We start from the raw sequence: 56,758 nt of genomic DNA on the forward strand, positions 1-56,758 counted from the left end.
CCCCGGGTCAATTCCATGAGCGCCCACAGGAGTTCCACAACGCCACCGAGTTCGATGTCCTTTTCGGTGGTTCCGCGGGCGGCGGTAAAACGAAAAGTCTGGTCCTGGAGGCGATCCGGCAGTGCGTGCGCTACCCGAGTCTGCGCGTCGGGGCCTTCCGCCGCACCTACGGTGAGCTGAAGGAGTCGCTGATCGCCGAGCTGGCACAGACCGGCTTCGCCGGCGCGGTCGGGGCCCGGTGGAACGGCACCGAGTACGAACTGCGCTTCAGCAACGGCTCGCTCATCATGTTCCGCTACGCGGAGAGCATCCAGGACGCCACCCGACGGCAGGGCGGCCAGTACCAGCTCCTCATCTTCGACGAGCGGACCCTGACGCCGCCGGACGTGTGCGCGTTCCTGGAATCCCGTCTGCGTACCGGGCGCTCCGACATTCCGGTTCTCGGAATCCGCAGCGGCAGTAACCCGGGCGGCCCGGGCCATGGCGCCGTCAAGACCCGCTACATCCAGCCCACCAATTACGGTGCGAACGTCGTGACCGATGAGCGCGGTCGGACGGTTCGTTTCATTCCGAGCAAGCTGAGCGACAACCCGCACGTCAACCCGGAGTACGCCGCTGATCTCAAGGCCTTGCCCGAGAAGCTGCGGGCGGCGTTTCTCGACGGCGACTGGGACCAATTCGCGGGAATGATGTTCCCGGAGCTAAATCGGGACCGGCACGTCGTGGAACCGATTACGCTGCCCGACACGTGGCGCTGCTACAACGGCATCGACTGGGGATACAGCGCCCCCTGGGCTGTCCTGTGGGCGGCTGTCGACGAGGACGGCCGCATCTGGGTCTACCGCGAGCTGTACCAGCGGCAGGTCGGTGAAGCAGAACAAGCCCGGCGCGTCCTGGCTGCCGAGGATGAGGGCGAACGCGTCGCCGTCCGGTACGCCGACGATGCCATGTGGGCCACCCGCGGTGACGCCAAGCCCATCGCCTCCGTGTACGCCGACGAAGGCGTCCTCCTGACGGCCGCCGGGAAGGGGCCCGGGTCGCGCATCATCGGCTGGCAGCGCGTCCACTCCTACCTCGCCGAAGGACCGGCATGCTCCCACCACCGAGAACTGGGCTGGACAACGTGCCCGCGCCTGCACATGTTCTCGACCTGCCGCGAGCTGTACCGGGAACTGTCGGATCTGCCGCACGCCACCAAGGGCGACCCGGAAGACGCCGACACCAACGCTGATGATCATTTGGCTGACAGTCTTCGCTATTTGCTCACCAACGTGGGCGGCGGCCCGCGGTTCCACTTTCCCGAGCCCGGACCGGCCGTGCGTTCCCTCGATCCGAACGCGACCGGCCCGGCCCCGGTCGCCGTGCCGCAGACGGTCGGCGGATTCCCGATCCTGAACGGGGGTGACCCGTGGGCGCTTTGACCTGGATCCGCGAGCACCTGCGGTTCGGCTCGCCGGAAGTCGCGGCCGCGGTTGCCGAATCCCTGGATGCCCCGACGGCGGCGCAGGTGCGGCGCAGCGGCTTCGAGTACGGGCTGCCGCTGAACATCCAGAACACCTCGTCGCTGACGTCGGCGACCAGTGAGCGGCAGCAGGTCCTCGCCCAGCTTCACCAGGCGTACATGTCGTGCAACTGGGTTGCGGCCTGCATCGACTTGATTGCCCGCACGGTCACCGCCGGCGGCTTGCAGGCAGTCCCCGAAGACCAGGAGTCTGCAGACACGACGGCGCCGGAGACACCGCAAGTGACCCGGCTCCGGCGGCTGATGCGGTTCTGCAACCCCCGCGAGGACATGGTCCAGCTGCTGCGCAACGTCGCAACGGACCTGCTGCTGTTCGGCGACGCCTACCTGGAGGTCGTCTCCCTCCTGGGCGAGCCCGTTGCCCTGTACACCTTGGACGCCACGACGATGACGGTCATTGCAGACCAGCACGGCGAAGTATCCGGCTACTCCCAAGACGTCGACAGCGTGCGCACCGCGCGGTTCGAACCCGAGCAGGTCATCCACATCTCCCTCGACGCTCCGCGCGGTGGCCTGTACGGGGTGTCCCCGGCGCAGAAGGCGCTGCTGCCGATCACGGCGTGGCTCTTCACCATGGCCACGATCAAGGAGTCGTTCCGGCGTGGCGATCCGCCGCGCGTGCACGTGGACCTGGCGCACTACCAGGACGGTGACGTCCAACGGTGGCGCGAGCAGTACCGCGTCTTCAACCTCGGGCCCAAGGCCGTGGGTGAACCGCTACTGACGACCGGCGGGGCGTCGGTGGGAGTCCTGGACCAGCGAAAGGTCACCGACTATCTCGATGCGGACCGGCAGCTGCGGGATCAGATCATTGCGTGCTTCGGCGTGCCACCCGCGAAGCTGGGCATCATCGAGTCCGGCAACCTCGGCAGTGGCAGCGGTGAGTCTCAGGACAAGACTTATCGCGTCAACACCGTGATCCCCATCGCCAATTTGATCTTGGAGAAGCTCAACTTCCACCTGCTGCAAATCGGGTTCGGCATCACTGACTGGCACCTGGAGTTCGCTGAGATCGACTTCCGGGACAGCAAGGTTGTCGAGGAGATCCGGCAGATCCGCTTGAACTCCGGCGCCTACACCGTCAACCGCTGGAGGGCCGAGATCGGCGAGCCGCCCATCGACGGTGGCGACGATGCGATTCTCCTCGACCGGCAAGGCCCCGTGTTCTGGGCGGACATGGCCACCATGTCGAAAGCCACGATCGCCTACCGGACCGCCCCGCTCACCGCGGCGGGCGTCAACGGCTACGTTCCCGGCGTCCCGGACGCCGAACTCGACCCCACACCGGACCCGACAGCACCCGTGCCCGACGGGCAGGCCCAGCCGCAGGACCCGGAAGACAATCCGGGCCTTGCCAAGGACGCCGCGCAGGGCGACCCACCGGAGGAGCTATGGGACGACCTATACCGGCGATGCCTGGACGAAGCCCTGTCCCGGATGTGAGCGCCCCGCTCGTGTACGGCGACGACACCGACTCGCTCGGCGGCTTTCACGTCCGCTGGTACAAGTACGAAAACGGCCGGCCAGTCGGCCCGTTCGCGTGCGTCGACGAGGTCACCAGCTACATGAGCCGGCACGGACTGCCGCGGCCCGACGAACTCCTCGCACCCCTCGAAGGGCGGTGATCCCCATGGGGTTGGGCCATCCGACACGTGCCCAGGACGTGCTGCCCCTGATCGCGAAGCAGATCGGCTGACGCCGTCCAGCACCAGGAGGTGGCCGTGCCCGACGCCACCATCCAACTCCGCTCACTGCACGGCATCTGGCAGCCGGTCTACGCCCGCCGCCAAGCCCTGCACACCACAGCCGACGCCATCATCCTCGCCGCGTGGAAACGCGACACCACCGGCATCGATTTGGGCCCCGCTGTCGCCGCCTGGCGCCAGGGCACTGGCGAGAGCACCAGCCCGGTCGGCCAGCACCGGCGTGAAGCCGCCGCGGCCGCCATCCTCGCAACCCTCGCCGCCCGGCCGTGGAAGCGCACCCGTGCCGCACTCGCCCTCGCAGCCAAACGCGCCCACCGGGCCGGCTGGGCCGCCGGCCACGCCCTCGTCACACGCGACCACACCGACGCCACCGACTACGACGACCAGAACGATCAGCCGAACAGCCTCGGCGCACCGGACCTCGCCGGCCACACAGCCGAAGGGGCCGCACGCAGCGTCCTGACCGCGGCTATGGCCGCCACGGCGACCCGAGCAGGACGGGCCATGGCGGACAGCACTGGCGACCCAGAAGCCGATGCCCAAGACGTACTGGATGACGGCTTCGACCTGGCCCTCGCCGCAGACGCCGCCGTGTCCGCGGCTTACGGCACGGGGCTGCTGGCCGCCTACCTCAACGCCGGGGCACAGGCCGTGGAGTGGCTGACCGCAGGTGACGGGCGAGTCTGCGAACGCTGCATCGCCGCCGAGGACGGCAGCCCGTACAGCCTGCTCGGCGCCCCGGCGCTGCCGCAGCATCCGCACTGCCGATGTGTCCTTGCTCCCGTCTGACCAGGAGGTCCACCCGTGCCCACGAATCCGGTGTTCACCCCGGTCGACAACAGCGGCAACGTGATCGGCGCCTCCGGCAGCCCGACCTCGGTCACGGTCACCAACACCCCAGCCGTCACGGTCTCGGGCACGCCGGGCGTCAACGTGGCCAACAGTCCGACGGTCTTCACCGTCGTCCAGCCTCCGGTCAGCCTCTACTCCGAGTCCGCGGCCTCCCGGACGGCCAACGGCAACACCGCAACCCAGACGTGGACGAACAACGTTGCCGCCGCGGTCATCGGCGTCAACGTCACCACGTTCACCGGCGGTACCAACGTCGTGATCAGCCTGCAGCAACTCGACGCCAACGGCATCTGGCAGACCCTGGGGTCCTCCGCAGCTATTACCGCTGCCACCACGGCCGCCTTCTCCGTCGGACAGGGCATGAGCACCGGTGCCGTGCTCGTCTCCGGCGGCTCCTACCGGCTCGCCTGGACCCTCACCGGAAGCTTCTCCGCGCTCACCTTCCAGCTCTCGGTCCAAGGCAGGTGAGATCGGCCATGTACGAGATCCCGCCCAAGCGCCGGCCCGTGCGCGGAGCAGTGACCCGTCAGGACGTGGAAGCAGCCGAAGCCGAAGCCGACTTCCGGACCTGGCTCATCGACGCCATCGAAACCGACCCTGGTGTGCGGGCCGCCCTCATCCGCCTGCTCACTGCCACACGTCGGCAGCCCCGGCTGGCCACGACCGCCGCAGTACGCAAAGGGAGGGGCCGGCAGTGACCACGCGGATTGCCACCGTCTCGGGCACGATGCTCACCCCTGGCGTCTCCCGCAATCGCCGCCTGTACTCCAAGGAACTCATCGCCAAGGCCGCCGCCCGCATGTCGGAGAGGATCGCCGACCCCCACGGTCTGCCCATCGTGATGCGCACCCACCACGATGCCGGCGACGACTCCCGTCTCATCGTCGGCCGCCTCACCGGCGTGAAGGTCAGCGAAGACGGCTCCGCCTCCTACGCGGCCGACCTGTACGACACCGCACCGGGCCGCGACATCGCCGCACTGGTCACCGGGAAGGAACCTGCGCTGCGGTCGGTGTCGATCCACGGGTACTGGCTCGGCCCGGTCAGGCGGGTGGACCACGCAGGGGAGAGCGTGACGACGGCCGACGATCTGGAAATCGACGCCGTGGACTTCACCGCCACACCCGGCGTGCTGGGTGCCACCGTCGCCGCCGCTTCCTGGGTACCCGACGAGTTCCCGGCTGCCGAATCCGGGGGAGGCCGCACACCGATCAGCGAATCGGTAGAGGCAACCGTCGAAGCCATCACCGAACAGACGCCGGCCGACGAGGCGTACTCGGCAAAGCAGAAACGGGCAATGGCCGACAAGGGCCAGGCGATGAAGAACGCCGACGGAGACCCCTCGTACCCCATCAAAACCAAGGCCGACCTGCGCAAAGCCATCCGTGCCGTAGGCCGTGGCAACGCCAACCACGACAAGATCCGCGCACACATCATCGCCCGGGCCAAAGCCCTCGGCCTGACCTCGATGCTCCCCCCGAACTGGAACCAGGACGGCTCGATGAAGGAATCCGGCACACGCTACTCGGACGTCCGCGAGTACTACGACGGCCCCGGCGGCCCGGCCGGATTCTGCATCGACGCCTACAACGGGCCGACATCGATCACCATCCGGAACTGCAGCATCGACCCGGCAGAACTACGGGTCATCGCCGCTGCCGCCATGGATGCTGTCGCCAACGCACTCCAGCAGCTCGACCCGGACATGGACGCCGACATCGACGTCGCCGGGGCACCCAACGCTGACACCGACAGCGACATGGACAGCGCCGGTACAGAGTCGGCCACCGTCGCCGCACACACCACCGCCGAGGCCGCCATCGGCGAACCGGCCACCGAAGCCGTCACCCGCAAGCCCCCGCCCGAACCAGGCGAGGCCATACCAGAGGAGGAGGCCGCCATGGGCGAGCCCGCCACCGAAACCCAGCAGACCGCGGCGGTCCCCGCCCGGTCCCTCACCGACGCCGACATCGCCGCCCTCGGCGCCATCTTCACCGGCGCCCTGCAGGAGCACCTCGCACCCGTGCTCGCGGCCGTCGGCGAGCAGACCTCCGAGCCGCCGAAGGCCACAGCCGCGGAGAGTGCCGAAGCCAAGCCCGGCAAGGAAAAGAGCGCCAAGAAGGCCCTCAAGGAGACTGCCGCCGAGCTGCAGGCCGCCTTCGACGCCAAGCTTGCCGAAGCTCTCGCCCAGCAGCGCGACGAGCTCCGCGAGATGCTCCTGAAAGAGCACGGCTTCCCGCCCCGCCAGGGATACCGCGTCCACGAAAACGACCAGACCGGCCCCGACGGCACCAGCCCCGAGGACCTCTACGCCAACCGTGCCGAACTCCTCCTCGGGGACTTCGGCCGCACCCCCCAGCCCGCCCCGTAGGCAGGCAGCCCTCCTGAACGTCCCGCCGCCGCGCGGGGCGTTCGCACTTCCGCCCGTCTCAGCCCCGCACGGCCATCTGCCGGGTGGGGCTTTCGCATGAAAAGGAGGCGCTTCCATGCCCACCGAGCTGGAAGAGGCCATCACGACCGCTGGCGCAGTGACGCCGCTCATCCCCAAGGCCATCTCGCCCCTGCTCCTGGAGTACCAGCGCCGCTACGCGCCACTGCTCGCGGCCATCCCCTCCCGGCAGTGGAACTCCACGCAGTACTTTTTCAACCGTCGCGTGAACCGGCCGGACAGCGGCGGTGTCGTCGACGGTGGCGCTCGCCCGATCGGCAACTCCACCTACGAGCAGGCCGTCTTCAACATCAGGCTCTACCAGGCCGTCGGCAGCGTGACGGGCTTCGCGCAGACGGTCACCCGCGACATCGTCGGGGACCTGCGCCAGCTCGAACTCGACGGCACCGTCACGTCGATGCTGTGGACGCTGGAGAACAGCTTCATCTGGGGACATGACGGCGCCACCGCGGCCGGCCAGTACCCCATCTGCTCCGGCCTCGACTACCTGGTCTCCAACTGGACGGCCGGCTCGGGCAGCAGCAACTACGTCAACGCACTCGACATCAACGCGAGCTTCGCTCTGCACTACCTCGACCAGCTCATCGACCTCGTCGAGACCAACGCCGCCATGCCTATCGGCTCGAACTTCATGTTCGTCATGAGCCCGCGCATGGCCTCCGCCGTGTCGCAGTCGCTCGTCGCGCAGCAGCGTTTCGCCGCCCCGACCACCCAGATCGGCGCCGGCCTCAACGTGCCGACCTACCGCGACATCCCGATTCTCAAGAGCTCGTTCCTGAGCCCGAGGACGAACACCATGGGCACGGTCTCCACGGCGACGTCGACCAGCGGTGGGACTCTGGCCGCGGCCACCTACTACTACCGCGTCTCCGCCGTCGTTGCCCGGTTCGGGGAGATCTCCGCGTCCACCGAGGTCTCGCAGACCACCACCGGCTCCACGTCGACGGTCACGCTCAGCTTCAGCACGCCGACGAACCTGCCAGACGGCGCCTCGCCGATCCTGTACAAGATCTACCGGTCCACCGCGACCGGCACTGAATCCCTCGTCGGCACCGTCGACGCCTTCGACACCACCGGCACGGCCACCACGTCCATCATCGACACCGGCACCAACCTCCTCACCAACAGCTCCGGCAATACCGGCCCGTCCGCCTACCAGGGCGGCAACACCGGAGCCTTCCCCCGCGGCGGAGCCAACGCGCAGGAGGACGTCTACCTGATCCCGCGCGACGAGAACTTCCTCGTCCGCCCCTACACCCGAGACATGCAGATCCTGCCCCTGGCGCCCACCGTCACCGCGCCGGACACTCTGCCCTTCGCTGCCCTGACGGACACCACACTGGCATGCCGCGGCAGCAAGTACGTCGGGCGTTTGAGTCGGCTCTCGGCGACCCTCTAGCAGCTAGTCAGAGGTATTCTGAGTGCCCATCAGCCGTCGCGGTTAGACTGTTCCTAAGTCAGTCCACTGACGGCGACGGGCGGAGCACGGGCACGCTCCGCCTGCCTGCCGGAGACCGTTGAGGACGGCATCCGACATGAGCGGGCGTAGCGTGGCGGGGTTCTGGGAGCGCGTCGAGAAGGTGGCGCTCACCGGTTGCTGGGTATGGAGGGGGACCATAGCCCGTACTCGGTACGGCCTGTGGTCGTACTGGAAGGACGGCAAGACCAACACCGTGTACGCGCACCGGTTTGCGTATGAGTTGGTCGTCGGTCCGATCCCCGAAGGGCATGTGCTCGACCATCTGTGTCTCAATCGCACCTGCTGTAACCCGGCCCACCTTGATCCCGTGACGCAGCACGAGAACTTCCGGCGGGGAGTCGGCGGCCGGGACGGCGCAGCGTTTCAGCGGAACAAGACCCACTGCCCATACGGCCACCCCTATTCGGGGGACAATCTGTACGTCCGTAAAGACGGATCGAGAGACTGTCGGACGTGCAGCCGCAGGCAGTCAGCAGAGTCACGTGCTCGCAGACGGGCACTGAACCCACCTGCGCCACGGCAGCCGAAGCAGTTGTGCAAGAACGGCCACGAGTACACGCCGGAGAACACCTACGTGGACCCGAACCGGGGGGTTCGCTCGTGCCGGGAATGCAAGCGCGAGCAGGTGTGCAAGTACCGGGCGCGTAAGAATAAACAGGTCGTTCACCGGGTCGATGTTTGCAGGAACGGCCACGCGATGGACGAGGAGAACTCGCACTTCGCAGCGGAGGGCACGCGCTCGTGCCGGGCGTGCAACCGAGAGAAGGCCCGGGCGGCGTACCAACGGACGCAGGCCCACCGCGGCCCCGCTCCGGCGGAGCGCACGCACTGCCCGCAGGGTCACCCCTACTCAGGGGACAACCTCTACGTGACCTCGAAGGGCCACCGGCAGTGCCGAACGTGCAATAAAGCGCGGGAGCTGGCTCGAACGGAGAAGAGGCGAGCCGAGAGGTCCGCTTCCTGACCAACCTGATCAACCGAAGGGCCTGGGCCACCCGCTCGGGCCTTTCGTCATTCCTGGAGGTCTCCCGTGGCGGACATGCCGCCCCCGCCCGGCTGGTGCGTCGTGGACCTGTTCCACGGCACCCAGGTTCCGGCCCAGACGATCGTCAAGGGCTACATGGTGTGTCCGCGGCACCTGTCTTTTGAGGAGGACTTCTTCCGCCGCTGGGAGGCCATCCAGGACCCCAAGCAGCTCGCCAAGACGGAGAAGAAGCTCCTCAAGAAGCTGCTGAAGTCCGTCAAGAGGCAAGGAGAGGGTCCTGATGTGGCTCCGTAAGACCCGCCTGGTCCCCGGCAATGCGCCAGGGGGCTTCGAGTGGAACACCCCCGAGGACGTCGTCGAGGTCCCGGACGGCCTGGGCCTGGACCTGGTGCAGATTCCCGGTGCCGGGTTCGAAGAAGTACTCCCGCCGGCCACGAAGGACGAGCAACTGGCCGACGCAGGCGTCACGGAGGCGCCGGTGAAGCGCCGCGGCCCCCGCAAGACCGTGGCCAGCGACCAGACCGAAGTCTCCGAGTAGCAGTGCAGTTGTGAAGGGGGTGAACGTGGGTGGCTGCTGACTCCCCAACGCCGTTGGCGTCGGTCGCCGGTTTCACGGAGGGGCCGTTCGCGAACCTGGTGAGCGGCTATTCCGTGCAGGCGTCGACGAACTTGATGTTGCAGGCGACGCGGGCATGCGAGTCGGCCTGTGACCGCCGCCTCGCACCCTTCACCGGCGTGGTGGAGACGCAGCGGGCGGACGCGATGGACATCGAAGACGCCATGGACGCCTACGTCCCCCTCGACCCGACCTCGCAACTCGGGTTCTCCCGCGCCCAGTCGCTCGGCAGCACGCTGTTGACCCGCCACTTCTGGGTGCGTGAACACCCGCCTCGCTACCTGGAGATGTGGTCGGGCAGCATCAGCGCGATCACCCTCTACCGGTCGTATTCCGGGGCCCAGACCGTGACCGTGAATACCGTGCAGTACGAGCCTGATACCGGGCACGTGAGATTCCAGCTCGGCACCTTCGTACCGCCCGGGACCACCATCCAGGTCACCTACTCCGGCGGCTACGCCACTGTGCCGGCCGATCTCGTGCAGGCGTGCCAGTACATGGCCGCCAGCATGGCAGTGAAGCAGCTGGATCCTGTCGACGGGCGCAGTGGGCATGACCCGGATGCGCTGCGGTCGGACGCAGTGGAAATGCTGGCCCCCTACATAAGGCGCTGACCATGGCGCCGCCGATGGGCCGGGGAGGGCGCCGCCGTGGGCATGTGATGTCGGCGGCGGCCCGGGCGAAGCTGTCCGCTGTGTTGAAAGGGCGTCGCCGACCTCACCGTGGTCATCGGCTGTCGGCAGCGACCCGCGCAAAGATCGCTGCCCGGCTGAAGGGACGGCACCGTCAGTACCGGGGTACGCATCCGCGACGCCGCGGCGCGTTGCACCGCCGAGGTCGGGTGGGCACGCACATCGGCCTGCGCCATCACCGGCGCCGGCTGCGGGCCGTGCACTATGTCCGCCACCGGCCCCGTACCGGCCGGGTGCGGCACTCACGACTGCACCTTCCGCACCCGCGGTGGAACCCGCAGCGCCGGAAGGGAAGAAGGCGGTGATCGCTGGTGAGCACTGCTGACGCCGTGGACCGTGAAGTCGCCTGGCTCACGACCTCCGGAGACGGGTTGCCCGCCCTGCTGACCAGTGCCGGCGGCCCTTGGGGCAATGTGCAGGCCTACCAGCCGCGCACCCCCGGGAAGCGCGGCACCAACCTGTTCGTCCTGCGGCGGCAGATCCACGAGAAGCGCTTCGCGAACATCCGCCGGATGGCCACCTACGAGTTCGTGCTCAAACTGATCTGGCCCCTCACCTCAGGCCAGGGAATCGCTGAAGCCGATCAGAGAGCATTCGATGCGGCCGTCGACAAGGTTCTCACCCGGATCGGCGGGCTGACGGGCGACAAGTCCCACGGGGGACGCTTCCGGTCCGTGGCCGAGAACCCGGAGTACGTGACCGTGAGGTTCGTCGACCCTGAGCAGACCATGCCGCCGGAGGCAGAATTCCGGGCGGAGATCACTTATTTCGCCGACGACATCGAAGTGACGGGATAGGTCCAGCCCTCAGGGTGGGCTTGCTTGCGCCGAACGAGTGATGTTCCGGATCGGAAATGTCTGGGATGGGCATGCACCCGACGCACGCTGTTTCGCGGCTTGGAGGTCGAGATGAAACGCATGCGAATCCTTGCCCTGGTAGCTGCCTCAGTTCTCACGGCCGGTGCTGGGGTGGCCGTTGCGCAGGGCTACAACTCCGGCCTGTCAACTGAGAGTCGCCCGGCGGCCGTGAAGTCACAGTTCCAGCTCGTCTTCGGCGACACGGTAACCGTCCAGCCTGGGCGAACCGGTTCCGGGACCGCCAACTGCCCTTCGGGCATGGCTGCTGTCTCAGGTCTCTTCAGCAATGACACAGGCGCAGACCAAAACCCGCAATCGACTCTTCTCAGCTCCGTGCGCGGCGATTCCTTCTGGACCACCATCCTCAGGAACCCCAACACGGTGCCCGAACAGTTCACTCCCGAAGTGGTCTGCACAACGCCGTAGAAGAGCCACGCGAGTTCATCCGCTGCGAGATCCGTCCGTTCACCTTCACCCGGCCCCTGCCTGTGCGGGGGCCTTCTGCATGTCCGGAGGCCCCTATGCCATTGCAGCGCAGCATGCACGAGTCCGCGGTCGATGTCCCCTCGATCCCGGCCACGATCCAGCCCGGGGAAACCGTCGACTGGCCGTACCCCATATCCGGCTTCACACCCGTCGAGCCCCCGCCGTCAGCTCCGCCGGACGAACCTTCCCAGCCCTCGAAGAGGAAGCCGTCAGCACAGCGTGCGTCTGAGGAGGTGGCGTTGTGACCCAGATTTCGCGCCTGGCCACACTCGGCCTTGCCAAGGAGACCACTGCTGGCACCTGGGTCGCCCCGGTCATCGGAATCCCCTTCACCAAGGGCGATTACGAGGACATGTATGGCGAGATCAAGGACGAGTCCTTCCGTGGCAACGACACGGTGTTGCAGGGCCTTCTTCAGGGCGTCGTGCACGCCGAGTGGCAACTGGACGTCCTCGCCTATCCGGACCTACTCGGTCACTTCCTGGCCGGGATCATCGGGCCAGACGTGGTGACGGCCGGTGTGTCCACCACACTGTCGTCGTCAACGACCGCGGGAGCAACGTCGATTTCCACCGCCGCCACGATTCCCGCAGGCTCGATCATCGCGATCGATACGGGCACCAAGCTGGAGTACGCGACCACGGGCACCCCCACCGGCTCAGGCCCGTACACCATTCCGATCACGGTGCCTGCGACGGGTCTCGCGCAGTCCCACAACTCGGCTGTGACGGTGGTGTCGCAGACCACGCACACCTTCAAGCAGTCCACCACCGCGCTGCCCACGTACAGCCTGACGCTGTACGACACGACACAGACCGTGTCGTGCTCGTACTGTCGTCTCTCCGACCTTCAGATGAAGATCGACCCCAAGGGTGCTGTCACCGCGAGCATCAAGTACGTGTCGTTTCCGTCGGTCGTGCAGACCCTGCAGACCGAAACGTTCTCCACCTACGATCCGTTGCTGGGCTGGTCCTGGAACATGACCAACGCCGGCGCATCCTCCACCCGTGGCCTGACCTACGACGTGACGGTCAAGCGCGCCACCGAGGCCATCGCCTCCAGCGACGGAACACAGACCCCGCGTGAGGTGTTCGCCGGGCCGATCGAGGCGGATGGCGCCTACAAGGCCATCTTCGAGAACCAGACCGACATGAACCTGTACCTCACCTACACGCAGACCGCCACCACGGCCAGCCTGCAGCAGCCCGTGCCCCGGGGCGGTCAGTCCCTGTCACTGACCATGTCGAAGTCCGGGTGGTACAAGGGCAAGCGCGACCTGTCCACCCCGTATGTGCAGGCCGACTTCAGCCTGTCCGGGATCTACAACACCACCGACGGCGGCGCCGTGCAGGCGACGCTGAAGAACTTCCAGACCTCCGCTTACTGACCTTGCATGCTCCCCGGCCGGAGGCGCGTGAGGGCGTCGCATCCGGCCGGCGCCCCACGCCCTCAACGCCCCCAGGAGACGCCCGTGTCCGGATACGCCAACCGATTCATCCTCCTGTCCTTCCCCGAACTCGGCGACCGTGTCAGCGTGCTGCTGCGCAACCCCCGGCTGCTGCCACCGTCCGAGCTCACCCCGGACGATGTGGCACTCGGCCAGGACGGGCAGCCGCTGGACCCGCAGGCGGCCAACGCTGCCATGTACAAGGTCATGGCACGGCTCATCGTGGCGTGGCACGTGTACGACGCCAGCGCCGCTTCGATCCCCGTCAACGTCAACATCGACGCCGATGACCTCGACGGGCAACTCGCCGCCCTGGAGGCCTCGGAGCAGGTGCGGCTGACCGACATCACGCCGGAGAACGTCGCCCGCCTGCCGATGGCGATCATCAACCGGGTCGGTGAGGAGGTCGGCCGCGTCGCGAACCCTACCTAGGACCAGGCAGCGAGTACTTCGAGGACGTGCTGCTGCCGGTTGAATCGATCCTCGACGGCACCTGGGCCTCGGGGGACGCGCCGGCGGAGTGGGCCGACTTCCTGCTGATGCGGCGCATGCACTGGAGCTGGGACGAACTCCAGCAGACTCCCGTGTACGTGCGCCGGTACTGCCTGGACTTCCTCGGCTTGATCGCCGAGCAGGAGGAACGGGAGAACGACCGGGCACGGCGTGCAGCGCAAGGGCGGGGGTGATGCACCGTGCCGGAACTGCGGCCAGGGGTGTTCACCCGGCTCTTCGCGGAGATCGACGGGGATGCGCAGGTGAAAGCCCGCACGGTCATCTCACGCCTGGCCAGTGCGGTCGAGGGGCAGGCGAAGACCAATGCGAGTAACGGGTCCCACCAGTACGGCACTCCCACGCCGGCCCGGCCGGGACTGGGCCCGGCGGTCATCTCCGGGACACTGCGCCGGTCCCTTACGCACACGCCGGTGGTGTTCACGGGCGGGGCCTGGGAAACCCGGGTGGGCACTGCTGCCGGAGTCAACGCCCCCTACGGCTCACGCACTGCTGCCAGCAAGTACGGCATGTACCTGGAGCGTGGCATGCTCCGCAACGGCGCGAGCTACCCGTTTCTCTTGCCTGCGTTCCGGTTCGGGGTAACCCACGTGGCTCCGCAGCTGTACCAAACGGTCTTCCAGCCCGGCTGGCCCCGCATCTGACCCGGCTACAGCGCCCGGTGAACAGGGAAAGGGGCGTGCCGTGGCCGAAGTCGCCGACTTGTGGGTCATGCTCCGAGCCGAGACCACCCCGTTCCGCGCGGGCATGGCAGAGGCCGCCGCCTCGGGGGAGTCCTTCTCCGCCAAGATGGGTGGCCTGGGCGGCGCGCTGACCAAGCTCGGCAAGGCAACCACGGCTGTCGGCATCGGCGTTGCCGTCACCTCGGTGAAGATGGCCTCGGACTTCCAGGCCGCCACGGTGCGGCTGGTCACCTCGGCCGGTGAGACGCACGACAAGCTCGGCCTGGTCCAAAGCGGCCTGCTGTCCATGGCCGGCCAGGTCGGTGTCAGCGCGACGGACCTGGCCAAGGCCATGTACTACGTCGAGGCCGCCGGCTACCACGCCAGCGACGGCCTCACCGTATTGAAGGCCGCGGCGCAGGGCGCTGCCGCGGAGGGCGCGGATACGACGACGGTCGCGCAGGCCTTGACCGATGTGCTCAAGGACTACCACCTCAGCGCCTCGGCGGCAGGTGATGTCACGTCGAAGATGATCGCCGCTGTGGCGCACGGCAAGGTCAGCCTGCAGGACTTCTCCGCTGCGTTTGCCAGCATCGTGCCCGCCGCCTCGGCGGCCGGTATCTCCTTCAACGACGTGGGCGCAGCGCTTGCCGAGATGACCAATCACGGGTTCACCGCGCAACGAGCCTCGCAGAACTTGGCGCAGGCTCTGCGTTCGTTGCTGAATCCGACCAAGCCGATGCAGGCGGCGTTCCAGGAGTTCGGGGTTTCGGCTGACGAGCTCAAGGCCAAGCTGCACGGGCCCAACGGTCTCACCGACGCCATGCAGTACCTGTCGCAGGCGGCGACGAAGGCGGGCAAGGAAGGCACACCGGAATTCGCTGCGGCGTTGAAGCGGCTGATGGGAACGGCTCCGGGTGCGAATGCGGCGCTGACGACGGTGGGCGCGAATTTCAAAGACACCGCGGCGACAATCCGTGCGATGGCCGGCGCGACGACGGATGCTCAGGGCAGAGTTTCGGGGTTCGCGCTGGTGCAGAAGAACTTCGGGCAGCAGGTCAAGCAGCTGCGGGCCGGGCTCGACAGCCTGATGATCGAACTTGGGATGAAGCTGATCCCCGTCATCCAGTCCGGGATCAGCTTCTTCACTCAGTACCAGGGCGCCGCCGTAGCCCTGGCCACGGTGATCGGCGTGGTCCTGACTGCGGCCGTGGTGAAGTTCGCGACCGGGGCCGTGATGGGCGCCGTCACGGGCGTGCAGGAGATCGGCACGGCCCTGGTCGGGGCAGGACGGGCCGTGATGGCGTTCGCCGCCTCGGAACGGGTCGCCGCGATCGCCTCCGGTCTGCTGACCGCGGCGCAGGCGGCCCTCGACGTCGTGCTCGACGCCAACCCCATCGTGCTGATCGTCCTGGCCGTCATCGCCTTCGTTGCGGCTCTGATCTACGCGTACATGCACTGCCAGACCTTCCGCAACGTTGTCGCCGCTGCCTTCGAGGGCGTGAAGGTCGCGGCCGTCGCGGTCTGGCACGCGTTGCAGGCCGCGTGGAACGGCCTGGTCGTCGGTGTGCAGTGGCTGTGGCACGCCATCCAGTCCGCCTGGCAGTCCATCGAGGCCGCAACGATGTCCGTGTGGAATGCGATTGCGGGGTTCTTCCGGAAGTGGTGGCCGCTGCTGCTGGTGATCTTCGCGTTGCCTCTCGCGGTGCTGATCGGCATCTGGAACCACTTCCACGCCCAGATCACCGCCACGGCTCACGCCGTGTGGAATGCCGTTGCCGCGTTCTTCGCTGCCGTCTGGGACGGCATCAAGGCCGTCGCCCAGTCCGTGTGGTCAGTGATTCAGACCGTGATTATTCGGCCCATGCAGGCAGCGGGGCAGTTTCTGCTGTCCCTGTGGCGCAGCGTGTCCAACTGGCTGTCGTCGGTCTGGGCCAGTATCCGGGCGACGGCTTCGTCCCTGTGGTCATCGATCCGCTCCTCGATGACCGGGCCGATCACCTCCGCATGGCAGACCATCGTGAGCACGATGAGCCGCATCTCCTCCGCCATCTCCGGTGGCCTGCGCTCCGCCTTGAACGCCGTGCGAAGCGTCGGTTCGTGGTTCGTGGGCGTCGGCTCGGCGATCGTCTCCGGCATCGTCTCTGGCGTGGAGAGCGCCGCGGGTGGTCTGTTCAGCAGCCTGCGCAGCCTGGCCAGCAGCGCGCTGAGCGCCGCGAAGAGCGCCCTGGGGATCGGGTCGCCGTCTAGGTTGTTCGCCGAGCAGGTTGGGCAGTGGATCCCCCACGGCGTTGCAGCCGGCATCAGGACTCACACCCGTGCCGCGGTCGATGCCGTCACCGCCATGGGCGCGCAGCTGGCCAGTGCACCCGTTGCAGCTCCAAGAGTGACCGGTGCGGCCCTGGCCGGTGCCTCTGCGGGCCCGGCGGGCGGACCGGCCGTGACCGTGACTATCACCGTGCAGGGCTCGGTCCTGTCCGAGCGGGACCTGCGCGACGTCGTCCAGGAGCAAATGCTGCGCCTGGGGATGCGGTCCTCGACCAGCTACACCCCCTACAAGCGGTAGAGGAGCGCGCGTGGCACCCAAGCTCGCCAACCTCGTCGATGCCTTCGGTGCCGGCGCCCTCAACCGCACCCTTTGGAACACCGCCTCGGCCTCACCGAACACCGACCTGGACACCACGCTCGACCGGGCTTTCGTGACCTGCACGACCAGCTACTACACCCTCGGCTCCGGCCTGTGGGACGCCACGGCGTCCGCGGCCTTCGCCAAGGTCACCCCCGTGTCGACCGGCAACGGCTCGACACAGACGTTCTTCGAGGTCGTCAAGGACGCCAGCAACAAGGCCACATTCGCTGTCTCAGGCGGCACGCTGTCGGTGTCCGTGACCAACGCGGGCACCGCCTCGACCACCACGGTCGGCGCCTACGATGCCTATGCGCACGCATGGTGGCGCATCCGCGAGACCACCGGCTCTTTCGCCTTCGACACCAGCCCGGACGCCTACACGTGGACCACCCAGGCCACTACCGCCTACACCTGGGTCGCGACCGGTGTCGAGCTGCATCTGACCTGCGGCTACTACGGCACCGAGACCGCAGGCATGCACGCCTACATCGAGCACGTCAACACGGCCACGGGCGGGCTGATCAACGTCAACTGGCCGCTGGTCGAGGAAGCTTGGGCCCCGTACTGGAACTGTGCGGGCGGCGACAGCCCGCTGGACAGGTATGTCGAGGTCACGCCCCGCACGCGCGGGAGGTCATCGGTGCAGCGCGGCCGCCAGTACGAGCTGGACCAAGTCCGCGCGGGCGAGTATCAGGTCACCCTGGCCAACACCGACGGGGCCCTCGACCCGCTCAACGCCTCGGGGCCGTGGGCGGGCCGGATCATGGCGTACCAGCCGTACCGCAAACGGGCGCAGTGGCCGCCGACCCGGAACCTGCTCAGCCAGGTGGTGGCCACCGGTGGCGACCTCGGCGGCTACAGCACCGGGCCCTTGAGCATCACCGGGGCCGGGCAGGATGTCTTCTCCGACACCGACCCCTCCGGTGGCGGGCAGATCGCCGCCGACGCCACGGCCTGGCAGGGCGGGCGGGTACTTGCCTTCCAGGTTCCCGGCGGCTCCAACGCGCCATCGTGGGTTTTCGGCACGCTCCAGACGGGCGTCATCCCCGGCGCGACGTACACCCTGCAGATGCAGGTCAGGAACACCACCGCCTCCACTTCCCTGCAGGCCAAGCCCTTCTTCGGCTGGTACACCACCCCGGCCGCCCCACCGGGCTCTTACACCTACGGCACCTCCGTCACGCTGACCGGCAGCACGACCGCGGCGTGGACGCAGGTGACGGTCACCGCGACTGCGCCGGCGACCGCTCTGGCCATGGTGGTGGGCGTCACTCCGGCTTCGGCGGCTGCCGCTACCTGCACGATGCAGGCTGACGGCCTCCAGCTGGAGAAGGGGGCCACCGCCACTACGTGGATGCCGCCGGGCGTCTGGTATCCGATGTACTCCGGGTTCACGGAGCGCTGGCCGTCGCGCTGGAATTTCCACGGCACCTACGGGGCCGTGGAGCCGGTATGTGTGGATGCTCTTTCGCTGCTGTCTCAGGTCAAGCTCTCCGACCCTCTCACCCTGGAGATCACCAAGCACAGCCCCCGGTTCCTCTACACCCTTCAGGACCCGTCGGGGTCCCAGCAGGCGACCGACCAGACCGGCACCAACCCGCCTGCCCCGCTGGCCGTCAGTAAATACGGGCCGGGATCCTTCGTGTTCGGCACCCAGATCACCGCGGTGAACACACCCGCGGGCCTCTACACGGGCTCAACGAACACCGTCGCCACCGTCAACAACCCCAATCCCGGTGCCAATGCATTCAGCGCCTCCACCTACCTCGCCCTGCACCAGGCCGGGATCAAAGGGCCGGCCAATGTGTCCGGGTCGTGGACGCGCATGGCGGCCTGGCGCTACACCGTCGGCTCCAATCCTGCCGTCGGCGCATTCTTCTGGTCGAGCATGGACAGCCAGCACGGTGCCGGTGTCCCCGGCGGATCAATCATGTACTGGCTGATTAACAGCAGCGGCCAATTCGTCTTCGGGGAAAACGGACCTGCGAGCGGGGGGACCTATGTGTCCTTCACACCGGGCCCGACGAACGCGGCCGACGGCAACTGGCACCTGGCTATCGTGAGCTACAGCCACGCCAATGCCCAGCTCACCATCAACCTGGACGGAATCAACACCATCTGGACCAGCTTCAACCCCACCGTAGAGGCGACAGGCCTGGTCAGTGACAACTTCGGCGCCTACGTGGATGTGCCAGGAGGCGGTTACTCCAACCTCAATTTCCAGGGCGACCTCTCCTTCTGCGCCGAATTCCCCACAGCCCTGACCACGACCGACATGAGCAACCTCTACGCCGCGTGGAAATCGTCCTTCGCTGGAGACTCGACCGACCAACGGTACGCCCGCATCCTCGGATGGGCCGGCTACACCGGCGTGTACGCCCTTCAGGCCGGACTCACCACCTCCATGGGCGCCGCGGCAACCGGCGGTCAGGACGCGCTGAGCTCCATGCAGGCCGTCGTGGACACGGAGAACGGCGAACACTTCGTCGACCGCGCAGGAACGATCACTTTCCGCTCCCGCGCCGCACGCTACAACTCCCTCACCCCGGCCTACGTTTTCGGAGAACGCACGGACCTTGGGGAATGGCCATATGAGGACTGCACGCTCGACTACGACGCCACCCACCTGTCCAACCAGATCACCGTCACCCAGGCTGCGACGAACCAGAACTTCTACGCCCAGGACGCCACGAGCATCGCCAACTACTTCCCCCGCACCCTCACCCGGACAGTCAATTCCAGCTCCACGCTGGAATGCCGGGACGCCGCCGGCTACCTCCTCAGCCGGTACAAAAACCCCGCCGTCCGGGTCTCAGCGATCAAGCTCCATCCCTCGGCGAACCCCGCCATGTGGCCCGTGTGCCTGTCCCTGGAGCTCGGCATGCGCGTGCGCGTCATGCGCCGCCCGCCCGGCGTGCCAGCGGACCAAGTCGACTGCTTCATCGAGCAGATCGAGATCAGCATGGACGACCAGGGCGACGCCACCTGGACACTCCAGTGCTCACCGGTCGACCTCACCCCCTACGCCGCCTTCGCCAGCTGGCACACCACCCTCGCCGCCACCATCACCTCCGGCGTGACCGCGATCACCGTGAACGCGAGCGCGGACACCACCAACCCCCTCGCCGCGCAACTCGGCCCCGGTCAGCAGCTCGTCCTCGGACAGAACACCGCCAACGCCGAGACCGTCACCGTCGCCAGCGTCGGCGCGACCAGCCCCGGCTGGACCTCAGCCACCATCAACCTCACCGGGGCCACCACCAAATCACACAACTCAGGCGACACCGTGTGCGAGCCGCTCCCGGCCGGCACCACCGACCCCACCACCTGGGACAGCGTCGACAAGTTCGACGCGGTCGCCTTCGCCTACTGACCGACCGGGCCCCACAGCCCACCCGCCCCTTGGAGGTGAACCGTGGCCCGTACCGTGCCGTCCGCGGCAACCGTCGTCCCCGGGCAGTTCATCACCGGTGCCCTGTGGAACGCCAACGTCCAGAACCTCTCATCCTTCATCACCGGCCCACCCATCTTCTCCGGCTACCAAGCCACCTCACAGTCGATCGCCAACGCGACCTTCACCAGCCTGACGATCGACACCACCATCGTGGACAGCGACGGCGGCCACTCCAACACCGTCAACCCCAGCAGGTACACGGCCACGGTGCCCGGCACCTACCTCGTCATCGGCACCGTCGGCTGGAGCGGCACCGCGACCGGTTACCGCCGCATCCGCCTCATGCTCAACGGCAGCCCCATCAACGGCACCGCTGTCGGCTCCGACGCCGTCAACGCGGTCCTCTCAGGCCAGTGCACCAGCACCGTCGTCGCCCTGAACGGATCCACGGACTACGTCGAAGCCCAGGGCGGGCAGAGCAGCGGCGCAGCGCTCGCCACCTACGTCAGCTCCGACTTCTCGTGCTCGTTGCGCTTGTACTGGCTCAGCCGATGACCCCACACCGCTGCCGCCGGGCAATCCGGAAGACCTCCCGGAGGACCGTGTGAGCTACTCGGACGAGGATCTCGACCGCCGACTCGACGGCAAGGCCGAATGGGAGTACGTCCGCAAGCTCGAGCACCGCATCGACGAACTCGAGACGTGGCGCGCTGCCAGCCAAGCCGTCAGCGCCGCCAGACGGTGGGCGGTACCGGTCACGCTCTCCGTCCTGGGCGGGATGGCCACGCTCGTCAACCTCGTGCTCGCTGCGACCCGAGCACATTGACCCGCCCGCGCTCCACCGCTTGCGCCGGAGGAAACCCATGCCCCAGCACGATCACGACACGGTGCCCGCACACGCCCAGGCCCAGACGCACCGCTATGTCATGCACTACCCCCCGCACGAGCCTCGTGAGAGCGACCGCCATTACAGAGCCTTCGAGGCCTATCGCCGGCACACCAAGGACAGTGCCGTGTGCTACGTCGCCGAACGGATCGGCCCCGGCTACTGCTCCTCCGGACCGCTCGAACTCCACCACGCAGTACTCGAGTTCGCCACCGCCAACGCGGCGGATCCCGCAGCACTGCACCACGACTTCCCCGAGATACCCGAAACAGCCACGGCCGAAGAGATCGCCAACTGGCTGGAGTCCTCACCCGGCGAATTCCGCTGGCTGTGCGCCTTCCACCACCGTGGCCACGGCGGAGCCCACACCGCCTCGCATGCCGACTGGACGGCCCAGCTCTACGTCCCCGGCCTGATCAGTTAGGGGAGCGCGATCACCATGGGCATCTACGGTCAGGACTGGGCCAGTTACCAGTCGTCCACGCCAGACACCAGCGGGCTCTCATTCGCCTTCGTCAAGGTCACGGAGGGCCTGTCGTACATCAACCCCGAGTGGGTCACCCAGCGAGATCACGCGAAGGTGAACGGCCTGGTGACGGGGCTGTATCACTACCCGCACATGAGCAACGACCCTGTCGAGGAAGCTGACTTCTTCCTCGCCCAGGTCGCGTGGAAGCCGGGAGACCTCATCGTCCTGGACTGGGAAGGCTACGACCCCGCCAACCAGAACGTGTCACGTACCGATCAGGCCGCGTACAAGGAGGCGTGGCTGCGGTACGTGAAGACCCAGCTGCCGCATAATCCCGTCGGCATGTACGCCAATCTGGACTACTGGCGCAACGTCGATACCACCAGCTATGCGTGCGATTTCCTCTGGATCGCCACCGCCGGACGCGCGGCAGGAGACCCCGGCATCCAAGCCCCGTGGATGTTCCACCAGTACAGCGATTCCGGCGTCGATCACGACTACTGCCGCCTCGGTAGCACGAAGGAACTCCGCGACTGGGCCCTGTCGTTCCAACCCGCATCGCCGCCTCCGAAGCCCACCCCAGACCCCACTCCTACGCCGGCACCCACGCCCCGCTATACGGAGGACGACATGCTCGCCTACTTCGATGTGCCCTCGAACGTGGACTATGACCTGCCCGTCGAACCCGCCGGCACCGCCGACGCTCCGCAAGGCGGAGCCCGCAACGGCCCGATGTGGGTCTGCCTCGTCCCGCAGGGCGGCGACGCGCAGGTGACCACGACGTTCCACCACGAGGGCGGGGCATGGGACGCCCCCAACGCCCCGGCCGTGGTCACAGTGGCAGGCAGCAAGGAAGTGCTTTCGCTCCCGGCCGGTGCCGACGTGGACAAGGTCCGTATCCGCTCGACGGTGCCGCTCATGGGCTATGTCGTCGGCCGCCAGATCGCCTGACAGAACGGAACCCTCCATGAGCACGCGCGCGCCCGTCGAGGCGAAGGTGAAGGCGGCCACCATCAGCACGTTCCTCGCCTCCATCGCCCTGGCCTTCCTCAACAACGTGACCGCGAACAGCAGCCTCCTCGGCCCACTCCCACCGTGGCTCCAGGCGCTCATCATCACCGTCGCCCCGACGCTCGTCACCTTCCTTGCCGGCTTCACAGCCCCGCACACGCCGCGGCTTACCAGTACCCCGGCCAAGCCGCGGTCCACGGGCGAGTAGCGCCCGTCACGACAGGGGGCGTCCGTGGCTGATGAGGTGTCCCTCGGCGAACTCTTCCGACGCCAGGTCGAGCACGAGAGCCGCACCGACCGCGTGCACGCCGAACTCGACAACCGCATCGCGCGGATCGCCACCGACAGCGTGCCCATGCAGGTATGGACGCTGCGCCAGCAATCACGAGACGAACAAATCCGCACCCTCACCGAGCGCGTGCACGAGCTGGAGAACCGCATCCGCCAAGCGGAACGCGAGGAGGAAACCGACGAAAAAGAGCGGTTGAGGGAACGGGCCCGGGACCGCCGCATGGTTCTGGCCGCGTTCATCTCCCCGTTGCTCCTGCTGCTCGTACAGGTCTACCTATCCGGCAAGGGGGCCTGAGATGGCGGACGAGGACGACAAGCGCAGGAGGCGCCCCCCGCGCGACGTCGCCGGAATCGTCCTGGTACTGGCGGGGGCCCTGTTCATGGCGATCGTGTGGTGGCAACTCACGCACCTCGGCCGCCAACTGGTGTTCGCGAACCAGGCTCGGGACGCGCTCGCCCGCCAGGTGCAGCAACTGGGGCACCGTCCTGTCGCCGGCCCCCCGGGAAGCCGAGGACAGCCGGGGCAGAGCGTCACCGGCCCGGCAGGACCCTCAGGGCCTCCGGGGCCCGCGGGGAGCCCCGGCCCGTCCGGGCCGCCAGGCAAGGACGGGCAGGACGGCAAAGTCGGCGTCATCGGTTCTCCCGGACCCGTCGGGCCGACTGGATCCGCCGGTACGAAGGGCCTGGACGGAGCAGCTGGCTCACCCGGCCCTGCCGGGCCGGCTGGGACACCAGGTCCGGCAGGGCCCAAGGGAGACCCAGGCGAGCGCGGAGCTGCAGGGCCACCAGGATCGCCTCCCTCCGGCTGGAGTTTCACCGACAGCGCGGGGACGACGTACACCTGCGCACCGGACTCCAGCGGCTCGACGCACTACACGTGCACCCCCACCAAGCCATCCCCGTCCCCCACCCCGTCACCGACGCAGAGCACCCCGCCGGCCGCCACCACGGAACGACGCGACCGCACAACCGCCGTGAGCACAGGTCCCCGTTGAGCTGGAGGAAGAGCATGACCGACACTCGCCTGCCGTCAGGCTTCATCCCTCGGATCAATGAGGCGTTTGCCCGCCGGGCCACTCTCGCCTTCGGCACCATGTGGGCCTTCTACCTGCTGACCGTGTATGGGCTGCTGCCGTTGCTGTTCCCAGGAGCCATGACCCAGCTGCTCTACTGGTCCAACTGCATCCAACTCGTCGCGCTGCCGCTCTTGATGGTGGGGCAGAACATCCTCGGCCGCGACAGCGAACGCCGCTCCCGAGAGACCCACGACGCGGTGCTGGAGGAACTCGCGCTCCTGCGCGAGCAGCACGCCAGCGCGCAGGAGAAGCTCGGCGAGCTCCACGCCTTCCACATCCAGGGCCGCCTCCCGGACCGCGAGATCCAGCCCTGACCAACTCGGTGCTCCATCCGTCCGTGTCGGGGAGGGGGTGATCCCGCATGCTGGCCGTCGTTCTGCACCTCGTCCTCACGCTCTTCCTGTCCCTCTGACAGATTTCACGGTGCTGCCCCCGTTCGGTCCTCCGGGACTGGGCGGGGGCGATTCGTCATGCCCTTGGGGAGGCGATACACACGGGCAGGGGCGCGGCCGGGCGCGGGCTCGTGGCGCCAGTCGTGGTCACCTGGGGAGAGACGGCGGCTGACGCTGCCTTGTGCTGAAGGGGTAGCGATCACCCGACTCCGGGATTGATAATGGCAGTTATTAAGCAGGGGGAGTGTAGATCGAAGACGGCAACGACCCTCCCCAAGGCCGGCTCGACCAACCTGAAAGGCTCAACATGGCAGGCATCGAGTACCACTGGCTCGTAACGCTGCAGTGGAACGTCGGAGGTGTCTTGGCAGCGGGGACGCGCGAGGGAACGATCACTGCCGGCGAGGGAGCAACCCGCCAGGACCTCACTCTCGACGTGCTCAAGTACGCACGTGAGCAGTTGAGCTTGACGACGGACACTGTGACCGTGCTCTGCTTCGTTCTCGAAGAGAACATCCTGGAGCCGAAGCAGCCGAAGAAGGGCAAGGCCAAGCGGCCGTGAGCAGCGCCCCGCACCGGGCGGCAGGGGCCTCTTCGGCGGGACAAGACCCTCGCGACGACTGGCCCGGCGAAGCCCGCCAGCTCCACGACGGTCTCGCCGACATCTATGGAGACCGGGACGCGCTCCCTACCGCTGCCGGAGCCTGGCTTGCCCGTCAGAAGAGCAAACACACCCGCCGCGCCTACGGCCGGGCTTTCGGGCGCTGGGAGGCGTACTCCCGCTGTGCTGGTATCCACCCGCTTGAAGCTGATGACTCGTTGGCCAGCGCCTTCGCGGAGCACCTCACGGCCGTGCCCGCCCGCATCCGCACGAAAGACGGGACGCGAAGCCAGGACGCCCCGGAGGAGCCCCCTCTGTCCGAGCCGGCGCGGGCACAGATCATCTCGGCCTGCGGCAGCTTCTATCACTATGCGTGTGAGCAAGGCGCTGTCGCCGCGAACCCGTTCAGCACCGTCGAGCGTCCTAGGGTCCCCGCCCACGGCCGGCGTGTGCAGATTCCCTCCGAGCTGTACGAGTGGGCCGTTGCCCGAGCGGAGGACGCGGGGTGCACGGTCAACCATGTCGTGGCGACCGCACTACGTCAGTACCTCTCGGGTCAGTAGCGTCAGCGGCGCTGCAGCGACCCTGCGCCGCAAGGGAGTTGACCCTTGATAGCATGCCATATCACAGGCGATATTTGGGGTGATTGTCCGGCTCCCAAGAGGCGGTCAGAGTCGATCGATCGGTCCTCGGAACTTCTGGAGGCGTAGCCCGTCTTCGGGAGTCTGCCAGCTGTTCGCCGCATACTCGGCCGCCTTCTCGCGCCAGGGCGAAGAGCGGGGTCCCCACTGCTTGTTGCCGTCATGGCAGGACATCACCGAGTTGCAGCGGTCGCAGACGAGTCCGCGTACATAGCAGGCCGGGTGCCCGCTGAAGTGGTCGATGACGAGTCGACGGTTCCGCGTCTCGCCTTCCGGTGTTTCGCAGATCTCGCAGCAGCCGTTCGCGCGTGCGCGCAGAGCGTCGTACTCGTCGCAGGTCAGCCGGAAGCGGCTGTAGTGCCAGCAGATGGCGCCTCGCGGGTGGTGGCGATTCTGATCCTTAGAGAGGGACTCAACGCCGCTGATGTCGATCACTCGGAGCTCCCCTTCTTGGGTGACCGGCTGTGCCCGCGTGCGATGCCGCTGACGCGCTCCGGCTTGACACCGAGATGTGGCGCCATGTCGGTGTAGCTCACGCCGTCCCGCTCATGCAGGGTGCGGACGACGTGCTGACGCTGCTCGCGTAGCCACTTCTGAAGGTCCGGGATTGCGGCGAGGGCCTGCGTGAGGGCGACGGCTTGGTCGATGCTCTCGTCGCCAGCCGTCAGGTCGGCGAGCTGCTCAAACGGTGCGGGCGGCTTGTCCATGAGGGCAGGTTAGTGGGTACCCGTCAAAAAATCTAGTGGGTACCCACTTGACGCGATTAATGGGTACCCACTAATTTTGAGTTATCGGGAACAGGACGCCAAGCAGGGAAGGCACCCATGGAAATCTCGAACGACGTCACGGAGGGCCGCCGAGAGGGCCAGGCCGACGACCGCAGCATCCGGCCCGTCATCGAGCACGCCCTCACTGTCTACTTCGACGGCAACGTCGAGCTCGCCAGCACCCTCATCGACCGCTTGCTCGCTGAGGACCGGAATCGCTGAGGCTCGTCCACCGCGCACCAAGGAGGAAGTTCATGCTCGCTACCGTCATCCGCCCTAACCCGACCTCGCCGGGCGATTATCACGAGGCCCTGGTTCACCACATCGGCCACGACCTGGCTGTGCGCTCCGACATGCAGCCGTTCCAGGTCGTTGTCGTCCAGTGCGTGTCTGGTGACGGCCGGGTGTCCCTGACGACGCGGCCGGACGAAGCTCCGGTCGCCGAGGCCCGGTGGCGTCCTCACCTGTACGCCCCGCTGTTCTTTGCGGGGCGGTCGGTGGGCTGCCGCACCTGCCAGATGCCGGTTGCCCGGTGACGAAAACGTGGAACGGAACGGTGCCTCGGCTGAGGAAAGCAGCCGGGGCACCGCCCGTACCGTACCTGAATGGAGAGCGCATGACTGACGATCAGGAGACGTGGGACTCCGTGTTCGACTCGCCATGTCTCCTCCGCCTCGGCCCGTGGCGCATCGACGAGTGCGTGGAATGTGAGCTGTGCGCAGGCTGCGCCACGCACGAGTGCTACAGCGACGAATCGGGTGCAGTCCTGCACATGGACTGGTTCCGGGACTTCGCCTCCCCGGGTGAGCCGGAGTGCGGCAGCATCGGCGGTCCGGCAAACCTCGTGCCGTCGCAGTACGCACCGCGCCCCTGCCAGTTGCCGACCGGCCACGCAGGGAAGCACCGTGCTCGCACGGGCTGGTCCTGGTCGCCGAAGAGGAGGAGGACGGCATGACCGCCCGCCCGCCACTGATCACCGACCACTGGTTCCGCGAAGGCCCTGTGCGTCCGGACGGCTCGGACGGCTACTGGATCTGCGACATCTGTGACCAGCACCGGGGTGACCACCTGCAGGCCGAAGGTCACTGGCGGAATCCGCTCCACACGTTCACCCCGCAAGCGCGCTGGCGGCCGTCGCACTGTAGGACGTGCGGTCGGGAGCGGCGCCACTCGACGCACGCCCCGTGGCTGTGGGAGCAGCTGGAGGTCGCCGAATGAGCGACCTCGTCCCGCGCCAGCCGGACACGGCCCCTGCCGCCTGCGACGCCGCGACGTTCGCAGTCCTCCCCCGCCATGGAGGAGGCAGCCGAGAAACACCTCGATGCCATCCGCCCTGGCCGCGCCGCAGGTCAGCGCCGGAACTGCGGCACGACGCTGGCGAACACCGACTCGCCCGCGTCCACATGGGCGGCGTTGCGCTGGCCCTTGTTCCGCCGGTTCCAGTAGCCGACCGTGGTGGCAGGGTTGTCGTGATCGGCGAAGGCCTGCACTTCGGCGAGGTCGACATGGTCGTCGATCATGTGCGTGATACGGGACGCGCGGAGCACGTGCGGGGTGAGCTTGCGGCAGACCTTGCACTTGGTGAACGTGTGGTTCTCGGGTCCGTCGATCTTGGGGCAGGTGAGGACGCGGGCCTTGCGGCCGAGGCGGGTGAGGAGTCGGGTGACATCGTGCCGATCGAGCCGCTCGCCTTTGGAGTCGAGTAGCAGCGGCCCGTCGGTCCGGCCCTCGGTGTGTACGTCGAGCATCTCCGCAACAGTGAGCGGCAGCGGGAGGATCCGTTCCTTGTTCTCTTTGCGGGTGACGTCGACGTAGGAGCGGCGCCCTCGTTCTATCCGGTCTGTCACGTCAGCGGCACACATCTCGGTGACACGGCCGGCGAGCGTGTACAGGAGGGACACGACGAGGAGGTCGAACTCGGTCTCGGCCTGGGCAGCCACGGCTTGGATCTCGTCGACCTCCAGCACGGGCGTGCTCGTGGACGTGTTGCCCTTGTCGACCTTGGGGCGGTCGTCTTGGGTGACGGGATTCTTCGGTAGGTCGATTTTCTCGGCGGCGTAGGTGTGCAGTGAGGAGAGCGCGTTGAGGTAGCGGGCAATGGTGGTCGGCGGCGCGTCGCGGCCTTCCATGCGCAGGCGCCAGGCCCGGATGTGGTCGGCGTTGAAGACGCCGAGGGCGAACCGATCGTGGCCCAACTCCTGCGCGTAGCCGCCCCAGACGCGCCGAATGTCGTCGACGTAGTTGCGCTTCGTCTGGAGGCTGCCGCGCCGCGTAGAGGTCAACCAGTCCATGATCCAGACGAACGTCTCTGGTGTGACGGCCTCGGCGAGGAGCTCGGCGCGAGGGCGATAGATGCGTTCCTGTCCGCGACGCCCAACCTGGACCATGCCGAGGTCGTCGACGAGCTTGCGGCGGACCTCCTCGAACAGGTCCGAGCCGGGCAGCGCGATCGACTGCCCGGCTCGCTGCGTCGGGAGCTGACTGGTCACGTGCTCGCCGCTATCCGGGCGCGCTCGTATTGCTGGCGCGCCGCGATGAACGTCTCGTCAGTGCCGCCACGGTCAGGGTGGGCGGCTGCCATGGCCGCCTTCAGTTCGACGAGATCGGGTTGCTGGGTCTCTTCGATGACGGGCGGGGCAAGGTAGACGGTGAGGTCGGATTCCCACCAGCCGGCCGATCGCCGAGTTACCTGACCGTCCCGCTCCAGGATGAGTCGATCTGCAAAGCGTTCCGCCCGTGAGCGCTCCGACCGGTCCACGTCGTCCGCCAGGTAGTAGATGCGGCGTGGCGTCTTCCTGGTGATCCGGAACTGGACGATGCGGGCAGGGTGCCAGTCGTCGTTGTTGTCGTAGCCCTCGGACTCGATGCCGTACAGAAACTCAACCTCGGCGAGGGTGGCACTGGAAGGCTGATCCATAGTCAAATGCTAACGCATAAGGGAACGTTATGCGCTACCTCCGGCATCGCGAGACCTCCGAAACGCCGGTCCTCGCAGGGGAATTACGGCTACCGTCGGGACCTCACCAGATCTGCCGGAGGCTCCCATGGCCCTCGTCGACCGACCCGCACTCTCCGCCCCCGACGCGCGCGCCCTGCTCACCCACACACGCGACGGCGACGACCAACTGCTGCACGCCGCGACATCGCTGCTCCTCCTCGCCGGCCTCCGCCCACGAGAGGCCGAGGAACTGCGCGTAGCGGACTACGCCCCCGGTGCCGAGCCTCAACTGCGTATCGGAAGCCCCACGGGTCCACGGCGGATACGCCTTGCCCCGTCCGCGGCCGGCGCGCTGGACCTCTACCTGGCCGGCCAGGACGCGGAACCGGACGAGCCGCTCCTGATGGGTCTGCGGCGGATACTCCTGGTACAGCTCGTCCGGCGAGCAGCGGAAACCCTTGGCATCGCGGCAGGGGTACACGAACTGCGGCTCGCGGCAGTCGCGGCAGCCCTGGAAGACGGCACCCCCGTGCGGCACGTCGAGACGTACTTCGGGGTGTCGAAGACGTCGGGACGCAGGGACCTGTCCGCCGTGCCCGATGGGTACGACGTGGGCATCGCCGCCACCCTGGAGGCGGCATTCGCCAGCTGACCGTCCTCCCGGCGGCGGGGGAGGCCATGCCTCACCCGGGCATGCCCCACTCCTCGGGGCCGCCGCCACGCCACTCGACCAGCGTCGGGTCCACAAGGTCGTAGCTCCCCTCTTCCAGGCCGGCGCGCCGCAGGAATTCCGTCAGATCCCGCAGGGTGTAGGCCATGCCGAGGATCTCTCCGCCGACGCGCACCCGTCGGCCGCCGGAGTCATCTGGCGGGTAGACGACGATCTGCGGGCCAGCCATGCCGCTACTGTGCGGGTCGCCCAGGGCGTCGGCACGTGGGGCTACTCCGATTCGGGCTCGGGATGCCGGACCGCCTTCTTGACGGCGCTCTCGATCTCGTAGCGGCTGGCTCCGGTGGAGGTGGCATGGTCCGTGATGGCTATCTGGACGCGGAAGGCGGCCTCGCGCCATGCCTTCCACTGGGCATCCCGCTCTTCGGTGGTCTCCGCCTCGGCGAGCTTCTCGCGCTCGGCCTCGGCAGCACGCTCCAGGTCGAGCAGGGTGGCGGGGGCAATCAAAGAGTCGGACACCTGAGCGATTCTAGCCAGCCCGATGGCTTGATCATGCCGCCGTGCCGTATCGGTCCCGCTCCTCGGCCTCTAGCCACTCCGCCCGCAGCGCCTCGTACACCCGCCGCTCCTCCGGCCGCAAAGAGCGGCCCATCCGTGCACGCAGAAACGCGCGAATCGCCGCATTCACCACCGACGCAGGCCGCACCAGACCCCCAGACAGGCACGATCGGGACTTGAGCACAGCCTACGAGTAACCACCGACAACGGCACCGACCGATGGGACAACTCGCCGAAACTTAACGATCAAGCCTTTTCGTCACGACGGGCACGACCCTAGGCTGAGGTACTCCCGAACACCTCGGCTGAGGGGTCAGCGATGAGCACCAAGCACCACGTCGGCGCGCGCATCCGCGAAGTCCGCAAGATCCGGCAGATGAGCGTCAGGCAGCTCGCAGGAAAAATCAACGTGTCGGTCAGCCTCCTCGAGAAGTACGAAAGCGGAGACCGCAACCCGACCCCAGGGGTCATCGCCCGCCTGGCGCAAGCCCTCCACGTAGGACCCGACAAGATCACCGGCCAGCCGTACATGAACGGCGCCGAGACCGAAGACCAAGCCCAGGCCGTCATCCCCGAACTCCGCCGCATCCTCCTCACCTACGACAACCCCGACGACACCCTCATCGCCCCCCGCCCACTCCCCGTACTGGCCACCAAGATGGACCTCGTCGCCCGCATGCGGCAGAACGGCCAGTACGTCAGCATGGGCCCCCTCCTCCCCGGCCTCCTCGCCGAACTGACCCACACCGCCCTGCACTCCCGCGGCCACGAACGTGAACAGGCCTTCTGGTGGCTCGCCCGCGGCTACCGCGCCACCAACTCCCTCGCCCACAAACTCGGTTACCACGACCTCAGCTTCACCGCCATCGAACGCGTCCGCTGGGCAGCCGACAAATCCGCCGACCCCCTCATGCAGGTCACCGCCGCCTACCTCAAGGCCGGCGCCATGATCCGCATGGGCACCTACGCATCCGCCCGCCGCGTCCTCGAATCACTGCTCGACGAGATCGAAAACCTGGCCCCGGAACGCAGCCTCCCGGACACCTACCTCGCCGTCCAGGGAGCGGTCCTCCTCAAGCTGGCGATCCTCGAAGCCCGCGACGGGCACCGGGAACAGGCCGGTGCCCGCATCGCTGAAGCCCGCCTGCAAGCGCGGTGGCTGAGGGCCGACACGGACCACTACGAGATGTCCTTCGGCCCGACCAACGTGCGCATCCACGAAGTCGCTGCGCTCATCGACGCCGGCGACACGCAACAGGCACTGGCACGCCTCCGCGAATGGGGCATGGAGGAAGACCGGGAAGAGTGGGAGGTCCCCGACGGCATCGCCGCCGAGCGCGCGTCACACCACCACATCGACGTCGCAGCCGCACGCCTCGTCGAAGGCGACCGCGCCGGAGCACACAGGGACCTCCTCACTGCCCGCCGCATCAGCCCCGCACACGCCCGCTACCACCCGACCCTGCGATCCACCGCCGCAACCCTCGTCCGCCTCGACCGCGGTCAAGACGACTCCATCGCCGGACTCGCACGGTGGGCAGGCATGTAGCCGTCCGTCAAGGCTCGTTGCACGAATTCCCTCCCCACACTTTGTGAGGGAGCAAGGCCTTCCCGCGCGACACGATCCCCTCACTGATCGCACCGAGGGGATCGCACCGTGTCCACCGACACCACGAAAGCCGCCCGCTGGCTCTCCCAAGCGGCACGCACGCCGGCAACAGCCCTCCTGCGCTGGCAGCAAGGGGAGCTCGTCCCGCTCTTGGCAGGCAAAGCGTGGGACGTCATCGAAGTCGACTTCGCCCTCGCCCGGCAGGCCATGGCGCTCCTCACGGACGCCGGCCACCGCATCGGCCCCTACCTGGCCAGCGGAGCCGAGCGCGTCATCTGCTTCCTGGTCCCGCTCGGAAGCGCGTGCCACCTCTCTGGGACGCCCCGGACCATCGTGCACCGCACCGGCTGGCCGCTCTACGCGCCACCTCCCGGCCGCTACATCGGTGACTTCACATGGGTCATTCCACCCGGCGTGGACGGCGACGAGGCGGACTCGTGGAAGCGCCTGACTCCGGCCCAGCCCCTTCGCGATGCTCTGGCGACCGCATACCAGCGCACCCGAAACTGCACGGCCGACTGACTCATGGTGGCAACGCGTCGCCCCGGCGACATCACGCCCGAGTGCCGACTCGGCCAGCACAGCTATTGCCATGGCAACACGGACATCCGGCGCGGCGGCGCCCCCGCGTGGGAGGCCCCGATCGAGCAGCTGCGTTGCTCGTGCAGCTGTGGCCATCCTGGTCGCAGGAGGGGGGATCCGGCGGCTGACCGTCACTCGTGATGCTGCAGGTCAGGGAGTTGTGTTCTTTTTGGTCTCGTTCGGATCTGTGGTTTGCATATATCTACTGCTGGTGCTTCTGGCATGGGACAGTGGCCTAAGCGGTTGAGGATTCACCTACAGGGCCGCAAGGGGGAGCTGCTGGGCGGACCTGGTCGTCGGTCAGAAGCCCAGCCGCCAGCGATCGGCGGGGAGGACGAGATCAGCAATCTCAACGGGGGAGCCCTGCGCACCGTAGCGCGTGCGCTCGATCAGCAAAGCCGGCGTACCCAGAGGAAGACCCAACAGGCTCGCCTCCGGGCGCATCATGGAGTGGACGCGGACCTGGTACCGCACGCTCGAGTGGGGACGGGCGGGGCCCCGACGCCATGTCGTTACGACCATCGCCGGCCGCCCGTCCGGGTCCAACAGCTCAACGCGCTCCCGGTGCAGGAGCGTGCGCAGTGGGACGTGCAGCCGCGCGCCGAGGTCACTGGTGGCGCGGACCGATGCCAGCTCTGTGTCGCCGCGGCTGTGCGGCCATTCCGCATCCGGGTCAGAGAGAGTGCGCACGGCTACAGGGTGCGCGACGGTGAGACGCCGCCGGGGCTCGCCGACGAGAAGGCCCTCCGCGCGGAGGATCTCCACGGCCCGGTAGGCCGTGCCGAGCCCAACGCCACGGTCGGCTGCCAGGCTGCGCACACTTGGGAAGAGTGTGCCGGGCAGGTACGTGCCGTCGGCGATGCGCAGCCGCAGCTCGGCGGCAAGCCGTTTGTGCGGCGCATGCATGACAGCCCCCGGCAGCGATCTTGGGAAGCGCCACGGTAGGAGAGGCTGCCCGATCTGCTACGTAACAGATGCCGCCGTCCGCCGATGGACCCCACACACGCCAGAACACCCACCCACCTTGCAGCACCCACAGCACTGCGACCCCGCACAACTCCAGGGCACGAGGACAGGCCGACGCGATGGTCACCACGACCGTTGAACCGAGGGAGATGACGTGTCTCTGCTCAGCCTCCAGGAGAGAACCATCGACCCCCGAAAGATCATCAGCGCGTACCAGTGGGCACTGGGCTCCTGCTTCCGCTGCGCCAGACCCCGCACACAGACCACCCTGCTTGATGCGATCACCACGCCCCACGGCGAGCGCTACGAGATACGGGCCTGCAAGTCCTGCGTCGTCGGTCTCGAAGCTGAACGCCGGCGCCACGCCGAGCGCCGGGGCAAGAACTATGAACCCGGTCAGTTGGGCCGCTCCATCGCGTGAGCGGGACAGGGGCCGTTCCCTCTATCTCGAGGGAATGGCCCCTTCTTCATGCAGAGAAAGCCCTGGTCGGCAGGCACTTCCCCAGGGAGGATCCGGGGAGAATGCAGGGTGCCAGGGAGTGTGGAGGGAGGGGAATTCGCCTCAATCGGCCTTCACTCGGACCCACGCGGACCAACCTGTCACCCCAGGTCAGGGCCCCACGAGTGCGCCTGACGGTGCTTCGGGCCAGGTGGCGGCTTCACGTATGCCAGTTCATGGACACCTGTTTCCTCGCGCGGGCGGTCGGCGGGGAGGCGCGGGTGAACGACGACGAGTCGCTGGAGGTGGGCTGGTTCGCGGTGGACGCGCTGCCGGAGATGGAGGAGTTCGCGGTCCGGCGGATCAAGCTGGCCGCGACGGGCGGGCCGACCTGGTTCGAGGGCCTCGGGGAGGCGTGAGCAGGGGCCCCGAGCCCCCTGGCGGACCGTGCGTACCAGGCCGGTACCCGCCTTGTGATCAGGCCTTATGGCGGAGCAGTCTGCCGTGCATGTCTGACACTCATTCCGCCCATTGCTCGCGATGCTGTCCCGTGGAACCGGAACCCGAGCCGGAGAACGAACCGGTTCCCCTTGCCGCGTGGGTGTGCGGCGTCCTCGCCGTCGTCGTCGTGGTCGGCTCGTGGGCAGGGCTGATGTGGGTGGCCACCAGCGTGTTCCGGGAGTGACGGGGCCTGGTCGTCCTCATATCAGCTGCAAGGAAGCCGAGTTCGCGTACCCGTTGCGCGAACTCGGCTTTTTCGCGGGGTGGTTGACGTGAATTCGGAGTGCTGACCGCGGCGGTGCCGGCCCGGCGGGCAAGTGCGTTCGTGGGGACGGCCGTTCCAGCACCTGCAGGGCTTTCCTCCCTCTATCGATAAGGAGGCTGCTTTGCTAAAGTATCTGCCGAGTATCTTCCGAGCGTAGTCGGGAGTGGCTGACGATGCACCGCAAAAGCATATGATCAACCGCTCGCTCAATCCAGCGAGTGCGACCGTTCCCAGAAACGGAAAAGCGAGCCGACGCGCTGTACGCCGGGGCGTTCTGACCTGTGATCAGGGCTCCTGAGCAGGGAGAAGCACAAGGTCGTCCCGGTCGCCGTCCCTGCCGCCACATCGCACCGCGAAACCCTCCGGGTGCATGGCGCCCACTCGGCTCAGGGTGTTCTTTCGTCTGCTCGAGCTGACTACAGGGACGTGCATGATGACACTTCGGGCGACGCGCGAGTTCCCTCTCGCATTGCGATTGCTATTCATCAACCAGTTCGGTGTGGACATCGGGTTCTACCTCCTGATGCCCTTTCTCGCCGCCTATCTCGAGCACGGGCTCGGCATGTCCGCCGCACTGGTCGGGCTGGTGCTGGGAGCACGAACGCTCAGCCAGCAGGGCCTGTTCATCCTCGGCGGCTCGGCCGCCGACCGGCTGGGGCCGCGGATGGTGATCATCGCCGGCTGCGCCCTGCGGACCGTCGCGTTCGCCCTGTTCGCCTTCGGCAACACCCTGCCGCTGGTGGTCGGGGCCTCCCTGCTCAGCGGGGTCGCCGCGGCGATGTTCTACCCTGCCGTCCGCACCTACGTGGCCCTGGAGTCGGGCGACCGCCACGCCGAGGCGTTCGCCCTGCTCAACGTCTACGCCACGGTCGGCTCGTTCCTCGGCCTGCTGCTCGGCAGCGTGCTGTTCCTGACCGACTTCCGCATCTTCGCGCTCTCCGGGGCCGTGGTCTTCGCGGCGCTGACGGTGGCCCAGGCGCTGGTGCTGCCGCGCGAGGCCCCGGCGGACACCGACCGCAGCTCCGTCTTCGCCGACTGGCGCGAGGCGTTCGGCAACGGCCGGTTCCTGCTGTTCTCCTTCGCCACCACCGGCATGATCACTGTGGAGAACCAGGTCTACCTGCTGCTGCCCGCCGGGGCCCTGAAGGCCTCCGGCTGGACGGGCTCGGCCGGGGTGCTGCTGGCCCTGGGCGCGCTGGTGAACATGCTCTTCCAGCTCCGCATCACCCGCATGCTGGAACGGCACGGCGGCGGCCTGCGCTGGGTGAGCGGGGGACTCATCGTCATGGGGCTCGGGTTCGTACCGCCGCTGCTGGTCTGCGACGGCGCACCGTCCAGAGGCCTGGCCGACGCGGTGCCGCGGATGCTGGTGCTGGTCCTCGGCTCGCTGATGCTCTACTTCGGGACCATGGTCGCCCATCCCACGGTGATGGAGATGATCCCCCGGTTCGGGCGCGAGGCGCTGACGGGCACGTACTTCGGCCTGTTCTACGTCTTCTCGGGGCTGGCGGCCATGGGCGGCAACTTCGTCGTCGGCCGGGCCATGGACCTGGGGGCGCGGACCGGGCTGGCCTGGCTGCCGTGGATCGTCTGCCTGGGCTTCGGCCTGGCGTCCGCGACCGCGGTCTCCCTGCTCTACCGCACCTTCAGACTGCCCGGCCGGGCCCTGCTCACCTCGGCGCCGGCGGCCGAGACGGAGATCGAGGGGATCACGGCCGTGCGCCGCATGGCCATGGCGCGGCGCAACGGCAATCCCCGGCACGCGGTCGCCCGGCGGCTGCGGACCGAGCACGTGTCGGCCCCGCTGCACCCGCCGTCCTCGCCCGCCGGCCGGGGGCAGACCGCTCCCGCGGGCGAGGGGAGCAGACCGCAGAATCCGGCCCCGCTCTCCGGCCCGGCCCGCACGGCCGGTGACGCGGCCGACCAGCCGCCCCGCTGAGCACCGGCGCCCGCCCCACGGCGGGCGCCGGTCCGTTTCTGCCGAGCCCGTTTCTGCGGAGCCCGCCAACGTGGCGAGTTCACCTCCTTGTTGCACACGTCACGTGTCCCATACATTCGACGACCCGGGGGCAGGGATACCGGTGCGGCACACGCCCGTACCGGGCAGTCTCGGGGAGGCGCCGTGGCGGGCCGTGCGGACAGCCGGGGCAGTGGCACCACCGACCGCCGGAGCGGGCAGGGGTCCGGGCGCGGACCCGGGCACGCCTGCGGGCTGTTCTCGTTGGCCGAGCTCGCACCACCGCAGATCATGAACCTGACCGCGCGGTCGGTCGAGTTCTTCCACGACCACGGAGCCCATGACCGCCCGCTGGCCGGGCAGTTGACGGGCCTGCTGTTCACCAGGGCCTCGACCCGCACCCGTACCGCCTTCACGGCCGCCGCCATCCGGCTCGGCGCCGCGCCCGTCGCCTTCGGCCCGGCCGACCTCCACCTGGGCACCGGGGAGTCGGTGGGGGACACCGGTCGGGTGCTCGGCACGACGCTCGACTCCCTCGTCGCCCGCACCGCGGGCCCGCTGGACGAACTGCGCGAACTCTCCCGGCAGGGACGGATGCCCGTCGTCAACGCCCTGACCGCACAGGAGCATCCCACCCAGGGCCTGTGCGACCTCGCCACCCTCGCCCTGTCCTTCGGCGACCTGACGGGCATCCGCGTGCTGTACGTCGGCGAGGGCAACAGCACGGCCGTCGCCCTCGCCCATGCGCTGGCCGCCGTCCCCGGAGCCCGCGTCACCTTCGCCACCCCCGCCGGCTACGGGGTGCCGCAGGACGAACTGCGCACGGCCGACCGCCGGGCCGGCACGGTCGGCGCGTCCGTCGACCAGATCCACGACCTCGCCGCCGCGCCGCCCGGCGTGGACGTCCTCTACACCACCCGCTGGCAGCTCGCCGGCATCGCCCGCCCGGACCCCGCCTGGCGCGAGGCCTTCCGCCCCTTCCACGTCGACGAGGCCCTGCTGGACCGCTGGCCGCGGGCGGCCTTCATGCACGGCCTGCCCGCCCGCCGCGGCGACGAGGTCTCGGGCCGGGTCCTCGACGGGCCCCGGTCCCTGGCCTGGACCCAGGCGGCGATGAAGCCCGCCGGCGCGATGGCCGTCCTGGAGTGGGCCGCCGCCCGGTGACGCGCATTCAGCGGAGCGCACCCCCCGTTTCGGCGGGCGGTGCTGCGGGAGGACCGGCGAACCCGGCATCATCCAGACAAAAGGTGTGGCGCGTACGAGGCAGCATGAGGAAGGACCCACCCATGCCCATTGCAACGGTCAACCCCGCGACCGGCGAGACCCTCAGGACGTTCGACGCGCTCGGACCGGAGGAGACCGAGCGGCGGCTGGCCGCCGCCCACGCCGCCTTCCGCCGGTACCGCACAACGGACTTCGCCGAACGGGCCCTGCTGCTCGACCGTGCCGCGGAGCTCCTGGACGAGGACCGCGAAGCCGTCGCCCGCACCATGACCACCGAGATGGGCAAGCCGCTCGCCGCGGCCCGCGCGGAGGCCGCCAAGTGCGCCAAGGCCATGCGCTGGTACGCGGCGAACGCCGAGGCCCTGCTGGCGGACGAGCGTCCCCCGCAGACGGAGGTGCAGGACTCCGGGGCCGAACAGGCGCACGTCCGCTACCGGCCCCTGGGCGTGGTCCTGGCCGTCATGCCGTGGAACTTCCCGCTGTGGCAGGTGATCCGCTTCGCCGCCCCCGCCCTGATGGCCGGCAACACGGGCCTGCTCAAGCACGCCTCCAACGTCCCGCAGACCGCGCTCTACCTGGAGGACCTCTTCCGCCGGGCCGGCTACCCCGAGGGATGCTTCCAGACCCTGCTCATCGGCTCCGGCGCCGTCGAGTCCGTACTGCGCGACCGCAGGGTGGCCGCGGCGACGCTGACGGGGAGCGAGCCCGCGGGCCGCTCGGTCGCCGCCGTCGCGGGCGACGAGATCAAGAAGACGGTCCTCGAACTCGGCGGCAGCGACCCGTACGTGGTGATGCCCTCCGCCGACCTGGAACGCGCCGCACGCACCGCGGTCACGGCCCGGGTGCAGAACAACGGCCAGTCCTGCATCGCCGCCAAGCGCTTCATCGTCCACACGGACGTCTACGACGTGTTCACCGCACGCTTCACGGAACTCATGGCGGCGCTGACGGTCGGCGACCCCATGGACGGCTCCACGGACGTCGGCCCCCTCGCCACCGAACAGGGCCGCGCCGACCTGGAGGCGCTCGTCGACGACGCGCTGCAGCGCGGGGCGGTGGCCCTGTGCGGCGGGAAGCGCCCCGAGGCGCTGTCCCGCGGCTGGTACTACGAACCCACGGTGCTGGCCGGCGTGACCCCGGCGATGCGCATCCACCACGAGGAGGCCTTCGGCCCGGTGGCCACGCTGTACCGGGTGCAGGGCGTGGACGAGGCGCTGGACGTGGCCAACGACTCACCCTTCGGCCTGAGTTCGAACATCTGGACCCGCGACGAGGAGGAGCAGCGCCGCTTCGTCCGGGACATGGAGGCCGGCGGCGTCTTCTTCAACGGCATGACGGCCTCCCACCCGGCGCTCCCGTTCGGCGGCGTGAAGCGCTCGGGGTACGGGAGGGAGCTGTCGGGGCACGGCATCCGGGAGTTCTGCAACGTCACGACGGTGTGGCACGGGGCCGTCTAACAGCCCCACCGCAGCCCCGGTGTCCGCACCGGGGCGTCCCACAGCCGCAGCAGCTCGTCGTCGACCCGGCACAGGGTCACCGAGGCCCCGGCCATGTCGAGCGAGGTGACGTAGTTGCCGACGAGGGTCCGGGCGACGGCGACGCCGCGTTCGCGCAGGACGCGGTGGACCTCGGCCGTGAAGCCGTACAGCTCCAGGAGGGGCGTGCCGCCGGCCCCGTTGACGAGTGCGAGCACGGGGCCGGAGGGGCGCAGGTCTTCCAGGACGGTCTGTACCGCGTAGTCCGCGATCTCGCCGGAGGTCATCATCGCCCGCCGCTCGCGCCCGGGTTCGCCGTGGATGCCGACGCCGAGCTCCAGCTCCCCGGGCGGGAGGTCGAAGGTGGGGCTGCCCTTGGCGGGCGTCGTGCAGGCGGTGAGCGCGACGCCGAAGCTGCGCGAGGACTCGTTCACGCGGCGCGCGACGGCCTCGACGCGTTCGAGCGGCGCGCCCTCCTCGGCCGCCGCGCCCGCGATCTTCTCGACGAAGAGCGTGGCCCCGGTGCCGCGGCGCCCGGCGGTGTAGAGGCTGTCGGTCACGGCGACGTCGTCGTTGACGAGCACGCTGGCGACCTGGATGCCCTCGTCCTCGGCGAGTTCGGCGGCCATGTTGAAGTTGAGGACGTCGCCCGTGTAGTTCTTGACGACGAACAGCACGCCCTTGCCGCTGTCGACGGCGGCCGCGGCCCGCACCATCTGGTCGGGCACGGGGGAGGTGAACACCTCGCCGGGGCAGGCGGCGTCGAGCATGCCGGGCCCGACGAACCCGCCGTGCAGCGGTTCGTGCCCGGACCCGCCGCCGGACACCAGCCCGACCTTGCCGGCGACGGGCGCGTCGCGGCGGACGACCACGCGCCGCTCGACGTCGACGCTGAGCTCCGGGTGGGCGGCGGCCATGCCGCGCAGGGCGTCGGGGACCACGGTTTCGGGGACGTTGATCAGCATCTTCATGCGGGGCTCCTCGGGTGCTGGGAGGACAGGCCGCTGACCTGTGTTTTCACAGGCCAACAATGGTGTGGGTGGTTGTTGGTCTTGGCGGGCTCCGGCGGTCCGTGGCGACGTCTGGCGGGTCTGGTGCTGACTGAATGCCGACTTTCCTGACTGGTCGTCAGGTGTCGTGTGGTGTCGTGTGGTGCGTTGCCGGGCCAGGGAACAGTACCGAGACCGGAGGTGGATGTGGGAGCGCCAATAGGCCCTGTTGCTGGCTGAGTCAGCACTCTGTGGGCGCACCCGAGGAGACCGAGGAGAGATTTGGCGTGTCTTGGCCGGCAGGTGGACGGACGGGAATCGCCCGCCAGGCTTCATCTCACGTTGGCGGTTGAGGTCCTGCGCTGTTGATGTGGTCCAACGCGATGCCGGCTGGTGTCTTGTGATTCTGTCAGCGTTACCCGATCTTCAGTTTCTCTTCTGTGGGCATGGAGCCTTCCGTGGAAGCTGCGTCCGGTGCAGGCCAGGCCGAACGCCGGCCCTGGGTTGTGCGGTGGTTTCAGTCGAGGGGGATGTCGTGTCCGGGGCCGCGCCCGGATTCGGGGCGGGGGCCGAAGTAGCGGCGGTCCGACTCGTTGATGGGAAGGTCGTTGATGCTGGCTTCGCGGCGGCGCATCAGGCCGTTGTCGGCGAACTCCCACAGCTCGTTGCCGTAGGAGCGGAACCACTGGCCCTCGGCGTTGTGCCACTCGTACTGGAAGCGGACGGCCATGCGGTTTCCGCGGAAGCCCCACAGGCTCTTGCGCAGGACATAGTCGAGTTCGCGCTCCCACTTGGCGGTGAGGAACTCGACGATCTTGTCGCGGCCGGTGAGGACCACGTCGCGGTTACGCCAGGCGGAGTCCTCGGTGTAGGCGAGGGCGACCTGGCGCGGGTCGCGGGTGTTCCAGGCGTCTTCGGCGGCCTGGACCTTGGCCAGGGCGCTGTCGGGGTCGAACGGAGGGAAGGGCGGGCGTGCGTCGGTCATGGCAGAACTGTCCTTCACTGTGCGCAGGGTCGGTCGGTCAGCGGCGGGTTGTCGGGGGCTGCGGCGGCGGTATCGGCCTGCAGCGGCAGGAGACGGCCGGCCACCAGGTGCCGGGGGAGGAAGTGGACGCGGCGGCCGGTGCGGTCGTCGTCGCCGGGGACGCCGGTGCGGGTCCATTCCAGGGCCGCCCGGCCGGACATGTGCAGGGTCTTTCCGGTGGCGAAGTCGCAGAAGAGCAGCGCGGCCGCCGGATCGACGGTGAGGTTGCCGAGGGTGTTGAACATGTTGTTGCCCCAGTAGTCGGGCCACCACAGTCGCCCGTCCTCGACGCGGACGAATCCCGGCGGCCCCCCGCGGTGCGAGGCGTCGTTGCCACGGGTGGGGTGGGTGGTGCCGATCAGGAAGGTGTCGGACCGGCCGATCAGGTCGACGTCGTCCGGCGTGAGGATGCTTCCGCGCCGCACCGGCCCGGCGCCGGGCACCGCGACAGGCGTGGCGTGAAGGTGCCGACTCTGGATGTACTGGGGACAGTTGCCGTACGCCTGCTCCACTTCGATACGCAACCCGTTACGGTCGGCGGCAGACACGGTGCCGTTGAGCCTCACTCGTCGGCGGGTGGCGAATTCGACAACGATCAGCCCGGCCGGCTGATGGACCGCCACGTGCTGGAGCGGGTCGCCCTCAGCGGGCAGGGTTCGCACATCGAGTCCGGTCGGCGAGGCGACCCGGAGGAACCCGGGCGGACCGGCGAGCGGGGAGATCCACAGCACGCCATCGGCGTCGCGGGCGGTGATCGCCGCGAAACTCCTCTCCGCCAGGAACCGGCTCACGCCGCCGCGTAGCCGGGCGGGGGCCAGCATGCCCGTGAGGCGGGCCGCGTCCCTGGCCACGCCCGCCCGGCGCTGCACAGCCAGCTCCCCCTCGTGGAAGCCCGCAGGGGTGTTGCGTACCGGGTTCGTCATGCTGCTCTCCTTCCACAGCTGCCGGCGCTGCGCTGCCGGCGGGTGGGCGGGGGTGTGGCCCCCGGCCCAGCCCTTGGCCGGGGGGGCCGGACCGACGGAGCGGATGCGGATCAGGCCGCGGTGCGCGGGCGGACCACGGGCCAGTCGTTGTCGACCTTGGCGAGGACGTTGAAGTAGTTGGTCAGGACGTTCAGGGCCAGGTGGCCGACGACCTCGCCGATCTCCTCGTCGGTCGCGCCTGCGTCCCGCGCGCCCTGCAGGGCGGCATCGTCGACCTGGCCGTGGCCGCGGGCGATGGCATCGGAGAGGGTCAGCAGCGCCTGGGTGTGCGGGTCGGACGACTTGGCGTCACGGGCCGCCTCCAGCTCGCGGGCGTCGATCTTGGCGAGGTTCGCGCCGATGTAGGTGTGGGCGGACAGGCAGTACTCGCAGCCGTTGTACTCGGCGGTGGCCACCGCGAGGCGCTCGCGGACCGGGGCGGGCAGCACGCCGCCGGACAGGACGCCGCTCAGGGCCAGGTAGCCCTTGAGCAGCGCGGGGCTGTTGGCCATCACCTTGGCCATGTTCGGCGTCGAGCCGAGGGCCTTTTGCACATCGGCCAGCAGCTCGGCGGCCTTGCCGGTGGCGGTGGCGGGCTCGACGGGGGCGAAACCGGTCATGAGAGCAGCACTCCTTTGGATCCATCCGGTTCTAACGCTTGGATGCGCCAGTAACCGTTAGAACCACCATGACGCTCGCCGTGCGCCTTGTCAACGGATGGATGGGCCTGTAACCGTCAGAAGCGCGGTAGCCTCGATGGCATGGCCACGAACGCACCCCTGCTGGGCGAGTCGCTGCCCGTGGAACTGATGAACACGATCTGGGCCGACCGGGACGGCGTGCACGATGCACTACGCGACCCCGACGGCACCCGAGCCTGGCTGCATGCGGTCGCCGCTCGTACGGATCTGATGACTCCGGGCGATCTCGACGCTCTCACCACGTCCGACCTCGACCGTCTCGGCAGACGGCTGATCGGCCTGCGTAACGCGTTGCGCAGGCTCGCCGCCGAGACCACCGAGGACCCCCGCCCGGCAGCCGCGTCCGACACCCGCGAACTCGACGAAGCCGTGACCGCGCTCAACGAGACCGCCGGCGAGACCCCGCACTGGTCGGTACTGTCCTGGACGTCCGGCCAGGAGCCCTCACGGCACGCCCGAAGCACCGGGCAGGCAGCCTCCGCCGCCGTCTCCGCCATCGCCGAGGAAGCCGTCACGCTCTTCAGCCAGGACACCCGCAACCAACTGCGCGCCTGCCAGGCACCCGGGTGTGTTCTCTACTTCCTCAAGAACCATCCCCGCCGGGAGTGGTGCTCAGCAAACTGCGGCAATCGCGCCCGCTCCGCCCGCCACTACCAGCGGCACCGCCAGACCACCGTCTGACGCCCGCGCAGCCTGTCTCACCGCCCCCGCCAGGACCGGCACTGGCTTCGCCCTCGATCCGGACAAGCCCGCCGACGCGCCACGGCCTGGGCGCCGTATCGCACCTACGCTTCAGCCCTGCTGTGGGCCTCACTGCGCGCGGCCCCGGTCGCAGCCCGCACACGGTGAACGAGTAATGCGCAGTTGGAGGATGAGAACGCGTTCCTGGGTGGATACGGGAGCGCCGGCAGGGTCTGTTGCGACGGGGCCGTGACGGGCGAGGGCGGACGAGGGGCGGCGGTCCCGTGATGTACGGGACCGCCGCCCCGGTCAGACCGTGTGTCGGCACGGCCGCGTCATCGGCGGTTCCGCTTCGGCAGTTTGCCGAGTGCTTCGCCGATCCTGGCGGCGGCGTCGGCGACCTGCTTCGTCTCGTAGGCGGTGAAGCAGAGCCGGAAGTAGCCGGGGTCGGGGCAGGAGAGGGTCTGCCCGGGCAGCAGCTGCACCTTGGCCTCCTTCTCCAGGTAGGCGCGCAGCCGTTCCTCGCGGGGGTCGATCTCCGGGAACAGGGCCGGAGCGGCGGCGTCGGGGACCCGGTCCAGGTACGCGCGCAGGTCGAGGAAGAAGAACTGCGCCGAGTTGTGCCTGGTGTGCTCGCCGGCGCCGAAGTAGGGGACGCCTGCCTTGGCGAGCGCCTCCTCGACCTGCCGGTGTGCTTCGGTCAACGCCTCGGGGTACACGCTGTGCATCAGCGTCTCGGGATACCAGGAGCTCTCACCCTCCTTGCGCTCGAACAGCCGCCCGAGGACGAAGTTCTTGAGGGAGTCGAGCGGAGTGAACCACGACATCGACTTCCGCTCGCCGGTGCCTTTCATCGCGGCGTGGACGGTCTCGTTGCGGGAAATGACGAAGCCGATGCGGAAGCCCGAGATGCCGAAGTCCTTGCCCAGGCCCCACACCACGTGGACGCGGTCCCGGTGCCGTTCGGTGGCCTTCAGGGCGAGAGCGCCGGTGAATCCGGTGGTTGCCCCGATCAGCTGGCTGTGGGCGTAGATCTCGTCGGAGATGACGTGCATGGAGGTCTTTTCGAGCGCCCAGGTGTAGATCTCTTCCAGCAGTCCCTTGTCGTAGTTGACCCCGAGCGGGTTGTTGGGGTTGGTCAGGACCAACAGCTTCGGGGGCGTGGGGGAGGCCTCGTAGGCCGCCTGGAGGTCCCGGAGCGTCAGCTTGAACGCGTCACCGTGTTCGCGCAGCGGTGCGAACACGCACTCAAGACCGGGACGTTGGGCGAAGGACCACCTGAACCCCTGCCAGGACGGTGCGGGCAGGAGCACCCGGTCGCCGCGGGTCAGTTGCCCGGTCTCCTGCAGGGCGAAGGCCAGGCATTCCAGGGCCGACGAGACTCCCGCGGTGGCGTAGACGTCGGTGTGGCTGATGCGGTGTGCCATCGTCCTGCTCAGCAACTCCGCTATTTCCTTGAGCAGGTCCTCGACTCCGTAAGGGGTCTTGTAGCGGATGTCGTCCTCGTCGAACTGCCTGCCCTGGGACATGTGCTCCTTCAACGAGGAGTAGAGGAGCACGTTTTCGGCGACGGACAGGTTCAGCGGTGCTTCGTCCAGCCCCGCATGGTAGGCGGCGAGGCGCTCTTCCGGGTCGGCGATCCCGTACAGCGCGGCGAACGTGTTCGTCGGATCGGTTGTCATCACGATTCCCTTCGACGGCGGTGCTGTCATGCCTGGGCCTGGACTCCCGAACCCGGCAGCTCGAAGTCCGGCAGCAGGTGGATCTGCTGCTCGACCCCGTCGTCACCGCCCAGTTCCCGGTAGAACGCGGTCAGTTCACGACAGAGTTCGATGAGATCCTGCTTGGGGTTGCGGTACTTCTCGGAACCAGCCGCTCGCTCGCGCACGGTGAAGGCGCGGTACTCGAAGGGCGGACCGGCGTGGGACCCGTCCGGAGCGGGCACCTTCAGTTCACCGGCCTTGAACGGGGTGCGTACCAGGAGGTCCGCGATCGGATACAGCACGCCTTGCATGGCGGCGATGAATCCCCGCTCGTACCCGTACCGCTTGTCCTTGACGAACGTCCCGGACCCGGATTCCGTCTTCGTGCCGTCCAGCATCGGGGTCCGGTAGATCTCGTCCAGCAGCGCCAGCACATAGCAGTACGCGGCGTTGGAGAACTCCATCAGCTTGCGCACAGGAGAGTCATTGACGTCCTGGACGCGCGGGTTGTCGATGATCGGCCATCGGACCTCGTCCGAGTCGATGGTGAACTTCTGCCGGTCGTCCGCGTGCGACCTGACGACACCGATGCCGTCCACGCCGTCGTGGATCCTCTGGAATTTGGTGTAGTGCGAGTCCTCGACCTTCCCTGACGCGCTCGGCGGGTAGATCGGGTCGAGGTGCGGCTTGTCATGGGGAGCGCCCTCGCCCTGTTCCACGATGACGTCCAGGACGGCCAGCGCGGAGGCCTTGTCGACCACGTACTGCGGTTTCTGGGCGCCTCCGTTCTGGTTCCAGAAGGCTCGCTTGTACTGGAACTTCCACAGGTTCCTTCGAGCCTCGTCCCAATTGATCCGTTCCTTCGCCGCCGCCTGGTCGCTGCTCAGGAACTCGATGCCGGCCTTGATGTACTTGTAGAACTCCCCCAGCGTGCGGTAGTAGATGACATCGTCATCGGCCGCCTGCGGTGCCGACGATTCGGGTTTCTCCACCCCCAGGAAGGTCTCCATGTGTTCGGTGGAGACCTTTCGCAGGCCGAGGCTCAACGGAGGCTCACGGTGCAGCATGTCTCCCGGGTACGTGGGGACGGACTTCTCCGAGCAGAGCGTCAGGTCCGCTCCTCGTCCGATGGCCACCAGCACATTGCGGGCCAGCGCCATGTGCAGCATTTCCTCGATGGACACGGCGATGATCGTGCGTTGTGCCGAGTGGCCGGTCGCCCATTGCGAATAGCCCTTGGTCTTGAGCGAGTAGGCCGCGTACAAGTACATGGGGACCGTGGAGAGTTCCACGTGGACTGCGGCCTGGAGATGTTCGCTCAGGACCTGCAGAGTCCTGATCCCGTCCTTGGGCTTGGTGACGACGAAGGAATGCGTCCTGCTCATCGGTTCTCCTCCGGTTCCGGTCACAAAGGCTTGGGGCCGGGGCCGGGGTGGGCGTCGTAGTCGGGCATGTCCTCGTCCTTGATGCCGGCGCCCGGGGAGGGGCCATAGGCTTTGCCCGCCGCGTACATCCGGGCCTCGAAGAGGCGGCGGGCCTGCTTCCAGACGCTCCTGCCCTTCAGCGGGCCACCGGAGAAGACCCTGCTCTCGTTGATCGGGCTGGCGCAGCTGCCGTTGTAGCGGCAGTCCTGCTCGCCCGGGTGGAACTGCTCGAAGTCACCACCGGAGTAGCCGCAGCCGCCTTGCCCCCGGCATTCCCCATGGCCATGGCACTTGTGCTGGACGGTCGCGCACTGTCCGGTCCCGGCCATGTCACCGGTGCCTCCGGCACCGAGGCCGGCACAGGAGTTGAGGCCCATGCAGACGTGGAGTTCTTTCGGACAGTCGTCCGCCGGCACGTGCTTTTCGGGCACCGAGCTCACGGATCTCTCCTTTCGCTCCGGCAAACGCAAGCCCACACCGTGGCAGAGACGGCCGCGCCGGGAGGAGGAGATCTTTGGCCAAACAGTACCGGCGGTCGGCTGTGCGAATTGTTCGCGTCATTGCCGAAGGCGGCCGGAATCGTCCGCGAGTCGGGTGGGACGGCGGGAATGGCGACGGCTCTCCTCGGCCGCTCGAACGGCGCCTCTCCGTCAATAGGGATAAATTGGCAGGAAGTGCACCGGAGAGGAGGGACGTCATGTCCTCGAAACGGCGCCGCAAGAAGAAGAAAGCCCGTATGAAGGGCGCCAACCACGGCAGGCGGCCGCAGTCCTGAACGCCGGCGGTCCCTGAAGCGGCCAGGCCCGCCTGGAGCCGGGTCCTCGCCTAGGGCGTGTCCGATGGGTCAGCACAGGCCCCGCGACGCCTGGTACGGCGCCTCGCCGCGTTGTCGCATCACCCGAGTACGCCCAAGTACGCGGGTAATGCTCCGCCTTGCGATCCACCGCACCAGACGCCGCAGGGCCCGCACTGACCCATCGGACACGCCCTAGAGCCAGCCCCGCTGTGCCGCCTTCAGGCCTGCCTCGAACCGGCTGGTAGCCCCCAGCCGCTCCATCAGCGCGGCCATCTGCCGGCGGACGGTGCGGAGTGAGACGCCCAGCCGCTTGCCCGCCGCCTCGTCGGTCAGCCCCGACGCGAGGATCTTCAGCAGTTCCCGCTCGGCCGGGGCGAGGGCCCCGGCGTCCTCGTCCGGCATTCTGCCGCGGCCGTCGGCGTCGAGCGGGCTCGCCGTCTCCCAGGCCTGTTCGAAGAGGATGACCAGGGCGGCCACGATGCCGGGCGAGCTGGTACAGACCGCGCCCAAACGGGAGTTGCCGGGGTCGAGCGGGACGACGGCGGTCCGGCGGTCGAACACCAGGAGGCGGGGCGGCACGACCGGCCGGGTGCGGACCTGGCCGCCCCTGTCGTCGATCCAGCGGGCGTAGGAGAGCGTGCCCGGGTCGTTCTTCGCGCTGTCCTGGTACAGGGTCAGCAGCCGGACGCCGCGGCCGAGGGCGGCCTCGTCCAGCGGCCGGGCGGCGTCCAGGCTGGCCTTCGACTGCGCCCCGCCGGGGTTGATGGCGAGGCACTCCTCGGTGACCTCCTGGGCGAGCGCCTCCAGGCGGCCCTGGACGGCGTCCAGCCCGACCAGCCGCTCGGCCACCTCCACCTGGCAGTCCGACCGCGATGCCGCGAACTCCGCGACGGTCCGGGCGACCGCCTCCTTGCTGCGGGCCAGCTCCTCCTGGCGGCGTGCCAGTTCGCGCTCCTGACGGCGCACCAGCAGCTCCAGGCCCACTTCGGGGTTGACCACGCGCAGGAGGTTCGGGTTCTCCCGGGAGGGCTGGAGCAGCTCCATGTCGACCAGTTGATCCAGTGCGTCCCTCAACTGCTGTTCGGCCAGCAGGAGTCGTCGGCTCAGATCCGCGACCCCCGCGTCCGGGTACTTCAGCATCCCCCGGTACACACGTTCCGCCGCAGTGTCGAGCCCCAGCGCAGCCAGCACGTTCCCCGTTCCCCCTTCTCGGGCGCGCACAGCACAAGCACAGATGGTCAACATGGTCAATGGCGCCCCGGTCCATGGTAAAGGAATCCCCATGGCGTCAGAGGTGTGGCATCACAGTGCCAGCCACCTTGATGCCACCTGATTCCCTTTCTCCCCATCTGCCCCATGGGGCAGGATGAAGATCGCCGGGGGCCGGTGCAGCAAGCGGCCCACGACGTCCCGGCCGTTCCACTTCCGGATATCAGGGGGATTCCGTTGGGCTGGATCACACGTCCCACCGCCGTCGCAGCCCTCGCGCTGCGGCCTTTCCGCGTTGGCCTCGCCGCTGCATCACCGGTCTCCGGCTCCGCCTCGCCGGGTTCGGGCTCCGACTCGGGCATCGGCTGGGACTAACCGCATGCGCTTCGTCCGCGCCCGCCTGATCGGGGCGGGAGGCGAGCGGGCGCCGGCCGGGCGCGGAGCCGCGTTGCTGCACGACCTCTTCTGGGCCCACACGGGTCCGCAGGACGGCCTGGAGCACGTACGGGTCCGCCCCGACGGCGCCGGCATGGAGGTCGTCCTCTTCGTGCACGCCGACACCGACGTCGCTGCGCTCGCCCGCGCGGACGGACTCCTTGCGCTCGTGCGGGAGCCGCTCGCGGTTCACGGCTACACCGCCGTGGTTCCCTTCGTCTGAACCGTCGACGAGACGCCTGACCAACCGTCAGTAAGCCTTTCCTGCTGGGGACTTCCAGCTTTTCCCGCCCCGCGTCCGGGGCCGGCGTCGCCCTGCCGCGCTCAGCCGTACGCGGCTTCCGCGGACCGCCGTCGGGCGCCGATTCCTTCGGCTGCGGCCTCCGTTCCGCATGCGTCCCGTACCCATCCTCCCTCCCCTTTTTGTCACGTCTTTCATGACTTTTCACGCCTTCTCGCCATCAAGGAGATCCCGCATGTCCGCATTCGTGCGACGTCCCGCCGTCCGCTCGGCCCTGCTGGCCGCGGTGCTCGGGGCCGTCGTCCTGGGCGCCGCCGTCCCCGCCCAGGCCGCCCCCGCCGCACGGGCCGCAGCGGCGGCTCCCTCGCAGGTCGGTGGTGAGATAGGCCGCACCGAGATGATCCAGCGGGTGCAGTACTGGATCGACAAGAGCGTCCCCTACAGCCAGTCCGGCTACTACCCGGACCTCCTGGGGCGCAGCTACCGCACCGACTGCTCCGGGCTGGTGTCCATGGCCTGGCACCTGCCCACCAGCGCGACCACCTGGACGCTTCCCCAGTTCTCCACCCGGCTCGACAGCCTGGACGACCTCCAGCCCGGCGACGCGCTGAACAACATCAACAGCCACGTCGTGCTCTTCACGGGCTGGGCGGACTCCGGCCACACGACGGCGAACATCATGGAGCACGCCAGACCGGGCACCAACGCCCGCAAGGCCACCTACACCCGCAACTACATCAACAACAATGGCTTCAGGCCCTACCGTTACAACCACGTCCGTGAAACGCCGGTGACCGTGCCCGACAAGGGCATGACGAACGTCACCGCGGTCGGCGACCTGAACGGTGACGGGATCACCGACGTCATCGCGGTGGAGACCGCGACGGGCGACCTGTACCGCTACTCGGGCCCGAACTACACCGGCGGCTCCGCCCGGGTGAAGATCGGTTACGGCTGGGACTCGATCAGCAGCATCGTCGGCGTCGGCGACCTGACCGGTGACGGCGTGCCCGACATTATCGCCGTGGACGCCCAGACCGGTGACCTGTACCGCTACTCGGGGCCGAACTACAACGGCGGTTCCAAGGTGAAGATCGGCAGCAGTTGGGACTCGATGTCCAACGTCACCGCGGTCGGCGACCTGACGGGCGACGGGGTGCCGGACATCATCGCGGTCGAGACGAAGACGGGTGACCTCTACCGCTACTCCGGCCCCGACTACAGCGGCGGTTCGCGGGTGAAGATCGGCAACGGCTGGAACGTCTACTCCGCCATCGTCGGCGTCGGCGACCTGACGGGCGACGGGGTGGCCGACATCGTCGCCGTCGACAACGAGACCGGTGACCTCTACCGCTACTCGGGCCCGAACTACAACGGCGGCACGAAGGTGAAGATCGGCACCCACTGGGACTCCATGATCAACATGGCGGGCGTCGGCGACCTCAACGGCGACAAGATCCCGGACCTGATCGCGGTGGAGCAGTCGACCCAGAAGCTCTACCGCTACTCCGGCCCCGACTTCACCGGCGGCTCCCGGGTGCAGATCGGCACCAACTGGTAACGGCGCCGGCTGGTAACGGGCCCAACGGCCCCAACGGCCCCAACTGGTAACGGGCGCACCGCCCTTCGCTCCACCGCGCTCCACCGTTCCGTCTGCCGCCGGACGGCACGGTGGAGCGCGTCCCCTTCCCCCTTCCCCGCCTTGCACAGAACCGAGGTTCACCTTGTCCGCACAGCCGTCCACGTCCATGTCCGTCCGGCCGCAGCGCCGGTCCCTCCGCTCATCCCTGCGGGCCGCCCTGGCGGCCGTCCCGGCCGCCGCGCTCGGCGTCTCCCTGCTCACCGCGCAGCCGGCCGCCGCCGCTTCCGTCGCCACCTGGGACAAGGTCGCACACTGCGAGTCCACCGACGACTGGAGCATCAACACCGGGAACGGCTACTACGGTGGCCTGCAGATCTGGAAGCCGACCTGGGACGCCTTCGGCGGCACTCAGTACGCCGCGTACCCCCACCAGGCGACCAAGGAACAGCAGATACGGATCGCCGAGAAGATCCTGGCCACGCAGGGCGCGGGTGCCTGGGGCAGCTGCGGCGCCCGGGCCGGCCTCGCCGGCGACCACGCCGACCCGTTCCCGGCGGAGCCCCCCGCCCCCCAGTCCAACATGGTCAACCTCACGCCGGTCGGCGACCTCACCGGCGACGGTGTGCCCGACATCATCGCGGTCGAGAAGAAGACCGGTGACCTCTACCGCTACTCCGGCCCCTCGTTCGGCGGCGGTTCGCGCGTCAAGCTCGGCTACGGCTGGAACGGCATGAGCGACATCGTCGGCGTCGGCGACCTGACCGGCGACGGCGTGGCGGACATCCTGGCCGTCGACAAGGAGAGCGGCGACCTGTACCGCTACTCGGGGCCGAACTACAACGGCGGAACGAAGGTGAAGATCGGCAGCAGTTGGGACTCGATGACGAACATCACCGCGGTCGGCGACCTGACGGGCGACGGGGTGCCGGACATCATCGCGGTGGAGAAGAAGACCGGTGACCTGTACCGCTACTCGGGCCCCGACTTCTCCGGCGGTTCCGCCCGGGTGAAGATCGGCAACGGCTGGAACGTCTACTCCACGATTGTCGGCGCCGGCGACCTGACGGGTGACGGGGTGGCCGACATCATCGCCGTGGAGAAGAAGACGGGCGACCTGTACCGCTACTCGGGGCCGAACTACAACGGCGGAACGAAGGTGAAGATCGGGAGCAGTTGGGGTGCCATGAGCGGCCTCACGGGCATCGGCGACGTCACCGGCGACGGCGTGCCGGACCTGCTCGCCATCGACCGTGCCGACCACAAGCTCTACCGCTACTCCGGCCCCGGCTTCACGGGCGGCTCCCGGGTGCAGATCGGTACGAACTGGTAGGGCGCGCCGCGCACTCCCCGGCCCGGATTCTTCCCCTTCCCCAGGAGTCACTCGTGCGACGTCTCAACTCCCTCGCGGTCACTGCGGGTTCCCTGCTGGCACTGTGCGCCGGCGGGCTCGTGACCGCACCGGCCGCCCAGGCGGACACCGTTTCCCCCGGCAACGCCCCGCCTCTGCGGTTCGTCAGCTACAACATCTGCGGCAACATGTGCACCGACGCCAAGGGCTACGACGATCAGCGCCGCATCGACACGGTCGTCGACGAGGCCGCGGTCGGCACCTGGGGTGCCGATCAGATCTTCCTTCAGGAGGTGTGCCGGCCGCAGTACGACGCCATCGAGAAGCGGCTGGCCCCGCTCGGCTTCCACGGCCTGTACACGGCCACGCTTCCGGGCCGGGGCGCGAAGGCCGGGAAGGAGGCGGCGTGCGGCGGGGCGGACTACGGAATGGCCGTCCTCGCCAAGGGCCCGGTCACCGACACGAAGGTGCTCGACCTGACCGTGGGCGGCGAGAACGAGCCCATCAAAAGCCCCTGCGTGAAGAATTACATCCAGAACCGGGTCAACTGGGCATGCTCGGTGCACCTCTACTGGGAGACCGATGCCACCCGCCGCGAGGCGGAGGCCCGCAAGCTGGCGGCGCAGACGAGTGAGTGGGAGAGCGCAGGGGTCCCCGTCGTCCTCGGCGGCGACTTCAACGACCAGCCCCGGTCGGCCCCGCTCTCCGCGTTCTACGACACCGGCATCGGCGACGGCGGTCGGGGCACGTTCCTGGAGGCCGACGAGACCGACAAGGACCACTTCGCCACCGTCTGCGCATCCTCTCCGACCGCCAGGAGCCGCTGCCGTTCCGGAGACGCCACCTTCGGCCAGCGGAAGATCGACTATCTCTTCGTCTCCGCACGCGACTTCAAGGGCGTCAAGGCCGATGTGCTCCCTCTGGACACCAAGGTCTCCGACCACCGGATGTTGCGCGGAGCGGCGTACTGGGCCGACTGCGGCCCGCTCGACCCGTGGGCGGGCGCGGTCTACCGCAGGGACGCGGCCGGCGGCCTTTTCCGCTACGCGGGCCGGCCGGGCGGCGCGGTCGATGGCACGGCCGGTGGCGCGGTCGGCGGTGCGTGCAAGGTGGGCACCGGCTGGAACATGATGCGGCTGGCCGCGCACGACGGGAACACGAACTCCGTGATCGCCGCCGACAAGGCCGGAGCGCTGTGGCGCTACCCGGCCGACGTCGACACGGGCGGCTACTCGGGCGGCACCCGGGTCCAGGTCTCCAGCGGCTGGCAGACGATGGACACCATCCTCGCGCCGGGCGACTTCTCCGGGGACGGCCGTCCCGATGTCATCGGCCGGGACGCGGCCGGTGACCTGTGGCTGTACAAGGGCTCGGCGGGTGGCGGCGGTTACGCCGCACCCGTCAAGATCGGCAACGGCTGGCAGATCTACACCGATTTGGTGGCGCCCGGAGACTTCTCGGGCGACGGCCGTCCCGACCTGATCGGGCGGGACGCGGCCGGTGACCTGTGGCTGTACAAGGGCGACGGCAGCGGCGGCTACGCCTCCCGGCAGAAGATCGGCGGCGGTTGGCAGACGTACGCCGCCTTGGCCGCCCCCGGTGACCTCGACGGCGACGGCCGTCCCGACCTGGTCGGCCGGGACGGGGCCGGTGATCTGTGGCTGTACAAGGGGGACGGCAAGGGGGGTTACGCCTCCAGGCAGCAGATCGGCAACGGCTACCCGGCGGGGGAGCTGATGTTCTGAGCGGACACAATCTTCGGAAGTCGTAGAAAAAGACACGACTGTTGACGTTAAGCGTTCATTAAATTTAAGGTCGCGGGACTCTCGCAGGAGATCAAGACGACGGAGAACAATGACGTACTCTCCCGGTGCGCGGCGTCCCGCCCGCCTGTCGGCACTGCTGCTCGTGGGCGCACTCGTCGCCCCGGTACCGCCCGCGGCAGCTGCACCGGCACCACAGCCCCCCACCTCCGCCCCGCCCGTCGACAACTGCCGGACGGGCGGGGGCTGGACCCTCGACAACACCCGCATCGACACCGACGACACCCACCACGCCTACGTCGGCAACGGCTACTTGGGGCAGCGCATACCGCCCAACGGCGCCGGCTACACCGACAGCATCGCCAAGACCGGATGGCCGCTCTTCACCCCGGGCTACGACGGCTCGTTCGTATCCGGGCTCTACGCGCACAACAAGCAGACCGCCGGGGACAGACAGGCCGTCGCAGCCCTGCCCACCTGGACCGGGCTGACCGTCGGCACGGGCGGTGAACACGGCGATACGTTCAACTCTTTGACGAAACCGGGTCGAATATCCGGGTACCGTCAAACCCTCTTCCTGCACTGCGGCATCGTGCGGACCTCCCTGACCTGGACCGCGTCCGACGGCCGCAAGACCGACCTCGTCCACGACGTGCTCGCCGACCGCAACAACCCCCACGTGGGCGCCGTACGCCTGAGCATGACGCCGCACTGGAGCGGCGAGGCCACCGTCACGGACGTGATCGACGGACACGGCGCCCGGCGCATGCGCCGGACCGGCGGTGGTGACCGCACCACGGGATCGGGCCGGGACGGCCGGACCATGGACGTGGCCTTCCGCACCGACGGGACGGACACCGACGGTGCTGTCGTCTCCACCTTGCGCACGGGGCGCGGTGTGCACGGGACCCGAGCCGGAGTTGCCGACAGGGCAAGGGACTTGAGCGCGCAGCAGTCTGTCGCCTTCCCCGTCCGCGCGGGCCACGCGTACGAACTCACCAAGTACGTGGGCGTGGACACCGCGCTGACCTCGCACGAGCCCCTCCGGGACGCCACCGCCGCGTCACAGCACGCCGCCCGGCGCGGCTGGGACGGCCTGCTGCGCGCCCACGCCGCCGCCTGGGCGAGGCTCTGGCGGTCGGACATCGAGACACCGGGCCGGAGCGACCTGCAGGCGTGGGTCCGTTCCGCACGGTACGGGCTGTTGTCCAGCACCCGGGAAGGCGCCGCCGACAGCATCGCCCCGGCCGGGCTGACCAGCGACAACTACGCGGGCCTGGTGTTCTGGGACGCCGAGACCTGGATGTACCCGGCCCTGCTGGCCACCGCGCCCGACCTCGCCAAGACCGTCGTCGAGTACCGCTACCGGACCCTCGCGGGGGCCCGCGAGAACGCCCGCCGACTCGGCTACCGAGGGCTCTTCTACCCCTGGAACAGCGGCAGCAAGGGCGACCTGGCCCGGGAGTGCCACAGCGTCGACCCGCCCCACTGCCGCACTCAGATCCACCTCCAGTCGGACATATCTCTCGCCGTCTGGCAGTACTACCTCGCCACCGGCGACACCGACTGGCTGCGCACGCACGGTTGGCCGGTGATGAAGGGCATAGCCGAGTTCTGGGCGGGGAGAGTGAGCCGCAACGCGGACGGCAGCTACTCGATAAAGGACACGGCCGGTCCGGACGAGTACAGCAATGGCGTCGACGACGCCGTCTTCACCAACGCCGGCGCGGTGACCGCGCTGCGCAACGCCACGCGCGCAGCACAGCTGTTGGGGGAGCGGGTCCCGGGGGAATGGACGGCGGTCGCCGACCGGATCAGGATCCCGTACGACGCGAAGCGCAAGGTCTTTCTGCAGTACGACGGTTACCGCGGCAGCAAGATCAAGCAGGCGGACACGGTGCTGCTGACCTACCCCCTGGAGTGGCCGATGCCGCCGGGCGCGGCGGCCGACACCCTGGACTACTACGCCCAGCGGACCGACCCGGACGGCCCGGCCATGACGGACTCGGTCCATGCGATAGCCGCGGCGAGCGCAGGCGAACCGGGCTGCTCGACGTACACGTACCTGCAGCGCTCCATCAGGCCGTTCGTACGGGGCCCGTTCGCCCAGTTCTCGGAGGCCCGCGGCACCAAGGCGGGCGCCGAGGACCCGCTGGCCGGCTCGCCGGCACAGGACTTCCTCACGGGCAAGGGCGGCTTCCTGCAAGTCTTCACGCACGGCCTGACCGGCATGCGGATGCGCGAGAACGCGCTCCACCTGGACCCGATGCTGCCTCCGCAGCTGAGCCGCGGCGT

61 protein-coding genes and 1 pseudogene (1 of these 62 cut by a window edge) are annotated in these 56,758 nt (G+C 68.5%); 47 read left to right on the forward strand and 15 right to left on the reverse strand.

The window, feature by feature from the left end:
* From ACLHRZ_RS30950 to ACLHRZ_RS31085, 28 genes are all read left to right on the forward strand, one after another.
* On the forward strand, positions 1-1,421 hold a 1,421-nt coding region (locus tag ACLHRZ_RS30950; protein WP_490421890.1), incomplete at its 5' end, for a terminase large subunit domain-containing protein.
* Complete coding sequence (locus ACLHRZ_RS30955; protein WP_490421891.1) at positions 1,409-2,965, forward strand: phage portal protein; 1,557 nt, start codon at positions 1,409-1,411, stop codon at positions 2,963-2,965. The genes ACLHRZ_RS30950 and ACLHRZ_RS30955, both read left to right, overlap by 13 nt.
* Positions 2,962-3,147 (forward strand): hypothetical protein, encoded by a 186-nt coding sequence (locus ACLHRZ_RS30960; protein ID WP_490421892.1) that lies wholly within the window; start codon positions 2,962-2,964, stop codon positions 3,145-3,147. The genes ACLHRZ_RS30955 and ACLHRZ_RS30960 overlap by 4 nt, the downstream gene beginning before the upstream one ends.
* Before the next feature lie 96 nt (positions 3,148-3,243).
* Positions 3,244-4,017, forward strand: coding sequence for a structural protein (locus ACLHRZ_RS30965; RefSeq protein WP_490421893.1), 774 nt, complete (start codon positions 3,244-3,246; stop codon positions 4,015-4,017).
* 15 nt (positions 4,018-4,032) lie between these two features.
* Positions 4,033-4,548 (forward strand): hypothetical protein, encoded by a 516-nt coding sequence (locus tag ACLHRZ_RS30970; RefSeq protein WP_490421894.1) that lies wholly within the window; start codon positions 4,033-4,035, stop codon positions 4,546-4,548.
* An 8-nt stretch (positions 4,549-4,556) separates the two neighbouring features.
* Entirely contained in the window at positions 4,557-4,778 is a 222-nt protein-coding gene (locus ACLHRZ_RS30975; protein WP_490421895.1) for a hypothetical protein, read from the forward strand.
* Complete coding sequence (locus tag ACLHRZ_RS30980) at positions 4,775-6,451, forward strand: hypothetical protein (protein WP_490421896.1); 1,677 nt, start codon at positions 4,775-4,777, stop codon at positions 6,449-6,451. Before ACLHRZ_RS30975 ends, ACLHRZ_RS30980 begins: the two co-directional genes overlap by 4 nt.
* Positions 6,452-6,566: 115 nt before the next feature.
* Entirely contained in the window at positions 6,567-7,928 is a 1,362-nt protein-coding gene (locus ACLHRZ_RS30985; RefSeq protein WP_490421897.1) for a hypothetical protein, read from the forward strand.
* Between the two features lie 136 nt (positions 7,929-8,064).
* Positions 8,065-8,973 (forward strand): HNH endonuclease signature motif containing protein, encoded by a 909-nt coding sequence (locus ACLHRZ_RS30990; protein WP_490421898.1) that lies wholly within the window; start codon positions 8,065-8,067, stop codon positions 8,971-8,973.
* A 66-nt stretch (positions 8,974-9,039) separates the two neighbouring features.
* Positions 9,040-9,288, forward strand: a complete 249-nt coding sequence (locus tag ACLHRZ_RS30995; RefSeq protein WP_490421899.1) for a hypothetical protein — start codon at positions 9,040-9,042, stop codon at positions 9,286-9,288.
* Positions 9,275-9,532: a hypothetical protein gene (locus tag ACLHRZ_RS31000; RefSeq protein ID WP_490421900.1), complete on the forward strand. Its 258-nt coding sequence runs from the start codon at positions 9,275-9,277 to the stop codon at positions 9,530-9,532. The genes ACLHRZ_RS30995 and ACLHRZ_RS31000 overlap by 14 nt, the downstream gene beginning before the upstream one ends.
* Before the next feature lie 29 nt (positions 9,533-9,561).
* Positions 9,562-10,224 carry a hypothetical protein gene (locus ACLHRZ_RS31005; RefSeq protein ID WP_490421901.1) on the forward strand — a complete coding sequence of 221 codons (663 nt, stop codon included), beginning with the start codon at positions 9,562-9,564 and terminating at the stop codon, positions 10,222-10,224.
* Between the two features lie 389 nt (positions 10,225-10,613).
* Entirely contained in the window at positions 10,614-11,099 is a 486-nt protein-coding gene (locus ACLHRZ_RS31010) for a hypothetical protein (protein ID WP_490421902.1), read from the forward strand.
* Positions 11,100-11,198: 99 nt separating this feature from the next.
* Complete coding sequence (locus tag ACLHRZ_RS31015) at positions 11,199-11,585, forward strand: hypothetical protein (RefSeq protein ID WP_490421903.1); 387 nt, start codon at positions 11,199-11,201, stop codon at positions 11,583-11,585.
* Between the two features lie 301 nt (positions 11,586-11,886).
* Positions 11,887-13,032, forward strand: coding sequence for a phage tail tube protein (locus ACLHRZ_RS31020; RefSeq protein ID WP_490421904.1), 1,146 nt, complete (start codon positions 11,887-11,889; stop codon positions 13,030-13,032).
* Positions 13,033-13,116: 84 nt separating this feature from the next.
* On the forward strand, positions 13,117-13,524 hold the full coding sequence (locus ACLHRZ_RS31025) for a hypothetical protein (RefSeq protein ID WP_490421905.1): 408 nt from the start codon (positions 13,117-13,119) through the stop codon (positions 13,522-13,524).
* Positions 13,525-13,550: 26 nt separating this feature from the next.
* Entirely contained in the window at positions 13,551-13,778 is a 228-nt protein-coding gene (locus ACLHRZ_RS31030; protein WP_490421906.1) for a hypothetical protein, read from the forward strand.
* A gap of 6 nt (positions 13,779-13,784) precedes the next feature.
* Complete coding sequence (locus ACLHRZ_RS31035; RefSeq protein WP_490421907.1) at positions 13,785-14,246, forward strand: hypothetical protein; 462 nt, start codon at positions 13,785-13,787, stop codon at positions 14,244-14,246.
* A gap of 40 nt (positions 14,247-14,286) precedes the next feature.
* On the forward strand, positions 14,287-16,830 hold the full coding sequence (locus ACLHRZ_RS31040; RefSeq protein WP_490421908.1) for a phage tail tape measure protein: 2,544 nt from the start codon (positions 14,287-14,289) through the stop codon (positions 16,828-16,830).
* A gap of 10 nt (positions 16,831-16,840) precedes the next feature.
* Positions 16,841-20,266, forward strand: coding sequence for a hypothetical protein (locus tag ACLHRZ_RS31045; RefSeq protein ID WP_490421909.1), 3,426 nt, complete (start codon positions 16,841-16,843; stop codon positions 20,264-20,266).
* Between the two features lie 42 nt (positions 20,267-20,308).
* Positions 20,309-20,842: a hypothetical protein gene (locus tag ACLHRZ_RS31050; RefSeq protein ID WP_490421910.1), complete on the forward strand. Its 534-nt coding sequence runs from the start codon at positions 20,309-20,311 to the stop codon at positions 20,840-20,842.
* A gap of 49 nt (positions 20,843-20,891) precedes the next feature.
* Positions 20,892-21,113 (forward strand): hypothetical protein, encoded by a 222-nt coding sequence (locus ACLHRZ_RS31055; RefSeq protein WP_490421911.1) that lies wholly within the window; start codon positions 20,892-20,894, stop codon positions 21,111-21,113.
* A 37-nt stretch (positions 21,114-21,150) separates the two neighbouring features.
* Complete coding sequence (locus ACLHRZ_RS31060; RefSeq protein ID WP_490421912.1) at positions 21,151-21,597, forward strand: hypothetical protein; 447 nt, start codon at positions 21,151-21,153, stop codon at positions 21,595-21,597.
* Positions 21,598-21,612: 15 nt separating this feature from the next.
* The gene (locus tag ACLHRZ_RS31065) at positions 21,613-22,593 is read left to right on the forward strand and encodes a glycoside hydrolase family 25 protein (protein WP_490421913.1); all 981 of its coding nucleotides are present in this window, start codon (positions 21,613-21,615) and stop codon (positions 22,591-22,593) included.
* A gap of 16 nt (positions 22,594-22,609) precedes the next feature.
* Positions 22,610-22,861, forward strand: a complete 252-nt coding sequence (locus ACLHRZ_RS31070) for a holin (protein ID WP_490421914.1) — start codon at positions 22,610-22,612, stop codon at positions 22,859-22,861.
* A 24-nt stretch (positions 22,862-22,885) separates the two neighbouring features.
* Positions 22,886-23,239, forward strand: coding sequence for a hypothetical protein (locus ACLHRZ_RS31075; protein ID WP_490421915.1), 354 nt, complete (start codon positions 22,886-22,888; stop codon positions 23,237-23,239).
* A gap of 714 nt (positions 23,240-23,953) precedes the next feature.
* Positions 23,954-24,334 (forward strand): hypothetical protein, encoded by a 381-nt coding sequence (locus tag ACLHRZ_RS31080; RefSeq protein ID WP_490421916.1) that lies wholly within the window; start codon positions 23,954-23,956, stop codon positions 24,332-24,334.
* Positions 24,335-24,719: 385 nt separating this feature from the next.
* Positions 24,720-24,974 carry a hypothetical protein gene (locus ACLHRZ_RS31085; RefSeq protein ID WP_490421917.1) on the forward strand — a complete coding sequence of 85 codons (255 nt, stop codon included), beginning with the start codon at positions 24,720-24,722 and terminating at the stop codon, positions 24,972-24,974.
* Between the two features lie 707 nt (positions 24,975-25,681).
* Here ACLHRZ_RS31085 and ACLHRZ_RS31090 read toward each other — a convergent pair.
* Positions 25,682-26,089: an endonuclease domain-containing protein gene (locus ACLHRZ_RS31090; RefSeq protein ID WP_490421918.1), complete on the reverse strand. Its 408-nt coding sequence runs from the start codon at positions 26,087-26,089 to the stop codon at positions 25,682-25,684.
* Positions 26,086-26,361, reverse strand: coding sequence for a sigma-70 family RNA polymerase sigma factor (locus ACLHRZ_RS31095; protein ID WP_490421919.1), 276 nt, complete (start codon positions 26,359-26,361; stop codon positions 26,086-26,088). The genes ACLHRZ_RS31090 and ACLHRZ_RS31095 overlap by 4 nt, the downstream gene beginning before the upstream one ends.
* Positions 26,362-26,478: 117 nt before the next feature.
* Here ACLHRZ_RS31095 and ACLHRZ_RS31100 point away from each other — a divergent pair, with 117 nt between their 5' ends.
* The 4 genes from ACLHRZ_RS31100 to ACLHRZ_RS31115 all read left to right on the forward strand — a co-directional run bounded on the left by ACLHRZ_RS31100 (position 26,479) and on the right by ACLHRZ_RS31115 (position 27,639).
* Positions 26,479-26,643: a hypothetical protein gene (locus ACLHRZ_RS31100; protein WP_490421920.1), complete on the forward strand. Its 165-nt coding sequence runs from the start codon at positions 26,479-26,481 to the stop codon at positions 26,641-26,643.
* A gap of 32 nt (positions 26,644-26,675) precedes the next feature.
* The gene (locus ACLHRZ_RS31105; RefSeq protein WP_490421921.1) at positions 26,676-26,957 is read left to right on the forward strand and encodes a hypothetical protein; all 282 of its coding nucleotides are present in this window, start codon (positions 26,676-26,678) and stop codon (positions 26,955-26,957) included.
* A gap of 80 nt (positions 26,958-27,037) precedes the next feature.
* Positions 27,038-27,376 carry a hypothetical protein gene (locus ACLHRZ_RS31110; protein WP_490421922.1) on the forward strand — a complete coding sequence of 113 codons (339 nt, stop codon included), beginning with the start codon at positions 27,038-27,040 and terminating at the stop codon, positions 27,374-27,376.
* A complete protein-coding gene (locus tag ACLHRZ_RS31115) occupies positions 27,373-27,639 on the forward strand; it encodes a hypothetical protein (RefSeq protein ID WP_490421923.1) in 267 nt (88 codons plus the stop codon). Before ACLHRZ_RS31110 ends, ACLHRZ_RS31115 begins: the two co-directional genes overlap by 4 nt.
* A 131-nt stretch (positions 27,640-27,770) precedes the next feature.
* Here ACLHRZ_RS31115 and ACLHRZ_RS31120 read toward each other — a convergent pair whose 3' ends face one another.
* The gene (locus tag ACLHRZ_RS31120) at positions 27,771-28,910 is read right to left on the reverse strand and encodes a tyrosine-type recombinase/integrase (protein ID WP_490421924.1); all 1,140 of its coding nucleotides are present in this window, start codon (positions 28,908-28,910) and stop codon (positions 27,771-27,773) included.
* A complete protein-coding gene (locus tag ACLHRZ_RS31125) occupies positions 28,907-29,338 on the reverse strand; it encodes a hypothetical protein (protein ID WP_490421925.1) in 432 nt (143 codons plus the stop codon). The genes ACLHRZ_RS31120 and ACLHRZ_RS31125 overlap by 4 nt, the downstream gene beginning before the upstream one ends.
* A gap of 127 nt (positions 29,339-29,465) precedes the next feature.
* Here ACLHRZ_RS31125 and ACLHRZ_RS31130 point away from each other — a divergent pair, with 127 nt between their 5' ends.
* Positions 29,466-30,011 (forward strand): hypothetical protein, encoded by a 546-nt coding sequence (locus ACLHRZ_RS31130; protein WP_490421926.1) that lies wholly within the window; start codon positions 29,466-29,468, stop codon positions 30,009-30,011.
* Positions 30,012-30,042: 31 nt separating this feature from the next.
* On the opposite strand, the gene ACLHRZ_RS31135 is transcribed toward ACLHRZ_RS31130, so the two are convergent.
* Together ACLHRZ_RS31135 and ACLHRZ_RS31140 are read right to left on the reverse strand one after the other, a co-directional pair.
* Positions 30,043-30,258: a hypothetical protein gene (locus ACLHRZ_RS31135; RefSeq protein WP_490421927.1), complete on the reverse strand. Its 216-nt coding sequence runs from the start codon at positions 30,256-30,258 to the stop codon at positions 30,043-30,045.
* A 41-nt stretch (positions 30,259-30,299) separates the two neighbouring features.
* Positions 30,300-30,548 carry a hypothetical protein gene (locus ACLHRZ_RS31140; protein WP_490421928.1) on the reverse strand — a complete coding sequence of 83 codons (249 nt, stop codon included), beginning with the start codon at positions 30,546-30,548 and terminating at the stop codon, positions 30,300-30,302.
* 358 nt (positions 30,549-30,906) lie between these two features.
* Between ACLHRZ_RS31140 and ACLHRZ_RS31145 the strand changes: the two genes are divergently transcribed.
* Together ACLHRZ_RS31145 and ACLHRZ_RS31150 are read left to right on the forward strand one after the other, a co-directional pair.
* Positions 30,907-32,136, forward strand: coding sequence for a helix-turn-helix domain-containing protein (locus tag ACLHRZ_RS31145; RefSeq protein WP_490421929.1), 1,230 nt, complete (start codon positions 30,907-30,909; stop codon positions 32,134-32,136).
* Positions 32,137-32,244: 108 nt separating this feature from the next.
* Positions 32,245-32,718 carry a hypothetical protein gene (locus ACLHRZ_RS31150; RefSeq protein ID WP_490421930.1) on the forward strand — a complete coding sequence of 158 codons (474 nt, stop codon included), beginning with the start codon at positions 32,245-32,247 and terminating at the stop codon, positions 32,716-32,718.
* A 360-nt stretch (positions 32,719-33,078) separates the two neighbouring features.
* Here ACLHRZ_RS31150 and ACLHRZ_RS31155 read toward each other — a convergent pair whose 3' ends face one another.
* Entirely contained in the window at positions 33,079-33,684 is a 606-nt protein-coding gene (locus tag ACLHRZ_RS31155; RefSeq protein ID WP_490421931.1) for a GntR family transcriptional regulator, read from the reverse strand.
* A 214-nt stretch (positions 33,685-33,898) separates the two neighbouring features.
* Between ACLHRZ_RS31155 and ACLHRZ_RS31160 the strand changes: the two genes are divergently transcribed.
* From ACLHRZ_RS31160 to ACLHRZ_RS31185, 6 genes and pseudogenes are all read left to right on the forward strand, one after another.
* Complete coding sequence (locus tag ACLHRZ_RS31160; protein WP_490421932.1) at positions 33,899-34,165, forward strand: hypothetical protein; 267 nt, start codon at positions 33,899-33,901, stop codon at positions 34,163-34,165.
* A gap of 242 nt (positions 34,166-34,407) precedes the next feature.
* Positions 34,408-34,602, forward strand: a pseudogene (locus tag ACLHRZ_RS31165) (NUDIX hydrolase); the annotation flags it as partial.
* 131 nt (positions 34,603-34,733) lie between these two features.
* Positions 34,734-34,868, forward strand: a complete 135-nt coding sequence (locus ACLHRZ_RS31170) for a hypothetical protein (protein WP_490421933.1) — start codon at positions 34,734-34,736, stop codon at positions 34,866-34,868.
* Between the two features lie 550 nt (positions 34,869-35,418).
* Positions 35,419-36,888 (forward strand): MFS transporter, encoded by a 1,470-nt coding sequence (locus ACLHRZ_RS31175; protein ID WP_490421934.1) that lies wholly within the window; start codon positions 35,419-35,421, stop codon positions 36,886-36,888.
* 183 nt (positions 36,889-37,071) lie between these two features.
* The gene (locus tag ACLHRZ_RS31180; RefSeq protein ID WP_490421935.1) at positions 37,072-38,070 is read left to right on the forward strand and encodes an ornithine carbamoyltransferase; all 999 of its coding nucleotides are present in this window, start codon (positions 37,072-37,074) and stop codon (positions 38,068-38,070) included.
* Positions 38,071-38,192: 122 nt separating this feature from the next.
* On the forward strand, positions 38,193-39,587 hold the full coding sequence (locus ACLHRZ_RS31185; protein WP_490421936.1) for an NADP-dependent succinic semialdehyde dehydrogenase: 1,395 nt from the start codon (positions 38,193-38,195) through the stop codon (positions 39,585-39,587).
* On the opposite strand, the gene dhaK is transcribed toward ACLHRZ_RS31185, so the two are convergent.
* The 4 genes from dhaK to ACLHRZ_RS31205 all read right to left on the reverse strand — a co-directional run bounded on the left by dhaK (position 39,584) and on the right by ACLHRZ_RS31205 (position 43,200).
* The gene (dhaK, locus tag ACLHRZ_RS31190) at positions 39,584-40,576 is read right to left on the reverse strand and encodes a dihydroxyacetone kinase subunit DhaK (protein WP_490421937.1); all 993 of its coding nucleotides are present in this window, start codon (positions 40,574-40,576) and stop codon (positions 39,584-39,586) included. The two genes, ACLHRZ_RS31185 and dhaK, sit on opposite strands and share 4 nt — an antisense overlap.
* 535 nt (positions 40,577-41,111) lie before the next feature.
* Positions 41,112-41,579, reverse strand: a complete 468-nt coding sequence (locus ACLHRZ_RS31195; protein WP_490421938.1) for a nuclear transport factor 2 family protein — start codon at positions 41,577-41,579, stop codon at positions 41,112-41,114.
* A 14-nt stretch (positions 41,580-41,593) separates the two neighbouring features.
* Entirely contained in the window at positions 41,594-42,541 is a 948-nt protein-coding gene (locus ACLHRZ_RS31200) for a pyridoxamine 5'-phosphate oxidase family protein (protein WP_490421939.1), read from the reverse strand.
* Positions 42,542-42,651: 110 nt separating this feature from the next.
* Positions 42,652-43,200 carry a carboxymuconolactone decarboxylase family protein gene (locus tag ACLHRZ_RS31205; RefSeq protein ID WP_490421940.1) on the reverse strand — a complete coding sequence of 183 codons (549 nt, stop codon included), beginning with the start codon at positions 43,198-43,200 and terminating at the stop codon, positions 42,652-42,654.
* Positions 43,201-43,341: 141 nt separating this feature from the next.
* Between ACLHRZ_RS31205 and ACLHRZ_RS31210 the strand changes: the two genes are divergently transcribed.
* The gene (locus ACLHRZ_RS31210; RefSeq protein WP_490421941.1) at positions 43,342-43,962 is read left to right on the forward strand and encodes a CGNR zinc finger domain-containing protein; all 621 of its coding nucleotides are present in this window, start codon (positions 43,342-43,344) and stop codon (positions 43,960-43,962) included.
* Between the two features lie 335 nt (positions 43,963-44,297).
* On the opposite strand, the gene ACLHRZ_RS31215 is transcribed toward ACLHRZ_RS31210, so the two are convergent.
* From ACLHRZ_RS31215 to ACLHRZ_RS31230, 4 genes are all read right to left on the reverse strand, one after another.
* A complete protein-coding gene (locus ACLHRZ_RS31215; RefSeq protein ID WP_490421942.1) occupies positions 44,298-45,644 on the reverse strand; it encodes a pyridoxal phosphate-dependent aminotransferase in 1,347 nt (448 codons plus the stop codon).
* 26 nt (positions 45,645-45,670) lie between these two features.
* Entirely contained in the window at positions 45,671-47,050 is a 1,380-nt protein-coding gene (locus tag ACLHRZ_RS31220; protein ID WP_490421943.1) for a ferritin-like domain-containing protein, read from the reverse strand.
* 20 nt (positions 47,051-47,070) lie between these two features.
* Entirely contained in the window at positions 47,071-47,529 is a 459-nt protein-coding gene (locus ACLHRZ_RS31225; protein WP_490421944.1) for a hypothetical protein, read from the reverse strand.
* A gap of 548 nt (positions 47,530-48,077) precedes the next feature.
* Positions 48,078-49,076: a LuxR C-terminal-related transcriptional regulator gene (locus ACLHRZ_RS31230; RefSeq protein WP_490421945.1), complete on the reverse strand. Its 999-nt coding sequence runs from the start codon at positions 49,074-49,076 to the stop codon at positions 48,078-48,080.
* 397 nt (positions 49,077-49,473) lie between these two features.
* On the opposite strand from ACLHRZ_RS31230, the gene ACLHRZ_RS31235 reads away from it, so the two are divergent.
* The 5 genes from ACLHRZ_RS31235 to ACLHRZ_RS31255 all read left to right on the forward strand — a co-directional run.
* On the forward strand, positions 49,474-49,752 hold the full coding sequence (locus ACLHRZ_RS31235; RefSeq protein WP_490421946.1) for a hypothetical protein: 279 nt from the start codon (positions 49,474-49,476) through the stop codon (positions 49,750-49,752).
* Positions 49,753-50,005: 253 nt separating this feature from the next.
* Complete coding sequence (locus ACLHRZ_RS31240) at positions 50,006-51,331, forward strand: FG-GAP repeat domain-containing protein (protein ID WP_490421947.1); 1,326 nt, start codon at positions 50,006-50,008, stop codon at positions 51,329-51,331.
* A gap of 163 nt (positions 51,332-51,494) precedes the next feature.
* The gene (locus ACLHRZ_RS31245) at positions 51,495-52,682 is read left to right on the forward strand and encodes a transglycosylase family protein (protein ID WP_490421948.1); all 1,188 of its coding nucleotides are present in this window, start codon (positions 51,495-51,497) and stop codon (positions 52,680-52,682) included.
* A 53-nt stretch (positions 52,683-52,735) separates the two neighbouring features.
* Positions 52,736-54,445: an FG-GAP-like repeat-containing protein gene (locus tag ACLHRZ_RS31250; protein ID WP_490421949.1), complete on the forward strand. Its 1,710-nt coding sequence runs from the start codon at positions 52,736-52,738 to the stop codon at positions 54,443-54,445.
* 109 nt (positions 54,446-54,554) lie between these two features.
* Positions 54,555-56,758 carry the 5' portion of a discoidin domain-containing protein gene (locus ACLHRZ_RS31255; RefSeq protein WP_490421950.1) on the forward strand. The gene runs 520 nt beyond the window's last position, so 2,204 of the gene's 2,724 nt are visible here — the first part of the coding sequence; the start codon lies at positions 54,555-54,557; its stop codon lies beyond the right edge, outside the window.

Source organism: Streptomyces sp. AM25, assembly GCF_058146165.1.

Excerpts from the sequence above, each read along its gene's own strand:
- ACLHRZ_RS31135 (WP_490421927.1), bottom strand. The coding sequence starts at position 30,258 with ATGGCTGGCCCGCAGATCGTCGTCTACCCGCCAGATGACTCCGGCGGC.
- ACLHRZ_RS31080 (WP_490421916.1), top strand. The coding sequence starts at position 23,954 with ATGACCGACACTCGCCTGCCGTCAGGCTTCATCCCTCGGATCAATGAG.
- ACLHRZ_RS30990 (WP_490421898.1), top strand. The coding sequence starts at position 8,065 with ATGAGCGGGCGTAGCGTGGCGGGGTTCTGGGAGCGCGTCGAGAAGGTG.
- ACLHRZ_RS31070 (WP_490421914.1), top strand. The coding sequence starts at position 22,610 with ATGAGCACGCGCGCGCCCGTCGAGGCGAAGGTGAAGGCGGCCACCATC.
- ACLHRZ_RS31240 (WP_490421947.1), top strand. The coding sequence starts at position 50,006 with ATGTCCGCATTCGTGCGACGTCCCGCCGTCCGCTCGGCCCTGCTGGCC.
- ACLHRZ_RS31105 (WP_490421921.1), top strand. The coding sequence starts at position 26,676 with ATGCTCGCTACCGTCATCCGCCCTAACCCGACCTCGCCGGGCGATTAT.
- ACLHRZ_RS31125 (WP_490421925.1), bottom strand. The coding sequence starts at position 29,338 with ATGGATCAGCCTTCCAGTGCCACCCTCGCCGAGGTTGAGTTTCTGTAC.
- ACLHRZ_RS31195 (WP_490421938.1), bottom strand. The coding sequence starts at position 41,579 with ATGACCGACGCACGCCCGCCCTTCCCTCCGTTCGACCCCGACAGCGCC.
- ACLHRZ_RS31210 (WP_490421941.1), top strand. The coding sequence starts at position 43,342 with ATGGCCACGAACGCACCCCTGCTGGGCGAGTCGCTGCCCGTGGAACTG.
- ACLHRZ_RS31220 (WP_490421943.1), bottom strand. The coding sequence starts at position 47,050 with ATGAGCAGGACGCATTCCTTCGTCGTCACCAAGCCCAAGGACGGGATC.
- dhaK (WP_490421937.1), bottom strand. The coding sequence starts at position 40,576 with ATGAAGATGCTGATCAACGTCCCCGAAACCGTGGTCCCCGACGCCCTG.
- ACLHRZ_RS30975 (WP_490421895.1), top strand. The coding sequence starts at position 4,557 with ATGTACGAGATCCCGCCCAAGCGCCGGCCCGTGCGCGGAGCAGTGACC.
- ACLHRZ_RS31145 (WP_490421929.1), top strand. The coding sequence starts at position 30,907 with ATGAGCACCAAGCACCACGTCGGCGCGCGCATCCGCGAAGTCCGCAAG.
- ACLHRZ_RS31185 (WP_490421936.1), top strand. The coding sequence starts at position 38,193 with ATGCCCATTGCAACGGTCAACCCCGCGACCGGCGAGACCCTCAGGACG.
- ACLHRZ_RS31115 (WP_490421923.1), top strand. The coding sequence starts at position 27,373 with ATGACCGCCCGCCCGCCACTGATCACCGACCACTGGTTCCGCGAAGGC.
- ACLHRZ_RS31095 (WP_490421919.1), bottom strand. The coding sequence starts at position 26,361 with ATGGACAAGCCGCCCGCACCGTTTGAGCAGCTCGCCGACCTGACGGCT.
- ACLHRZ_RS31155 (WP_490421931.1), bottom strand. The coding sequence starts at position 33,684 with ATGCATGCGCCGCACAAACGGCTTGCCGCCGAGCTGCGGCTGCGCATC.
- ACLHRZ_RS31060 (WP_490421912.1), top strand. The coding sequence starts at position 21,151 with ATGCCCCAGCACGATCACGACACGGTGCCCGCACACGCCCAGGCCCAG.
- ACLHRZ_RS31065 (WP_490421913.1), top strand. The coding sequence starts at position 21,613 with ATGGGCATCTACGGTCAGGACTGGGCCAGTTACCAGTCGTCCACGCCA.
- ACLHRZ_RS31110 (WP_490421922.1), top strand. The coding sequence starts at position 27,038 with ATGACTGACGATCAGGAGACGTGGGACTCCGTGTTCGACTCGCCATGT.
- ACLHRZ_RS31200 (WP_490421939.1), bottom strand. The coding sequence starts at position 42,541 with ATGACGAACCCGGTACGCAACACCCCTGCGGGCTTCCACGAGGGGGAG.
- ACLHRZ_RS31130 (WP_490421926.1), top strand. The coding sequence starts at position 29,466 with ATGGCCCTCGTCGACCGACCCGCACTCTCCGCCCCCGACGCGCGCGCC.
- ACLHRZ_RS31215 (WP_490421942.1), bottom strand. The coding sequence starts at position 45,644 with ATGACAACCGATCCGACGAACACGTTCGCCGCGCTGTACGGGATCGCC.
- ACLHRZ_RS31205 (WP_490421940.1), bottom strand. The coding sequence starts at position 43,200 with ATGACCGGTTTCGCCCCCGTCGAGCCCGCCACCGCCACCGGCAAGGCC.
- ACLHRZ_RS31100 (WP_490421920.1), top strand. The coding sequence starts at position 26,479 with ATGGAAATCTCGAACGACGTCACGGAGGGCCGCCGAGAGGGCCAGGCC.
- ACLHRZ_RS31235 (WP_490421946.1), top strand. The coding sequence starts at position 49,474 with ATGCGCTTCGTCCGCGCCCGCCTGATCGGGGCGGGAGGCGAGCGGGCG.
- ACLHRZ_RS30985 (WP_490421897.1), top strand. The coding sequence starts at position 6,567 with ATGCCCACCGAGCTGGAAGAGGCCATCACGACCGCTGGCGCAGTGACG.
- ACLHRZ_RS31000 (WP_490421900.1), top strand. The coding sequence starts at position 9,275 with ATGTGGCTCCGTAAGACCCGCCTGGTCCCCGGCAATGCGCCAGGGGGC.
- ACLHRZ_RS31085 (WP_490421917.1), top strand. The coding sequence starts at position 24,720 with ATGGCAGGCATCGAGTACCACTGGCTCGTAACGCTGCAGTGGAACGTC.